This is a genomic window from Enterobacter cloacae complex sp. P17RS (genome assembly GCF_014895885.1).
In the GTDB taxonomy this organism is placed as follows: domain Bacteria; phylum Pseudomonadota; class Gammaproteobacteria; order Enterobacterales; family Enterobacteriaceae; genus Enterobacter; species Enterobacter bugandensis.
The window spans coordinates 1-56798 of sequence record NZ_JADBQK010000019.1; the positions used below are offsets into that span (position 1 = coordinate 1).

Annotated in this window: 54 protein-coding genes and 1 other RNA gene (1 of these 55 running past the window's edge); 25 read left to right on the forward strand and 30 right to left on the reverse strand. The window is 57.2% G+C overall.

What is annotated here, in order from left to right; genetic code table 11:
* Positions 1 to 44: 44 nt before the first annotated feature.
* Together IM265_RS14510 and IM265_RS14515 are read left to right on the forward strand one after the other, a co-directional pair.
* Positions 45 to 173: non-coding RNA, RtT sRNA (locus tag IM265_RS14510), on the forward strand.
* Between the two features lie 125 nt (positions 174 to 298).
* Positions 299 to 637 carry a FlxA-like family protein gene (locus tag IM265_RS14515; protein ID WP_045631028.1) on the forward strand — a complete coding sequence of 113 codons (339 nt, stop codon included), beginning with the start codon at positions 299 to 301 and terminating at the stop codon, positions 635 to 637.
* Here IM265_RS14515 and IM265_RS14520 read toward each other — a convergent pair.
* The gene (locus IM265_RS14520; protein WP_193030374.1) at positions 634 to 1569 is read right to left on the reverse strand and encodes a LysR family transcriptional regulator; all 936 of its coding nucleotides are present in this window, start codon (positions 1567 to 1569) and stop codon (positions 634 to 636) included. The genes IM265_RS14515 and IM265_RS14520 overlap by 4 nt on opposite strands.
* Before the next feature lie 89 nt (positions 1570 to 1658).
* Here IM265_RS14520 and IM265_RS14525 point away from each other — a divergent pair, with 89 nt between their 5' ends.
* Positions 1659 to 2654, forward strand: coding sequence for a bile acid:sodium symporter family protein (locus IM265_RS14525; RefSeq protein WP_063437032.1), 996 nt, complete (start codon positions 1659 to 1661; stop codon positions 2652 to 2654).
* On the opposite strand, the gene IM265_RS14530 is transcribed toward IM265_RS14525, so the two are convergent.
* The 3 genes from IM265_RS14530 to zipA all read right to left on the reverse strand — a co-directional run bounded on the left by IM265_RS14530 (position 2651) and on the right by zipA (position 5927).
* The gene (locus IM265_RS14530; RefSeq protein ID WP_003861328.1) at positions 2651 to 2866 is read right to left on the reverse strand and encodes a DUF3820 family protein; all 216 of its coding nucleotides are present in this window, start codon (positions 2864 to 2866) and stop codon (positions 2651 to 2653) included. The genes IM265_RS14525 and IM265_RS14530 overlap by 4 nt on opposite strands.
* A gap of 1 nt (position 2867) precedes the next feature.
* Entirely contained in the window at positions 2868 to 4883 is a 2016-nt protein-coding gene (gene ligA, locus IM265_RS14535) for an NAD-dependent DNA ligase LigA (RefSeq protein ID WP_193030372.1), read from the reverse strand.
* A gap of 69 nt (positions 4884 to 4952) precedes the next feature.
* A complete protein-coding gene (gene zipA / locus IM265_RS14540; protein ID WP_126345921.1) occupies positions 4953 to 5927 on the reverse strand; it encodes a cell division protein ZipA in 975 nt (324 codons plus the stop codon).
* Between the two features lie 230 nt (positions 5928 to 6157).
* Between zipA and cysZ the strand changes: the two genes are divergently transcribed.
* The 5 genes from cysZ (at position 6158) to crr (ending at position 10951) form a co-directional block, all read left to right on the forward strand.
* The gene (gene cysZ / locus IM265_RS14545) at positions 6158 to 6919 is read left to right on the forward strand and encodes a sulfate transporter CysZ (RefSeq protein ID WP_193030370.1); all 762 of its coding nucleotides are present in this window, start codon (positions 6158 to 6160) and stop codon (positions 6917 to 6919) included.
* 163 nt (positions 6920 to 7082) lie between these two features.
* Complete coding sequence (gene cysK / locus IM265_RS14550) at positions 7083 to 8054, forward strand: cysteine synthase A (protein WP_028013996.1); 972 nt, start codon at positions 7083 to 7085, stop codon at positions 8052 to 8054.
* 317 nt (positions 8055 to 8371) lie between these two features.
* Positions 8372 to 8629 (forward strand): phosphocarrier protein Hpr, encoded by a 258-nt coding sequence (gene ptsH / locus IM265_RS14555; RefSeq protein WP_000487600.1) that lies wholly within the window; start codon positions 8372 to 8374, stop codon positions 8627 to 8629.
* A gap of 44 nt (positions 8630 to 8673) precedes the next feature.
* The gene (ptsI, locus tag IM265_RS14560) at positions 8674 to 10401 is read left to right on the forward strand and encodes a phosphoenolpyruvate-protein phosphotransferase PtsI (protein WP_008501604.1); all 1728 of its coding nucleotides are present in this window, start codon (positions 8674 to 8676) and stop codon (positions 10399 to 10401) included.
* Positions 10402 to 10441: 40 nt separating this feature from the next.
* The gene (gene crr / locus IM265_RS14565; RefSeq protein ID WP_003861316.1) at positions 10442 to 10951 is read left to right on the forward strand and encodes a PTS glucose transporter subunit IIA; all 510 of its coding nucleotides are present in this window, start codon (positions 10442 to 10444) and stop codon (positions 10949 to 10951) included.
* A 44-nt stretch (positions 10952 to 10995) separates the two neighbouring features.
* Here the strand turns inward: crr and pdxK are convergent, their stop codons facing one another.
* From pdxK to IM265_RS14615, 10 genes are all read right to left on the reverse strand, one after another.
* The gene (gene pdxK / locus IM265_RS14570; RefSeq protein WP_028013997.1) at positions 10996 to 11832 is read right to left on the reverse strand and encodes a pyridoxine/pyridoxal/pyridoxamine kinase; all 837 of its coding nucleotides are present in this window, start codon (positions 11830 to 11832) and stop codon (positions 10996 to 10998) included.
* Positions 11833 to 11837: 5 nt separating this feature from the next.
* Positions 11838 to 12749 (reverse strand): cysteine synthase CysM, encoded by a 912-nt coding sequence (gene cysM, locus IM265_RS14575; RefSeq protein ID WP_028013998.1) that lies wholly within the window; start codon positions 12747 to 12749, stop codon positions 11838 to 11840.
* Positions 12750 to 12816: 67 nt separating this feature from the next.
* Complete coding sequence (gene cysA, locus IM265_RS14580) at positions 12817 to 13911, reverse strand: sulfate/thiosulfate ABC transporter ATP-binding protein CysA (RefSeq protein ID WP_008501607.1); 1095 nt, start codon at positions 13909 to 13911, stop codon at positions 12817 to 12819.
* Entirely contained in the window at positions 13901 to 14776 is an 876-nt protein-coding gene (cysW, locus tag IM265_RS14585) for a sulfate/thiosulfate ABC transporter permease CysW (protein WP_193030368.1), read from the reverse strand. The genes cysA and cysW overlap by 11 nt, the downstream gene beginning before the upstream one ends.
* Positions 14776 to 15609: a sulfate/thiosulfate ABC transporter permease CysT gene (cysT, locus tag IM265_RS14590; protein WP_088205026.1), complete on the reverse strand. Its 834-nt coding sequence runs from the start codon at positions 15607 to 15609 to the stop codon at positions 14776 to 14778. The genes cysW and cysT overlap by 1 nt, the downstream gene beginning before the upstream one ends.
* Complete coding sequence (locus tag IM265_RS14595; RefSeq protein ID WP_047364143.1) at positions 15609 to 16622, reverse strand: sulfate ABC transporter substrate-binding protein; 1014 nt, start codon at positions 16620 to 16622, stop codon at positions 15609 to 15611. Before IM265_RS14595 ends, cysT begins: the two co-directional genes overlap by 1 nt.
* Before the next feature lie 175 nt (positions 16623 to 16797).
* A complete protein-coding gene (locus IM265_RS14600) occupies positions 16798 to 17697 on the reverse strand; it encodes a Dyp-type peroxidase (protein WP_047368060.1) in 900 nt (299 codons plus the stop codon).
* Positions 17698 to 17789: 92 nt separating this feature from the next.
* On the reverse strand, positions 17790 to 18365 hold the full coding sequence (locus IM265_RS14605) for an RpoE-regulated lipoprotein (protein ID WP_048957147.1): 576 nt from the start codon (positions 18363 to 18365) through the stop codon (positions 17790 to 17792).
* Positions 18366 to 18428: 63 nt separating this feature from the next.
* Positions 18429 to 18878 (reverse strand): DUF2919 domain-containing protein, encoded by a 450-nt coding sequence (locus IM265_RS14610; RefSeq protein WP_047368062.1) that lies wholly within the window; start codon positions 18876 to 18878, stop codon positions 18429 to 18431.
* Positions 18865 to 19290, reverse strand: a complete 426-nt coding sequence (locus IM265_RS14615) for a GNAT family acetyltransferase (protein ID WP_003861292.1) — start codon at positions 19288 to 19290, stop codon at positions 18865 to 18867. Before IM265_RS14615 ends, IM265_RS14610 begins: the two co-directional genes overlap by 14 nt.
* A 212-nt stretch (positions 19291 to 19502) precedes the next feature.
* Here IM265_RS14615 and amiA point away from each other — a divergent pair, with 212 nt between their 5' ends.
* Together amiA and hemF are read left to right on the forward strand one after the other, a co-directional pair.
* Positions 19503 to 20378, forward strand: a complete 876-nt coding sequence (gene amiA / locus IM265_RS14620; protein ID WP_063943502.1) for an N-acetylmuramoyl-L-alanine amidase AmiA — start codon at positions 19503 to 19505, stop codon at positions 20376 to 20378.
* Positions 20378 to 21277, forward strand: coding sequence for an oxygen-dependent coproporphyrinogen oxidase (gene hemF, locus IM265_RS14625; protein ID WP_045261157.1), 900 nt, complete (start codon positions 20378 to 20380; stop codon positions 21275 to 21277). Before amiA ends, hemF begins: the two co-directional genes overlap by 1 nt.
* A gap of 64 nt (positions 21278 to 21341) precedes the next feature.
* Here the strand turns inward: hemF and maeB are convergent, their stop codons facing one another.
* The gene (gene maeB, locus IM265_RS14630) at positions 21342 to 23621 is read right to left on the reverse strand and encodes an NADP-dependent oxaloacetate-decarboxylating malate dehydrogenase (protein ID WP_028014008.1); all 2280 of its coding nucleotides are present in this window, start codon (positions 23619 to 23621) and stop codon (positions 21342 to 21344) included.
* Between the two features lie 246 nt (positions 23622 to 23867).
* On the opposite strand from maeB, the gene tal reads away from it, so the two are divergent.
* On the forward strand, positions 23868 to 24818 hold the full coding sequence (gene tal / locus IM265_RS14635; RefSeq protein ID WP_028014009.1) for a transaldolase: 951 nt from the start codon (positions 23868 to 23870) through the stop codon (positions 24816 to 24818).
* A gap of 19 nt (positions 24819 to 24837) precedes the next feature.
* The gene (gene tkt / locus IM265_RS14640) at positions 24838 to 26826 is read left to right on the forward strand and encodes a transketolase (RefSeq protein WP_028014010.1); all 1989 of its coding nucleotides are present in this window, start codon (positions 24838 to 24840) and stop codon (positions 26824 to 26826) included.
* A gap of 23 nt (positions 26827 to 26849) precedes the next feature.
* Here tkt and IM265_RS14645 read toward each other — a convergent pair whose 3' ends face one another.
* Positions 26850 to 27893, reverse strand: coding sequence for a DUF1176 domain-containing protein (locus IM265_RS14645; protein ID WP_193030366.1), 1044 nt, complete (start codon positions 27891 to 27893; stop codon positions 26850 to 26852).
* Positions 27894 to 28002: 109 nt separating this feature from the next.
* Complete coding sequence (gene nudK / locus IM265_RS14650; RefSeq protein WP_126818720.1) at positions 28003 to 28593, reverse strand: GDP-mannose pyrophosphatase NudK; 591 nt, start codon at positions 28591 to 28593, stop codon at positions 28003 to 28005.
* A 236-nt stretch (positions 28594 to 28829) separates the two neighbouring features.
* Between nudK and narQ the strand changes: the two genes are divergently transcribed.
* Positions 28830 to 30524, forward strand: a complete 1695-nt coding sequence (gene narQ / locus IM265_RS14655; protein WP_028014013.1) for a nitrate/nitrite two-component system sensor histidine kinase NarQ — start codon at positions 28830 to 28832, stop codon at positions 30522 to 30524.
* 142 nt (positions 30525 to 30666) lie between these two features.
* A complete protein-coding gene (gene acrD / locus IM265_RS14660; protein WP_028014014.1) occupies positions 30667 to 33780 on the forward strand; it encodes a multidrug efflux RND transporter permease AcrD in 3114 nt (1037 codons plus the stop codon).
* Positions 33781 to 33888: 108 nt separating this feature from the next.
* Here acrD and ypfM read toward each other — a convergent pair whose 3' ends face one another.
* On the reverse strand, positions 33889 to 33948 hold the full coding sequence (gene ypfM / locus IM265_RS14665) for a protein YpfM (protein WP_015572204.1): 60 nt from the start codon (positions 33946 to 33948) through the stop codon (positions 33889 to 33891).
* A 387-nt stretch (positions 33949 to 34335) separates the two neighbouring features.
* Between ypfM and IM265_RS14670 the strand changes: the two genes are divergently transcribed.
* The 3 genes from IM265_RS14670 to IM265_RS14680 are packed head-to-tail and all read left to right on the forward strand — an operon-like array spanning position 34336 to position 36045.
* Positions 34336 to 34692, forward strand: a complete 357-nt coding sequence (locus IM265_RS14670) for an ArsC family reductase (protein WP_193030364.1) — start codon at positions 34336 to 34338, stop codon at positions 34690 to 34692.
* Positions 34693 to 34695: 3 nt separating this feature from the next.
* A complete protein-coding gene (gene dapE / locus IM265_RS14675) occupies positions 34696 to 35823 on the forward strand; it encodes a succinyl-diaminopimelate desuccinylase (protein ID WP_028014016.1) in 1128 nt (375 codons plus the stop codon).
* A gap of 24 nt (positions 35824 to 35847) precedes the next feature.
* Positions 35848 to 36045: a YpfN family protein gene (locus tag IM265_RS14680; protein ID WP_013098222.1), complete on the forward strand. Its 198-nt coding sequence runs from the start codon at positions 35848 to 35850 to the stop codon at positions 36043 to 36045.
* Positions 36046 to 36083: 38 nt separating this feature from the next.
* On the opposite strand, the gene ypfH is transcribed toward IM265_RS14680, so the two are convergent.
* From ypfH to dapA, 6 genes are all read right to left on the reverse strand, one after another.
* Positions 36084 to 36779, reverse strand: coding sequence for an esterase (gene ypfH, locus IM265_RS14685; protein ID WP_028014017.1), 696 nt, complete (start codon positions 36777 to 36779; stop codon positions 36084 to 36086).
* Between the two features lie 73 nt (positions 36780 to 36852).
* The gene (locus IM265_RS14690; RefSeq protein ID WP_193030532.1) at positions 36853 to 38799 is read right to left on the reverse strand and encodes a tRNA(Met) cytidine acetyltransferase TmcA; all 1947 of its coding nucleotides are present in this window, start codon (positions 38797 to 38799) and stop codon (positions 36853 to 36855) included.
* Positions 38799 to 39665 carry a neutral zinc metallopeptidase gene (locus IM265_RS14695; protein WP_028014019.1) on the reverse strand — a complete coding sequence of 289 codons (867 nt, stop codon included), beginning with the start codon at positions 39663 to 39665 and terminating at the stop codon, positions 38799 to 38801. Before IM265_RS14695 ends, IM265_RS14690 begins: the two co-directional genes overlap by 1 nt.
* Before the next feature lie 120 nt (positions 39666 to 39785).
* On the reverse strand, positions 39786 to 40499 hold the full coding sequence (purC, locus tag IM265_RS14700; RefSeq protein ID WP_048959912.1) for a phosphoribosylaminoimidazolesuccinocarboxamide synthase: 714 nt from the start codon (positions 40497 to 40499) through the stop codon (positions 39786 to 39788).
* Positions 40500 to 40608: 109 nt separating this feature from the next.
* Positions 40609 to 41643, reverse strand: coding sequence for an outer membrane protein assembly factor BamC (gene bamC / locus IM265_RS14705; protein ID WP_063943514.1), 1035 nt, complete (start codon positions 41641 to 41643; stop codon positions 40609 to 40611).
* A gap of 16 nt (positions 41644 to 41659) precedes the next feature.
* On the reverse strand, positions 41660 to 42538 hold the full coding sequence (gene dapA, locus IM265_RS14710; RefSeq protein ID WP_028014021.1) for a 4-hydroxy-tetrahydrodipicolinate synthase: 879 nt from the start codon (positions 42536 to 42538) through the stop codon (positions 41660 to 41662).
* A gap of 145 nt (positions 42539 to 42683) precedes the next feature.
* On the opposite strand from dapA, the gene IM265_RS14715 reads away from it, so the two are divergent.
* Together IM265_RS14715 and bcp are read left to right on the forward strand one after the other, a co-directional pair.
* Positions 42684 to 43253, forward strand: coding sequence for a glycine cleavage system transcriptional repressor (locus IM265_RS14715; RefSeq protein ID WP_028014022.1), 570 nt, complete (start codon positions 42684 to 42686; stop codon positions 43251 to 43253).
* Positions 43253 to 43723 carry a thioredoxin-dependent thiol peroxidase gene (gene bcp, locus IM265_RS14720; protein WP_014171119.1) on the forward strand — a complete coding sequence of 157 codons (471 nt, stop codon included), beginning with the start codon at positions 43253 to 43255 and terminating at the stop codon, positions 43721 to 43723. The genes IM265_RS14715 and bcp overlap by 1 nt, the downstream gene beginning before the upstream one ends.
* Positions 43724 to 43819: 96 nt before the next feature.
* Here bcp and IM265_RS14725 read toward each other — a convergent pair whose 3' ends face one another.
* On the reverse strand, positions 43820 to 44884 hold the full coding sequence (locus IM265_RS14725; protein ID WP_028014023.1) for an AI-2E family transporter: 1065 nt from the start codon (positions 44882 to 44884) through the stop codon (positions 43820 to 43822).
* Positions 44885 to 45105: 221 nt separating this feature from the next.
* Between IM265_RS14725 and bepA the strand changes: the two genes are divergently transcribed.
* The gene (gene bepA / locus IM265_RS14730; RefSeq protein WP_126345916.1) at positions 45106 to 46569 is read left to right on the forward strand and encodes a beta-barrel assembly-enhancing protease; all 1464 of its coding nucleotides are present in this window, start codon (positions 45106 to 45108) and stop codon (positions 46567 to 46569) included.
* Positions 46570 to 46582: 13 nt separating this feature from the next.
* Complete coding sequence (arsC, locus tag IM265_RS14735; RefSeq protein ID WP_063155449.1) at positions 46583 to 46939, forward strand: arsenate reductase (glutaredoxin); 357 nt, start codon at positions 46583 to 46585, stop codon at positions 46937 to 46939.
* Here the strand turns inward: arsC and IM265_RS14740 are convergent.
* Positions 46936 to 47760 carry an XRE family transcriptional regulator gene (locus IM265_RS14740; protein WP_193030362.1) on the reverse strand — a complete coding sequence of 275 codons (825 nt, stop codon included), beginning with the start codon at positions 47758 to 47760 and terminating at the stop codon, positions 46936 to 46938. The genes arsC and IM265_RS14740 overlap by 4 nt on opposite strands.
* A 147-nt stretch (positions 47761 to 47907) precedes the next feature.
* Between IM265_RS14740 and celB the strand changes: the two genes are divergently transcribed.
* The 3 genes from celB to IM265_RS14755 are packed head-to-tail and all read left to right on the forward strand — an operon-like array spanning position 47908 to position 51605.
* Positions 47908 to 49227: a PTS cellobiose transporter subunit IIC gene (gene celB, locus IM265_RS14745; protein WP_069733444.1), complete on the forward strand. Its 1320-nt coding sequence runs from the start codon at positions 47908 to 47910 to the stop codon at positions 49225 to 49227.
* Between the two features lie 3 nt (positions 49228 to 49230).
* The gene (locus IM265_RS14750) at positions 49231 to 50187 is read left to right on the forward strand and encodes a N(4)-(beta-N-acetylglucosaminyl)-L-asparaginase (RefSeq protein WP_028014028.1); all 957 of its coding nucleotides are present in this window, start codon (positions 49231 to 49233) and stop codon (positions 50185 to 50187) included.
* Positions 50187 to 51605 carry a M17 family metallopeptidase gene (locus IM265_RS14755; RefSeq protein WP_193030530.1) on the forward strand — a complete coding sequence of 473 codons (1419 nt, stop codon included), beginning with the start codon at positions 50187 to 50189 and terminating at the stop codon, positions 51603 to 51605. Before IM265_RS14750 ends, IM265_RS14755 begins: the two co-directional genes overlap by 1 nt.
* Before the next feature lie 76 nt (positions 51606 to 51681).
* Here IM265_RS14755 and IM265_RS14760 read toward each other — a convergent pair whose 3' ends face one another.
* The 4 genes from IM265_RS14760 to IM265_RS14775 form a co-directional block, all read right to left on the reverse strand.
* On the reverse strand, positions 51682 to 52383 hold the full coding sequence (locus IM265_RS14760) for a DnaA inactivator Hda (protein WP_211438414.1): 702 nt from the start codon (positions 52381 to 52383) through the stop codon (positions 51682 to 51684).
* A 96-nt stretch (positions 52384 to 52479) separates the two neighbouring features.
* Positions 52480 to 53769 carry a uracil permease gene (uraA, locus tag IM265_RS14765; RefSeq protein ID WP_017692944.1) on the reverse strand — a complete coding sequence of 430 codons (1290 nt, stop codon included), beginning with the start codon at positions 53767 to 53769 and terminating at the stop codon, positions 52480 to 52482.
* An 82-nt stretch (positions 53770 to 53851) separates the two neighbouring features.
* Complete coding sequence (gene upp, locus IM265_RS14770) at positions 53852 to 54478, reverse strand: uracil phosphoribosyltransferase (protein WP_008501641.1); 627 nt, start codon at positions 54476 to 54478, stop codon at positions 53852 to 53854.
* A 217-nt stretch (positions 54479 to 54695) separates the two neighbouring features.
* Complete coding sequence (locus IM265_RS14775) at positions 54696 to 56126, reverse strand: 6-phospho-beta-glucosidase (protein ID WP_028014031.1); 1431 nt, start codon at positions 56124 to 56126, stop codon at positions 54696 to 54698.
* Between the two features lie 266 nt (positions 56127 to 56392).
* Between IM265_RS14775 and purM the strand changes: the two genes are divergently transcribed.
* On the forward strand, positions 56393 to 56798 hold the start of the coding sequence (gene purM, locus IM265_RS14780) for a phosphoribosylformylglycinamidine cyclo-ligase (protein WP_193030360.1). 632 nt of this gene lie beyond the right edge of the window; only the first 406 of its 1038 coding nucleotides appear in the window; its start codon is at positions 56393 to 56395; the stop codon falls past the right edge of the window.

Genomic DNA, 56798 nt, shown 5'->3' on the forward strand with positions numbered 1-56798 from the left:
ATCCTGCACGACCCACCAATGTAAAAAAGCGCCCTAAAGGCGCTTTTTTGCTATCTGCGATCTGGATGATTCGAACCTGCAGCAGGTTCGAGCCGAACGTAGTGAGGCACCGGAGACGTTTACGGCGACGGCCCGAAGGGCGAGCGAAGCGAGTCATCCTGCACGACCCACCAATGTAAAAAAGCGCCCTAAAGGCGCTTTTTTGCTATCTGCGATATAAAAATGTGAACCTGCCGCATTTTCCTCAAGCTAATCCCGTCGGTGCCGATACCTCTGTTTTATAACGCGAGGAAAAAGTATGACGACCATTCAGGCTTCAACCCAACAGATTCAAACCAGCGGCGCGAGTGGCTCTTCGAGCAGTAACGATATCTCTGCGCAAATCACCCGCATTCTCGACAAAATCAAAAAGCTGACCCAGCAGTTAAAAGAGCTGGCAAACAGCCCCGGCAGTGCAGATGAGAAGAAGAAGCAGCAGGAACTGATTCAGACCCAGATCAAAGTGCTGCAGGCGCAGCTCGCCGCACTGCAGCGCCAGCAGGCCGAAGAAGCTCAGAAGAAGCAGGATCAAAAACTGGGCAAAGTAGAAGGCGTGAATAGCCCGTCAGACACTAATCAGATTGATATCTACATCTAATCGTCTGATGCGTTAAACAGTGGATCGCGTATGCGGGCCTCGGTTAATCGTTGTGCCTGGATACGCACCACTTCCCAGATGGCCTGCGCCGCACCCGAGAGCGAACGATTTTTTCGCCGCACCAGCATCAGCTTTCGTTCGACAACGGGCGTCAGCCGCTTCACCGCCAGCTGGCTTCCCTGCGGCAGGGGAAGCGCCAGAGCGGGCAACACGCTGATGCCAATTCCGGCTTCCACCATCGGAAACAGCGTGGCCGGATGACCAATCTCCTGCACGATCGTTGCCTTAACGCCCTGATTCACCAGCGCGGAATCAATCAGCGGGCGGCTGCCTGAGGCATAATCCTGTAAAACCAGGTTCGCCCCCTGCAGGGACTGCCAGCTGACCTCGAGCAACGCTGCCAGCGGGTCGTCGTCACGGCAGAGCAGCAAAAAAGGCTCAGAAAGAACGCTTTCGCATTCCAGATCGCTCACCTGGCCAGGATCGATCACAATACCAAAATCCACATCCCCCTGGCGGATGCTCTCCAGCACCCACTGCTGCGGTCTGTCATGCAGGACAAAATCAATATCAGGATAGCTATGGTTTCCCTCGGCAATACATTGCGGGATAAGGTGCGCGGATATCGTCTGGCTGGCCGCAACCCGCACGGTGCCCGACAGCTGCTGCCCCAGCCTCCCCACGTCTCTGAGCGTGCTGTTCAGCTCATCAAGCAGCCGCTCAAGACGCAGGGTCAGCTGCTGCCCCGCTTCGGTCAGGACCACTTCGCGCGTGGTGCGATCAAGCAACCTAACGCCGGTCTGGTTTTCCAGCTCTTTCACGCTGTGGCTGACCGCCGACTGGCTCAGGCCGATCATTTCACCTGCCCGGCTAAAGCTGCGGGCATGGGCGACGGTGACGAAAATGCGAAGCTGGCGTAGGGAATAATTCATCTGTTTAATTCATGAATGGATGCAATAAATCAATTTTATTTCTCAAATGGAAAAAAGCACAATAGCGACATCTGTTTTCAGGAGTCATTATGAAACTATTTCGTATTCTTGATCCGTTTACGCTCACCCTGGTGGTCACCGTTTTACTGGCCTCGTTCTTCCCTGCTCGCGGCGGTTTCGTCCCTTTTTTTGAGGGACTGACGACAGCCGCCATCGCGCTGCTGTTCTTTATGCACGGCGCAAAGCTCTCCCGCGAAGCGATTATCGCTGGCGGTAGCCACTGGCGACTGCACCTCTGGGTGATGTGCAGCACGTTTATTCTGTTCCCGATCCTCGGGGTGCTGTTTGCCTGGTGGGCACCGGTTAACGTCGATCCGGCGCTCTACACCGGTTTCCTGTATCTCTGTATTCTCCCGGCCACCGTGCAGTCTGCCATTGCCTTTACCTCTCTTGCCGGAGGGAACGTTGCAGCCGCGGTCTGCTCCGCATCGGCATCCAGCCTGTTGGGGATTTTCGTCTCCCCGCTGCTGGTGGGCCTGCTGATGAACATGCACGGCGCGGAAGGTAACCTTGAGCAAGTCGGCAAAATCTGCCTGCAACTGCTGCTGCCGTTTGTCCTGGGCCATCTCTCACGTCCGTGGACCGGGGCGTTCGTGGCGAAGCATAAGAAATGGATCTCCAAAACCGACCAGTCTTCGATTCTGCTGGTGGTCTATTCCGCCTTCAGCGAAGCGGTCGTAAACGGGATCTGGCATAAGGTGGGTGCAGGCTCGCTGCTGTTTATCGTGGTGGTCAGCCTAGTTCTGCTGGCAATTGTCATTGCGGTGAACGTTTTTGTGGCGCGCAAATGCGGCTTCAGCAAAGCCGATGAGATCACCATCGTCTTCTGCGGCTCCAAAAAGAGCCTGGCGAACGGCATCCCGATGGCGAACATTCTGTTCCCCACCTCGGTGATCGGGATGATGGTGCTGCCGCTGATGATTTTCCATCAGATCCAGCTGATGGTCTGCGCGGTGCTGGCGCGTCGCTACAAGCGCCAGACGGAAAAGCTGGCGCAGGAAGAAACCCGCGCCGCGAAGGCTTAAGGACGCTTCAGGGGCTGCACCAGTTGGGTCAGCCCCTCGGTTTTGATCAGTAACGTGATAGCCATCAGCTCGCCCAGGCGCCCGGCGGGGAACTCGTCCTTGCGGGCGAACCACAGCAGGTACTCCTCCGGCAAATCGATCAGCCTGCGGCCCTTATATTTACCGAACGGCATTTCCGTATTGGCGATCTCAACGAGCTGCTCTTTCTCCACGTTACTCTCCTAACAGGCGCATCATTTCCGCTTCGTCGATAACCTCAATGCCGAGCTCCTGGGCTTTCGCCAGCTTCGAACCCGCAGCTTCGCCGGCAATCACCAGGTCGGTTTTCTTCGACACGCTGCCCGCCACTTTGGCCCCCAGCGCCACCAGACGCGCTTTTGCATCGTCGCGTGAAAGCTGGCTAAGGCTACCGGTTAGCACCACGGTTTTACCGGCAAATGGGCTATCAATTTCTTCGGCGTTGACCACCACCGGCGCAGGCCATTTAATGCCCTCTTCCAGCAGCTTGCCGATGACCTCGCGGTTGCTCTCTTCGGCAAAGAAGTTAAAGACGTGCGTGGCGACGACGATGCCGACGTCCGGCACTTTCTGCAGCTCGTCGATGCTTGCCTTTTCCAGCGCCTCCAGCGTACCAAAGTACGCGGCTAAACCTGCCGCCGTCGCTTCGCCGACTTCACGAATGCCCAGCGCGTACAGGAAGCGGGCGAAGGTCGTCTCTTTCGCTGCTTCCAGCGCGTTAACCACGTTCTGGGCTGACTTCGGCCCCATGCGATCCAGACCGGTCAGTTTGCCCGCCGTGAGCCTGAACAGATCCGCTGGCGTATGGACATACTCTTTCTCAACCAGCTGATCGATAATCTTGTCGCCCATGCCGTCAACGTCCATTGCGCGACGGGAAACAAAGTGCTTAAGCGACTCTTTACGCTGCGCGCCGCAGATCAGGCCGCCCGTACAGCGGGCCACCGCTTCGCCTTCCACACGCTCTACGTCAGAGCCGCATACCGGGCAGTGGGTCGGGAAAACGACCTCGCGCGTATCATCAGGACGTTCTGACTCAACAACGTTCACCACCTGCGGGATAACATCGCCCGCGCGGCGAATCACCACTTTGTCACCGATGCGCAGGCCGAGGCGTTCGATTTCATCGGCGTTGTGCAGCGTAGCGTTACTCACCAGCACGCCTGCGACCTGCACCGGCTCCAGTCGAGCGACCGGGGTAATAGCGCCCGTACGGCCCACCTGAAACTCCACGTCGCGGACAAAGGTCATCTGCTCCTGGGCAGGGAATTTAAACGCCACCGCCCAGCGCGGTGCACGCGCCACAAAGCCCAGCTGCTCCTGCAGCGCCAGCGAATTGACCTTGATGACAACACCATCGATATCAAAGCCGAGCGACGGACGGTCCTCTTCCACTTTGTGGTAGAACGCCAGCACCGCTTCCGGCGAGTCGCAGAGCTGAACGCGGTTGCTCACCGGCAGGCCCCAGGCTTTAAACTGCAGCAGACGCCCGAGGTGCGTATCCGGTAACTCACCACCTTCCAGAATACCGACGCCGTAGCAGAAGAAAGTAAGCGGTCGCTTCGCGGTGATGCGCGGGTCAAGCTGGCGCAGAGAGCCTGCCGCCGCGTTACGCGGGTTAGCAAACACTTTCCCGCCGGTGCGACGCGCCTCTTCGTTAATTTTCTCGAATCCCGCCTGCGGCAGGAACACCTCGCCGCGCACTTCCAGACGCGCGGGAATGTTGTCACCCTGCAGCTTCAGCGGGATCGCGCGGATGGTTCGCACGTTGGTGGTGATGTCTTCACCCGTCGTACCGTCGCCACGCGTGGCGGCGCGCACCAGCACGCCGTTTTCATAGAGAAGGCTGACCGCCAGGCCGTCGAGCTTCAACTCGCAGCACCAGGTGAGGGAATCGCTGCTTTTCAGACGGTCCTGCACGCGCTTGTTAAACGCGAGGAAGCTCTCTTCATCAAAGACGTTGTCCAGCGACAGCATCGGCACTTCGTGACGCACCTGGCTGAAAGCCCCCAGCGGCTCGGCGCCGACGCGCTGGGTCGGAGAATCTGGCGTGATCAGTTCCGGGTGCTGCGCCTCCAGCTCGCGCAGCTCGCGCATCAGCCGGTCATACTCCGCATCAGGCACTTCCGGTGCGTCCATAACATGATAGAGATATTCATGATGGCGAAGCGTGGTTCGCAGTTCAGTGAGTTGTTGTTCGATTGAGTCCATATCGCACCATCAATGAGAAAAAACCCCCGACAGGCGGGGGTTGAGGAGGAGTTGAAGTAAACGCGACAATTACGCGTTGGCTTCCTTCACTTCGCGGATGCGGTCCTGATACTCGCGCAGCTTCTGCGGGGTCATCATTCGACGCTGATCGTCGAGCACCACACCACCCACTTCATCAGCGATGTGCTGAGCGGACTGCAGCATCAGCTTGAAGTTTTGCAGCTCGTCGCCGTAGGACGGCACCTGCATAAAGATAGTGACACCCGGCGTCACGAAATCACCGGTCATTTCCGGGTCAAAGGTGCCTGGGTTGACCATATTGGCCAGGCTAAACAGCGCCGGACCACTACCGTCAGGGCTCAGGTGGCGATGGAAAATATTCATATCGCCAAACTTGAAGCCTGCCTGTTGAATACTGTTGAGCAACACGTCACCGTTGAGATGGCTGCCGTGATGCGCGGCCACGTTCATGATGATCACCGCTTCTTTACGCTGCGGCTTTTCAACAACCGGTTCAGGCTCGACGACCGGCTCTGGCTCAACGTGCGGAGCCGGAGCGGGCTGCGGCGCAGGCTGTACATGAACAGGCTGCTGCGGCTGCTGCGCAGGTTGCTGTTGCACGGGCTGCTGCACAGGTTGCTGTTGAACCGGCTGTGGCGCAGCGGGCTGCTGTTGGACAGGCGGTTGCGGCGGCTGACGTACAGGTTCTTCCACTGGCTGCGGCGCTGGCTGGCGCGGCTGGGCAGAGGCATACGGCGGTTGATACTGGTGCTGCGGAGCGCGGGGGGCTTCATGCTCCCCATGAGCCGCGCCGGGCGCAGTATTGACCCGATGAACACGAACTTCACCCACGCCGTCGTCGTCGCTACCGGTGATGTCATCTTCAGTGTCATCATCATCACGACTGGACTTCATGCGCTTCAGTGGGCGATCGCGAAACATCGAGGAACGCTCTTTACGGCTGGTCCAGAAACCATGTACCAGTAAAGCGATTATGGCGATCGCGCCAACAATGATTAATATCAGACGCAAATCCTGCATCATTATATTCTCTGTTGTTCTAACACCTTGCCACCACGGCAAACATTTACTCACTAAGAGTATTTGCCGTTTACGTCAAGTGCAAGTGTGTGCAGAGCATTCGCAGCATAAAGATGAAGTAAATCGTGCTTTTTGCTGGTTTTTCGAACATTTCCGAACTGGTCATTGGTCCGCAAGTGGATAATATAGGCGGGCAATTCCACTGGTTGTGAAAAAAGGAGTACAGCCTGGTTATGGTTTCAACATCGTCTTCTCCCACGCGCAGCGGCGTCTGGTATTTTTCTCAGGGCTGGAAGCTGGTCTCACTGCCAGGTATCCGTCGCTTCGTCATTCTGCCGCTGCTGATCAACATTATTCTGATGGGCGGCGCGTTCTGGTGGCTGTTCACAAAGCTCGAAAGCTGGATCCCGTCGCTGATGAGCTACGTGCCGGACTGGCTGCAGTGGCTTAACTACCTGCTCTGGCCGGTGGCGATCATCTCCGTGCTGCTGGTATTCGGCTATTTATTCTCAACGATCGCGAACTGGATAGCCGCGCCGTTTAACGGCCTGCTGGCGGAACAGCTGGAGGCGCGGCTTACCGGCGCGACGCCACCGGACACGGGCGTGCTGGGGATCGTGAAAGATATCCCGCGCATTATGAAGCGCGAGTGGCAGAAGTTTGCCTGGTACCTCCCCCGCGCGGTTGTACTCCTTGCCCTCTACTTTGTCCCCGGCATTGGCCAGACGGTTGCGCCGGTGCTGTGGTTTCTGTTCAGCGCCTGGATGCTGGCCATCCAGTACTGCGACTATCCGTTCGATAACCACAAGGTGCCGTTTAAAGCGATGCGCACCGCCCTGCGCACCCGGAAGGTCGCCAATATGCAGTTCGGCGCGCTGACCAGCCTGTTCACCATGATTCCCTTCCTTAACTTGTTCATCATGCCGGTTGCGGTTTGCGGCGCGACGGCGATGTGGGTGGACTGCTATCGTGCTAAGCACGCGTTATGGAAATAATGCAAAAATGTGTAAAGCAGGGGTGGCTTATGCCGCCCCTTATTCCATACTGATCCCCATTATTTCCTTGCAGTATATAGATATGCGAATTCCTTACTTCCCCCTACCTGCTTAGCAGGTATGCTGGGTCGGTATCCCAATTTCATACAGTTAAGGACAGGCCATGAGTAAGATTTATGAAGACAACTCGCTGACTATCGGTCATACGCCCCTGGTTCGACTGAACCGTATCGGTAATGGACGCATTCTGGCGAAGGTCGAATCACGCAACCCGAGCTTCAGCGTAAAATGCCGCATCGGTGCAAACATGATTTGGGATGCTGAAAAACGCGGCGTGCTGAAGCCAGGCGTTGAGCTGGTGGAACCGACCAGCGGTAACACCGGTATCGCTCTGGCCTATGTTGCTGCCGCACGCGGCTACAAGCTGACCCTGACCATGCCGGAAACCATGAGCATCGAACGTCGCAAACTGCTCAAAGCGCTGGGGGCGAACCTGGTCCTGACCGAAGGCGCGAAGGGCATGAAAGGTGCCATTCAGAAAGCGGAAGAGATCGTGGCCAGCGATCCGGCGAAATATCTTCTGCTGCAGCAGTTCAGCAACCCGGCTAACCCTGAAATTCACGAGAAGACCACCGGCCCGGAAATCTGGGAAGATACTGACGGCCAGGTTGACGTATTTATCTCCGGCGTCGGCACCGGCGGCACGCTGACCGGCGTGTCTCGCTATATTAAAGGCACAAAAGGTAAAAAAGAGCTGATTACCGTTGCCGTTGAACCTACCGACTCCCCGGTTATCGCTCAGGCGCTGGCGGGCGAAGAGCTCAAGCCTGGCCCGCATAAAATTCAGGGCATCGGCGCGGGCTTCATTCCGGGTAACCTGGATCTGAAGCTGATCGATAAAGTCGTTGCCATCACGAACGAAGAAGCCATCTCTACCGCGCGTCGTCTGATGGATGAAGAAGGCATTCTGGCGGGTATCTCTTCCGGTGCGGCCGTTGCGGCAGCGCTCAAACTTCAGGAAGATGAAGCCTTTACCAATAAGAATATTGTGGTTATCCTTCCTTCTTCGGGTGAGCGTTACCTGAGCACCGCACTGTTTGCCGATCTGTTCACGGAAAAAGAGCTGCAACAGTAGTGCCAGTATGTTAATAACGCGTAAAAAAGCACCTTTTCGGGTGCTTTTTTGTGGCCTGCTTCAAACTTTTGACCCTCCTGGCATTGCTTCACCCCGATGTGTCTGGTATTTAAACCAGCAATTATTTTGAAGCGTGAAATTAATCAGTGAACGAAATACCCTTGCTGAATCGATTTTATGATTTGGTTCAAGTCTTCCTTTCGCTGCATAATGTTTAATGACGATTGAAACGTCAGCGCTAACAATACAGGCTAAAGTTAAGCCGCCAGGCTAGACTTTAGTTCCACAACACTAAACCTATAAGTTGGGGAAATACAATGTTCCAGCAAGAAGTTACCATTACCGCTCCGAACGGTCTGCACACCCGCCCTGCTGCTCAGTTTGTTAAAGAAGCGAAAGGCTTCACTTCTGAAATCACTGTAACTTCCAACGGCAAAAGCGCTAGCGCAAAAAGCCTGTTCAAACTGCAGACTCTGGGCCTGACTCAGGGCACCGTTGTTACCATCTCTGCTGAAGGTGAAGACGAGCAGAAAGCAGTTGAGCATCTGGTTAAACTGATGGCTGAGCTCGAGTAAGTTTCCGGGTTCTTTTAAATATCAGTCACAAGTAAGGTAGGGTTATGATTTCAGGCATTTTAGCATCCCCGGGTATCGCTTTCGGCAAAGCACTGCTGCTGAAAGAAGACGAGATCGTCATCGACCGGAAAAAAATTTCTGCCGACAAGGTTGATCAGGAAGTTGAACGTTTTCTGAGCGGTCGTGCCAAGGCATCTGCGCAACTGGAAGCGATCAAAACTAAAGCTGGCGAAACTTTCGGTGAAGAAAAAGAAGCCATCTTCGAAGGGCACATCATGCTGCTCGAAGATGAGGAGCTGGAGCAGGAAATCATAGCCCTGATTAAAGATAAAGGCATGACGGCCGACGCGGCTGCGCATGAAGTTATCGAAGGTCAGGCAACTGCCCTGGAAGAGCTGGATGATGAATACCTGAAAGAGCGTGCGGCTGACGTACGTGACATCGGTAAGCGCCTGCTGCGCAACATCCTGGGCCTGGCCATTATCGACCTGAGCGCGATTCAGGATGAAGTGATCCTGGTTGCCGCTGACCTCACCCCGTCTGAAACCGCACAGCTGAACCTGAAAAAGGTTCTCGGTTTCATCACCGACGCGGGTGGCCGTACCTCCCACACCTCAATCATGGCGCGTTCTCTGGAACTGCCTGCCATCGTGGGCACCGGTAGCGTCACCTCTCAGGTGAAAAACGGCGACTATCTGATTCTGGATGCCGTAAACAATCTGGTTTACGTCAACCCAACTAACGAAGAGATCGAAAAACTGCGCGCGGTTCAGGAGCAGGTTGCGACTGAAAAAGCGGAACTCGCTAAGCTGAAAGACCTGCCAGCCATCACCCTGGACGGCCATCAGGTAGAAGTGTGCGCAAACATCGGTACCGTACGCGACGTTGATGGCGCTGAGCGCAACGGTGCGGAAGGTGTTGGTCTCTATCGTACAGAATTCCTGTTCATGGACCGCGACGCGCTGCCAACGGAAGAAGAGCAGTTTGCTGCGTATAAAGCCGTCGCAGAAGCGTGTGGCTCACAGGCGGTTATCGTCCGTACCATGGACATCGGTGGCGACAAAGAGCTGCCGTACATGAACTTCCCGAAAGAAGAGAACCCGTTCCTGGGCTGGCGTGCCGTGCGTATCGCGATGGATCGTAAAGAGATCCTGCGTGACCAGGTTCGCGCTATCCTGCGTGCCTCCGCTTTCGGTAAGCTGCGCATCATGTTCCCGATGATCATCTCTGTTGAAGAAGTGCGTGCACTGAAGAAAGAGATCGAAATCTACAAACAGGAACTGCGCGACGAAGGTAAAGCATTTGACGAGTCAATTGAGATCGGCGTGATGGTGGAAACACCAGCGGCGGCGACCATTGCGCGTCATTTAGCCAAAGAAGTTGATTTCTTTAGTATCGGCACCAATGATTTAACGCAGTACACCCTGGCAGTTGACCGTGGTAATGATATGATTTCACATCTCTACCAGCCAATGTCACCGTCCGTACTGAACTTGATCAAGCAAGTTATTGATGCTTCTCATGCAGAAGGTAAATGGACTGGCATGTGTGGTGAGCTTGCAGGCGACGAACGTGCTACACTTCTGTTGCTGGGTATGGGTCTGGACGAATTCTCTATGAGCGCCATTTCCATCCCGCGCATTAAGAAGATTATCCGTAACACGAACTTCGAAGATGCGAAGGTGTTAGCAGAGCAGGCTCTTGCTCAACCGACAACGGACGAGTTAATGACGCTGGTTAACAAGTTCATTGAAGAAAAAACAATCTGCTAATCCACGAGATGCGGCCCAAATTACTGCTTAGGAGAAGATCATGGGTTTGTTCGATAAACTGAAATCTCTGGTTTCTGATGATAAGAAAGACTCCGGAACTATTGAGATTGTTGCTCCGCTCTCCGGCGAGATCGTCAACATCGAAGACGTGCCGGATGTAGTGTTTGCTGAGAAAATCGTTGGTGATGGCATTGCTATCAAACCAACTGGCAACAAAATGGTTGCTCCAGTTGACGGCACCATCGGTAAAATTTTTGAAACCAACCATGCGTTCTCTATCGAATCTGATAGCGGTATCGAACTGTTCGTTCACTTCGGTATCGACACCGTTGAACTGAAAGGCGAAGGCTTCAAGCGTATCGCGGAAGAAGGCCAGCGTGTTAAAGTTGGCGACCCGGTGATTGAATTCGATCTGCCACTGCTGGAAGAAAAAGCCAAGTCTACCCTGACGCCGGTTGTTATCTCCAACATGGACGAAATCAAAGAACTGATCAAACTGTCTGGCAGCGTCACCGTGGGCGAAACCCCGGTTATCCGCATCAAGAAGTAATTCTTGCCGCACAGAAAAATGGCGCCTTCGGGCGCCATTTTTGTTTATGCAGGGAGGATAAGCTCGTCGTAGCCTTTCGACTGGGTATAAAGCATCACATCAGTCACCCGATCGCCGGCCATGCGAATGGCATCAGCAACGGTTTTCCCCTCAACAATTCCGCTCACCAGTTCTGAACAGAACAGATCCCCCGTCCCTTTCAGATCGGTTTCTACGCGGGGATGAGCGCTGACGGTCACGCCCTCACGCGTCACCAGCACCACGTGGATGTTTTGCGGGTCGTCGGCCACCGGCGCGCTGGTGATCGCCACCCATTTCAGAGTGTCAGAAAGCAACCCCTGCGCGGCGGCAATAGCGCTTTCCGGCGTCCGGCACGGCTTACCGCTTAACACTTCCAGCTCATAGACGTTTGGCGTAATCCCCTGCGCCAGCGGCAGCAGGTGTTCCCGGTAGGCTTCCGGGATATCCGGCTTCACGTACATTCCGCTGTCGATATCGCCGATAACCGGGTCGACCAGCACCAGCAGGTCAGGATGCTGCGCTTTGACCGCCCTCAGCCACTGCGCCAGCAGTGCGATCTGGCTGGCGCTGCCCATATAGCCGGTAGTGACCGCTTTAAGCTCGCGCAGGATCTCGCGCTCTTCCAGCGCCTTCAGGTAGCCGCTGAACCACTCGTCGGGGATCACCCCGCCGTAGAAGGTGTCGTAGTGCGGCGTGTTGCTAAACAGCACCGTCGGCACGGCGGTGACGTTCAGCCGGTGGGTACGAATGTTCGGCACAGCAATGCTGTTCCCCACGCTGCCGTAAACCACCTGCGACTGCACCGCGACAATGTCGGTTTGCTGCGCCCGGGTGTTATCCCGGAATAGAATCATCTCCATGACGCTTAAATCCCCGCCCCCTGCGAATAACTCTCTTCACCAAAGACGCCGGTAGACAAATAGCGATCGCCGCGATCGCAGATAATCGCCACCACGACCGCACCGGGGTTTGCCTGCGCCACGCGCAACGCCCCCGCTACCGCGCCCCCCGAGCTGACCCCGCAGAAGATGCCTTCACGCACGGCCAGTTCACGCATGGTATTCTCCGCCTCGCGCTGATGAATATCCAGCACCCGATCCACCAGCTGCGCATTAAAAATGCCCGGCATATACTCCGCAGGCCAGCGGCGAATGCCCGGAATGCTGCTCCCCTCTTCCGGCTGCAGACCAACAATGGTGACCGGTTTCTCCTGCTCGCGCAAAAAACGGGACACGCCGGTAATGGTGCCGGTGGTGCCCATGCTGGAGACAAAATGGGTGATGCGCCCGCCGGTTTGCTGCCAGATTTCCGGCCCGGTGGTGGTGTAGTGCGCGTACGGGTTGTCCGGGTTATTGAACTGATCGAGCAGTTTACCTTCTCCGCGCTCGGCCATCGCTAACGCTAAGTCGCGCGCCCCTTCCATCCCCTGCTCTTTGGTCACCAGAATCAGCTCGGCCCCGTAGGCGCGCATCGCGGCGCGGCGCTCCTGGCTCATGTTGTCCGGCATCAGCAGCTTCATGCGGTAGCCTTTCAGCGCCGCGATCATTGCCAGCGCGATACCGGTGTTGCCGCTGGTGGCTTCAATCAGCACATCGCCTGGCTTAATTTCACCGCGTTTCTCGGCCTGGACAATCATCGACAGCGCCGCGCGGTCTTTCACCGACCCTGCCGGGTTATTGCCTTCGAGTTTGACCCAGATTTCGCTGCCGTTGGCACATCCCATGCGCTGAAGCTTGACCAGAGGGGTGTTGCCGATGGTGTGTTCGAGTGTATTCACGATTTTTACTCAATAAAAAGCCCGGTAAGCATCACGCCACCGGGCGAAAAACATACTCAATAACCTATCAGGCTGACTCCGCCAGAGCAATATCCTCGCGTGTCTCAATCCGCTCCTTACCGTGATAGATGCGCGCATGCTGCAGCCCGACAAACAGGCGCTCACCCCGGTGCGGCGGTACGTCGTCGCGCATGACCACGGTCAGCGGCTCGGTATACCAGCCCAGCGGCTGTACCACCAATTGGGTGTAGTGACCTTTAGGGCTAGCTTCCAGCACCTGCACCGGCAGCGGGGAATCCAGGCTGGTGCGGCGGCTGACGTCCACTTCCCACGGGCGCAGGAACAGATCGACCGGCCCCTGATGCGCGGAGGTGTAGCCCAGCGGCCAGCGGTGTGCGCCCACGTGGAACTGACCGCCGCGAATGGTGCCCTGCAGTCGGTTCACCTCGCCCATAAACTCCAGCACGAAGCGGGTCGCCGGCTCGCGCCAGAGCTGTTCCGGCTCGTCAACCTGCTCGATGTTGCCCTGGCTCATGACCACCACGCGGTCCGCGACTTCCATCGCTTCTTCCTGATCGTGGGTCACGAAGACGCTGGTGAATTTCAGTTCTTCATGCAGCTGGCGCAGCCAGCGACGCAGCTCTTTGCGCACCTGCGCATCCAGCGCGCCGAAGGGTTCATCCAGCAGCAGTATTTGCGGCTCAACGGCCAGCGCGCGCGCCAGCGCCACGCGCTGCTTCTGCCCGCCGGAAAGCTGCGCCGGGAAACGGTCCGCCAGATGCGCCAGCTGCACCATCTCCAGTAGTTTGGTTACTTTCGCCTTAATGGTTGCTGCATCCGGGCGTTCACGACGCGGCAGCACCGTCAGGCCAAAGGCGATATTGTCGAAAACGGTCATGTGGCGGAACAGCGCATAATGCTGGAAGACAAAACCTACTTTACGATCGCGGGCGTGCAGGCGGCTCACGTCGGTGCCGTGGAAGCGGATGTGCCCGCTGGTCTGATGCTCAAGCCCGGCGATAATCCGCAGCAGCGTCGTTTTACCCGAGCCAGACGGCCCCAGCAGCGCCACCATTTGTCCGGAAGGGATATCCAGCGAGATATCATTCAGCACCTGGGTGCGACCAAAAGACTTCTTAATATTGGCAATCTCAATGCTCATGATTTCCCTCCTGATGCTGACGTTTTTCCTGATTCTCTAAACGCCACTGCACCACACTCTTCAAAAACAGGGTCAAAATGGCCATCAGCGTCAGCAACGCTGCGGCAGTAAACGAGCCGATGGTGTTGTAGTCCTGCTGCAGGAGTTCAATCTGCAGCGGCAGCGAAAGCGTTTCACCGCGAATGGAGCCGGAAACAACGGAAACGGCACCGAACTCGCCAATCGCGCGGGCGTTGGTCAATACCACGCCGTAAAGCAGCGCCCAGCGGATGTTTGGCAGCGTCACGCGGCGGAACATCTGCCAGCCGGATGCGCCAAGCAGAACGGCCGCTTCGTCTTCATTGCTGCCCTGGCTTAACATCACCGGCACCAGCTCACGCACCACGAACGGACAGGTCACGAAGATCGTCACCAGCACCATGCCCGGCCAGGCGAACATGATCTGCAGGTTATGTTCATCCAGCAAGCCGCCCAGCGGGCCGTTGGAGCCGTAAAAGAGCAGGTAAACCAGACCGGCCACAACAGGCGACACGGCAAACGGAATATCCAGCAGGGTCAGCAGCAGCTGACGTCCCGGGAAGTTAAAGCGCGTCACCAGCCAGGCCAGCAGCGTACCGAAGACCAGGTTCACCGGCACGGTGATCAGCGCAATCAGCACCGTCAGCCAGATGGCGTGCAGCATGTCCGGGTTCGCCAGGTTCTCCAGCGCGGGTATCAGCCCCTTGCTGAACGCCTGGACGAAGATATAAACCGTCGGCACGACGAGAATGAGGGCGGAAACCAGCACGCCCACACCAATCAGAAACCATTTACCCCAGTTGATGCGGGGCGCATCGTATCGCTTCAATTGCGTAACTTCCGCCATCAGTGACCTACCACACGTCGACCAAAGCGACTTTGCAGAGTGTTTATCGAATACAGCAGCAGCAGCGAGGCCGCGAGGATCACCGAGGCAATCGCGCTCGCCGCCGGATAATCAAACTCCTGCAGGCGGATGAAAATCATCAGCGAGGTGACTTCCGTTTTCCAGGCGATGTTCCCGGCGATAAAAATCACCGCGCCGAACTCACCCAGACTGCGGGTAAACGACAGCGCGACGCCTGCCATCAGCGCCGGAGAGAGCTCCGGCAGAATCACTTTACGGAAGCTCTGCCAGCGCGTGGCGCCCAGCGTTTCCGCCGCTTCTTCGTATTCCGGACCCAGCTCTTCCAGTACCGGCTGCACGGTACGCACCACAAACGGGATGCTGGTAAAGGCCATCGCCACCGCGATCCCGAGCCAGGTATAGGTCACCTTGATGTCAAATTTCGCCAGCCACTCGCCGTACAGCCCGTTCACGGAGAAGAGCGACGCGAGGGTTAAGCCCGCAACCGCCGTCGGCAGCGCAAACGGCAGATCCATCAGGGCATCAAGCAGCGTACGGCCCGGGAAGCGATAGCGGGTTAAGATCCACGCCATCAGCAGGCCAAACACGCCGTTAAAAATGGAGGCAACAAACGCCGACAGCAGCGTCACCTTATAGGCCGCCACCACCTGCGGGTTGGTGACCACGTCCCAGTACTGCGCCCAGCTCATCTGAGCAAGCTGCATCACCAGCGCGCTGAGCGGCAACAGCAGGATCAGGCAGACGAACAGCAGGCTGGTCCCGAGGCTTAAGGTAAAGCCCGGCAGCACGCGTTTAGTCGAGACTGCAAACATTACTTACGCCCCGCCGCCAGCAGTTTGTCTAACTCACCGCCGCTGGCAAAGTGCGTTTTCATCACCTCAGGCCAGGAGCCGAAATGATCTTCCACGCGGAACAGCGCGGTCTGCGGGAATTTGTCCTTCAGTTTGTTCATTACGTCGGGGTTGTTCACGCGGTAGTAGTAATCGGTGATGATGGCCTGCGCCTGCGGGCTGTACAGGTAGTTGAGATAGGCTTTTGCCGCTTTCTCGGTGCCGTTCGCCTGCACGTTTTTATCCACCCACGCCACCGGGAACTCAGCCAGGATGTTGGTTTTCGGAATAACCACCTCGAAGCCCTGCGCTTCGTACTGCTTGCGAATGTTGTTCACTTCGGATTCGAAGCTGATCAGCACGTCGCCCAGACCACGCTCGGCGAAAGTCGTGGTCGCGCCGCGGCCGCCGGTATCAAACACTTCGACGTTTTTCAGGAACTGGGTCATGAACTGCTCGGTCTTCGCTTTATCCTTACCGTCAGCCTTGTCTGCCGCGCCCCACGCGGCTAAATAGGTGTAGCGCGCGTTACCTGAAGTTTTTGGGTTCGGGAAAATCAGCTTCACGTCGGAACGCACCAGGTCGCTCCAGTCGTGGATGTTCTTCGGGTTGCCCTTACGCACCAGGAAGCCCATGGTGGAGTAGAACGGCGAGCTATTGTTCGGCAAGCGGCTCTGCCAGTCAGCCGGGATCAGCTTGCCCTTGTCGTGCAGGATCTGCACGTCAGTCACCTGGTTGTAGGTCACGACGTCTGCTTTCAGCCCCTGCAAAATCGCCAGCGCCTGCTTGGATGAACCGGCGTGGGACTGCTTGATGGTCAGCTTATCGCCATTGTTTTCTTTCGCCCACTGCTGCTCGAAAGGTGGGTTAAGGGCGGCAAACAGCTCGCGGGAGACATCATACGAGCTGTTCAGCAGCTCGGTCGCCTGCGCCTGGGCCACCAGCAGTAAACCTGCCAGCGCCAGAGTTCCTTTTTTCAGTACAGTAACGGCCATTGCGCACCCTTATAAATGTGATGACTATCTTATAGTCATAATATTTATAACGGGGATGAAAGGAGTAACGGTTTTATATACCGTTTGGTGATTTACAAGCAGAAAAGGGAATAAGGGTGCGGGGAAAATTGCCGGGTGGCGCTAACGCTTACCCGGCCTACGTATGGGGAGCGTTTTACAGCGCCAGCAGGCGCTCAACGGACGGCGCAAAATAGTAGCCGCCGGTTACCGGGCGGGTGAAGCGCAGCATGGCGTCGCGCTTGCCGTCAGTGTCACCGAACATGCTCAGCAGCTGTTGCTCAATATTGTGCAGCCGCGCGCAGTAGGCGCAGAAGTAGAGGCCGTGCGTGCCGCTTGCCGTGCCGTACGGCAGGCTCTGACGAACAATTTTGAGCCCCTTGCCGTCTTCCTTAAGGTCAACGCGGGACAGGTGCGAGGTCACCGGGCGCGCATCACCGTCGATCTCTTCGTTGGCTTCCTTGGTGCGGCCAATCATCATCTCCTGGTCGTGCACGCTCATGCGGTTAAGCTGCTTGAGGTTGTGCTCCCAGCGCTGGACGAACACGTAGCTGCCGCCCGCGTCCACGCCGTCTTTGATGACCGCCACGTCGCGACGAACCTCTTCACCCGCCGGGTTTTCGGTGCCGTCAACGAAGCCGCTCAGATCGCGCTCTTCCACCCAGCGGAAGCCGTGAACCTCTTCCTGCACGTCGATGCTGTCGCCAAACGCTTCAACCGCCGCCTGAGCAACGGAGAAGTTCACGTCGTGGCGCAGAGAGAGGATGTGGATCAGCACGTCGTATTGGGTGGCTGGCGCCAGGCCTTTGCCATAAGGGATAAAGTCCTTCAGCTCTTCCGCGCCTTCGCCGCCGCTCAGCTGACGCCAGACGTTATTGCCGAAAGCGACAACGGCACCCAGATGGGCGTCCGGGAATTTGGCCTGGAAGGTGGCCAGTTTATCAACGAAAACTTTGCTGGCCGCGCGCAGGGCATCCACGTCCCCTTTAACATTGGCTTCAATCCAAATCGCCGCGCGGCAATGTTCTGGCAAAATGCCACTCTGAACCTGAGACATCGCTCCTCCTGAAATAAAGATGCCACGTCAGCGTGGCATTGATGGCGGCTATTATACCCGGATTTCAGCGAGGCGGTTTGTTCAGACGCAAATTACTGCTTCCAGAGTATTTTGCTCACTTTCCAGCTCTTCAGCGTGTCGTCAGAGGGCATCAATCCTTCCGGACCGCTCCAGGTTCCGGTGAAGACATAGCTGATGTGCTGGCTGCCTTCCGCCTTACATTCCACCGCCACGCCATCGTCTGAAGGGGCGCTGCTGCAGTTACCAAAGGCCTGTTTATAAAGATCGCTAAACGGGGTGCCCACCTTTACGCCGCTGGCGGTCGGAATATCTTCGTCCAGCACGGCAATGCGGTTCACCGTCCCTTTATCACCGTTAATCACCAGCGCCAGCTTGTCGCCCTTCAACGCTTCAAAGTAACGTACAATGTTGCCATTCTCGGTTTTCATCCCGCTACGCAGGCGATAGTCACTGCTCAGGGCATCCTGAATGGCGTCCTGATCGAGCGCCGTTGACGCGGTAATTTTTCCCACGCCCTGCTCGGTCACTTCGGTGGAAGAGCCAAACCAGTTCCACGGATACGCGGCGGACCAGTTAATGGAGGAGAGCGTCGAACAGCCGGTTAACGCCAGCGGGAGAGCGCATAAAAGTAAACGCAGCGATTTCATTGAAACGTCCTTTCTAATTAAATCAACGCTTGTTGGAGTGCGGCATCGGCAAAAAGTGCCGCGCTAATCTGACTCTTGCGTAAAACAGGCACGTAAGCGGGGATTCGTCAGCAGCCACATCAGCGCCACAATATCCGCCACCACCAGCGCGATGCCGATACCGGAAAGCGGTTCACCCAGCCACCAGAGCACGGGTTGCCAGAACAGCAGCGCAATCTGGGCGAGGATCAGCAGCCAGCGAAGCGCACGCCACAGACGCGGGATTACATGCCGTCGACCGCTGCACAAAAAAGCCAACACCGCCGGTACGCCCGGCAGTAAGCCGAGCCAGAAGGCATCGTGGTCGGGATAAAAGAGATTCAGCAGCGTATCGCCCTGCCCGCGCGACGCACCGGCCATCACAAACAGTACCCAGGTACGGGCCTGGAGGAGCAAAACGCACCAGAATAAAAACGGCAGCCTGACGCGGCCCTGCGCGTCATAGTCAGCCGGGTGGATCTCAGTACTCTTCATCTTCGATCAGGCGCTTACCCAGCGTCAGCACGTCGGCGTGCTCGTAGCCCAGACGCTCATACATGCCCAGCACCACGTCGTTATCTTCCCGCACCATGATCTGGATTTTCGGGCAGCCGCGGGCGATGAGTTTCTTTTCCAGACGATTGAGCAGCGCGTTGGCGATGCCGCGCGCCCGGTATTCCGGGTGGACGCCCAGATAATAGGCCGAGCCGCGGTGGCCGTCGTAGCCGCCCATTACCGTCCCGACCACCTCGCCGTTCACTTCCGCGACCAGAAACAGGCTAACGTCGTGATTCACCTTACGTTCGATATCCATTTCCGGATCGTTCCACGGACGCAGCAGATCGCAGCGCTCCCAAAGGGTGATCACCTCTTCGAAATCTTCCTGGCGAAAAACGCGTATCTCCATGGTATTAACCGCCTTTTCGGGTTTAAAAACAGTGATTATGGCGTGAACGGGGCGTTTAGCCAATAACCGGGGAAAATCTCGCCAAAATTTGGCATAATGTCACTTTGTCACGTATTGAAATGAAAAGTAAAACAATTCTCAATAAGGACTGTCGTAACGGGAAACACGATACGATATAACACCAGGACCCCATTTTTCAGTATTCAGGCCGCATGAGCACATTCAAACCATTAAAAGCACTCACATCGCGTCGTCAGGTTCTCAAAGCGGGGCTGGCGGCCTTAACGTTAACGGGCATCGCTAAGCAGGCTCAGGCAAAAGACGAGAGCACGCTCAAAACCGGTAACGGACACAGCAAACCGAAAACCAAAAAGCCGGGCGCAAAGCGTCTGGTGATGCTCGATCCGGGCCACGGCGGTATTGATACCGGCGCCATCGGCAGAAACGGTTCGAAAGAAAAACACGTCGTGCTGGCAATTGCAAAAAATGTGCGATCGATTTTACGCAGCAACGGCATTGACGCCCGCCTGACGCGCACAGGCGACACGTTCATTCCGCTGTATGACCGCGTCGAGATCGCCCACAAGCACGGCGCCGACCTGTTTATGTCCATTCACGCGGATGGCTTCACAAACCCTTCCGCCGCGGGCGCGTCGGTGTTTGCCCTCTCCAACCGCGGCGCCAGTAGCGCCATGGCGAAATACCTTTCCGATCGCGAAAACCGGGCGGATGAAGTGGCCGGTAAGAAAGCCACGGATAAAGATCATCTGTTGCAGCAGGTGCTGTTCGATCTAGTGCAAACGGACACCATCAAAAACAGCCTGACGCTCGGCTCGCATATCCTCAAGCGGATTAAGCCGGTGCACCGTCTGCACAGTAAAAGCACGGAACAGGCGGCGTTTGTGGTGCTGAAGTCACCGTCTATCCCATCCGTGCTGGTGGAAACGTCCTTTATTACCAACCCGGAAGAAGAGCGCCTGCTCGGCACCACGGCGTTTCGCCAGAAGATCGCCAACGCCATCGCCTCCGGCATTATCAGTTACTTCAACTGGTTCGATAACCAGAAAGCGCACTCCAGGAAACGCTGATGAAACCTAATGCACAGCTGGTCAAAACGTTCCTGCTGCAGTTGCAGGATGAGATTTGCCAGAAACTGGCCGCCGCAGACGGCGGTGAATTCCAGGAAGATAGCTGGCAGCGCGAAGCGGGCGGCGGCGGGCGCAGCCGCGTGCTGCGTAACGGCGGCATCTTCGAACAGGCGGGCGTGAATTTTTCCCACGTTCACGGCGACGCCATGCCCGCGTCCGCTACCGCGCACCGCCCTGAGCTGGCGGGCCGCAGCTTCGAAGCGATGGGCGTCTCGCTGGTGATCCACCCGCATAACCCGTTTGTTCCGACCAGCCACGCCAACGTCCGCTTTTTCATCGCGGAGAAGCCAGGAGCCGATCCGGTCTGGTGGTTTGGCGGCGGTTTCGACATGACGCCCTACTACGGCTTCGAAGAGGATGCCGTGCACTGGCACACCACCGCGCGGGACCTTTGCCTGCCGTTTGGCGAGGACGTCTACCCGAAATTTAAAAAGTGGTGCGACGATTATTTTTACCTGAAGCACCGCGACGAGCAGCGCGGCATCGGCGGGCTGTTCTTTGACGATCTCAACACGCCGGATTTTGATACGGCATTTAGCTTTATGCGCGCGGTGGGCGAAGGGTTCACCGACGCGTACCTGCCGATTGTCGAACGCCGTAAAAACACCGACTACGGCGTGCGCGAGCGTGAGTTCCAGCTTTATCGTCGCGGGCGGTACGTGGAGTTCAACCTGGTGTGGGATCGCGGGACGCTGTTCGGCCTGCAGACCGGCGGACGCACGGAGTCGATTCTGATGTCGATGCCGCCGCTGGTGCGCTGGGAGTACAGCTACGAGCCAAAAGAAGGCAGCCCGGAGGCTGCCTTGAGTGAGTTCCTTAAAGTACGCGACTGGATTTAACTGCCGGATGGCGCTGCGCTTATCCGGCCTACTCAATCCCCAGGTCGGGTAAGCACACGCGCCCTTACAGCGGCTGCGTCTGCGCCTCAACCACCGCCAGCGCCACCATATTCACGATACGGCGCACGGAGGCAATCGGCGTTAACACATGCACCGGCTTCGCCACGCCCATCAGCACCGGTCCTACGGTCACCCCTTCAGAGCTGGAGACGCGCAGCAGGTTGTAGCTGATACGCGCCGCTTCCACGTTCGGCATAATCAGGATGTTCGCCGACCCCTTCAGCGGGCTGTCCGGCATACGTTCGTTGCGGATGCTCTCCACCAGCGCGGCATCACCGTGCATTTCCCCGTCAATCATCAGCTCCGGCGCACGCTCGCGCACCAGTTCCAGAGTCTGGCGCATTTTGCACGCCGCCGCGGATTTGGACGAACCAAAGTTTGAGTGCGACAGCAGCGCCACCTTCGGCTCAATACCAAAGCGACGCACGGTCTCGGCGGCCATCACGGTGATCTCCGCCAGCTCGTCCGGGGTTGGATCGTCGTTAACGTAGGTATCGGCAATAAAGGTGTTGCCGCTCGGCAGCAGCAGCGCGTTCATCGCCCCGGCGGTATGGACGCCGTCGCGATAGCCGAAGATCTCCTGCACCACGCTGAAATGCTCGTGGTAATCGCCGATGGTGCCGCAGATCAGTGCATCCGCCTCGCCGCGATGGACCATGATCGCGCCGATGACCGTAGTATTGCTGATCACCGCCCGCTGCGCCTGCTCCTGGGTGATCCCGCGACGCTTCATGATCGCGTAATATTCGTTCCAGTACTCCTTGAAGCGCGGATCGGATTCGTTGTTAACAATCTCGAAGTCCACGCCCGGCTTAATCTGCAGGCCCAGCTTCTGAATGCGCATCTCGATCACGCTCGGACGACCAATCAGGATCGGCTTCGCCAGCCCTAAGGTGATCAGCTCCTGCGTGGCGTGCAGCACGCGCGCCTCTTCCCCTTCCGCCAGCACCACGCGCTTCGCGTCTGCGCGAGCCTGAGAGAAGATCGGCTTCATAAACAGGTTAGTTTTGTAGACGAACTCGGTGAGTTTATCGACGTACGCGTCGAAATCCTGAATCGGACGCGTCGCCACGCCGGAGTCCATCGCCGCTTTGGCAACGGCTGGCGCAATTTTGACAATCAGGCGCGGATCGAACGGTTTTGGAATGATGTAGTCCGGGCCAAAGCTCAGATCCTGATCCCCGTACGCGGAGGCGACCACTTCGCTCTGCTCAGCGTGCGCCAGCTCGGCGATGGCGTGAACGGCGGCAAGCTTCATCTCTTCGTTGATCGCCGTCGCGCCAACGTCCAGCGCCCCGCGGAAGATGAACGGGAAGCAGAGCACGTTGTTCACCTGGTTCGGGTAGTCCGAACGGCCGGTACAGATAATGGCGTCTTCGCGCACCGCTTTCGCCAGCGGCGGCAGGATTTCCGGTTCCGGGTTCGCCAGCGCCAGGATCATCGGCGCGCGCGCCATTTTCTGCACCATTTCCTGGGTCAGCACTTTCGGGCCTGAACAGCCGAGGAAGATATCCGCGCCGTCAATCACGTCCTCAAGCGTGCGCTTGCCGTCATCTTCCACGGCATACGCCGCTTTGGTTTCCGCCATGTTCGGCTCGCGGTCTTTGTAGATAACGCCCTTAGAGTCGCAGACCACGATATTGTGTTTCTGCATGCCCAACGCCACCAGCAGGTTCATACAGGCGATGGCCGCCGCGCCCGCGCCGGAGACCACCATGCGCACGTCAGAGAGATTTTTCTCCACCACGCGCAGGCCGTTGAGAATGGCAGCGGTGCTGATAATCGCCGTGCCGTGCTGGTCGTCATGGAACACGGGAATGTTCATACGCTCGCGCAACTTCTGCTCGATATAGAAACATTCCGGCGCTTTGATGTCTTCCAGGTTGATCCCGCCGAAGGTCGGCTCCAGCGCGGCCACCACGTTGATGAACTTATCGGGATCGAGTTCGTCCACTTCGATATCGAACACGTCGATACCGGCGAATTTCTTAAACAGTACGCCCTTCCCTTCCATCACCGGTTTACCGGCCAGGGCACCAATGTTGCCCAGGCCCAGCACCGCCGTACCGTTAGAGATAACGGCGACAAGGTTGCCGCGCGCGGTGTATTTGTAGGCCGCCAGCGGATCTTTTTCGATCTCCAGACACGGCGCAGCCACGCCCGGCGAATAGGCCAGCGCCAGATCGCGCTGGGTCGCCAGCGGCTTGGTTGGGGAGACCTGAATTTTACCGGGGACAGGGAACTCGTGAAAATCGAGGGCACTCTGTTTTAACTGATCGTCCATCTTGTTATTCCTTTTACGTATCGGTCAGATAGTATCGCCGCTGAGCAGCGCATAAACTTTGAAGGCTGCCAAACTCTCACCATCACACATTAAAAATTGTTATCAATTTATAACAGCCATGTTACCCGTCTCAAAAGCAATGCCTGCCCCGTCTGCTATGCTTTTTTGTTAAGTCCATCATGATTTTCTCAGAAGTGTGAACTAACGCACTCATCTAACTCTTTTATTTCCAAGGAGTAATTATTTATGAACCAGCTAGACGGCATCAAACAATTCACCACCGTGGTTGCAGACAGCGGCGATATCGAGTCGATTCGCCACTATCAGCCAGAGGACGCGACCACCAACCCTTCGCTGCTTCTGAAAGCGGCGGGGCTTGCCCATTTTAGCCATCTGATTGACGACGCGATTGCCTACGGTAAACAGCGCGGGAAAACGCAGGAGCAGCAGGTTGCTGAAGCCAGCGACAAGCTGGCGGTTAATTTTGGTGCGGAAATTCTGAAAAGCATTCCGGGGCGCGTGTCGACCGAAGTAGATGCCCGCCTCTCATTCGATCAGGAAAAGAGTATTAACAAAGCGCGCCGCCTGGTGGAGCTCTACCAGGAACAGGGGATCGATAAGTCACGCATTCTGATCAAGCTCGCGTCCACATGGGAAGGCATCCGCGCGGCAGAGGTTCTGGAAAAAGAGGGGATCCACTGCAACCTGACGCTGCTGTTCTCCTTTGCCCAGGCGCGCGCCTGTGCCGAAGCGGGCGTGTTCCTGATCTCGCCGTTTGTCGGGCGCATCTACGACTGGTATCAGGCGAAACAACCGATGGACCCGTACGTGGTAGAGGAAGACCCTGGCGTGAAGTCGGTGCGTAATATCTACGATTATTACAAGCAACACCGCTACGAAACCATCGTGATGGGCGCCAGCTTCCGCCGCACCGAGCAGATCCTGGCGCTCGCAGGGTGTGACCGTCTGACCATCTCCCCTGACCTGCTGAAAAAGCTGCAGGAGAGCGACGAAACGGTGATCCGCAAGCTGGTGCCGACCTCTACCGTCCTGCCAAAACCGAAAGCCATGACCGAAGCGGAGTTCCGCTGGGAGCATAATCAGGACCCTATGGCCGTGGAAAAACTGGCGGACGGCATCCGCCAGTTCGCCGTCGACCAGCGAAAACTCGAAGATCTTCTCGCCGCCAAACTTTAACCTTGCCACGGAGTGAACTATGTCCCGTAAAGAGCTCGCTAACGCCATTCGCGCCCTCAGCATGGATGCCGTACAAAAAGCCAATTCCGGCCACCCTGGCGCCCCGATGGGGATGGCCGATATTGCCGAAGTGCTGTGGAACGACTTCCTGAAGCACAACCCCACTGACCCGACCTGGTACGACCGCGACCGTTTTATTCTTTCCAACGGCCACGCCTCGATGCTGCTCTACAGCCTGCTGCACCTTTCCGGCTACGACCTGCCGCTTGAGGAGTTAAAAAACTTCCGCCAGCTGCACTCCAAAACGCCGGGCCACCCGGAGATCGGCTATACACCGGGCGTGGAAACGACCACCGGCCCGCTGGGCCAGGGGCTGGCGAATGCCGTCGGCCTGGCAATTGCCGAGCGTACGCTGGCCGCGCAGTTCAACCAGCCCGACCACGAGATTGTCGATCACTACACCTACGTCTTTATGGGTGACGGCTGCCTGATGGAGGGGATCTCCCACGAGGTCTGCTCGCTGGCGGGCACGCTGGGTCTCGGCAAGCTGATTGGCTTCTATGACCACAACGGCATCTCCATCGACGGGGAAACCGAGGGCTGGTTTACCGACGACACGGCAAAACGCTTTGAGGCCTATCACTGGCACGTGGTGCACGAGATTGACGGCCACGATCCGGAAGCGGTAAAAAAAGCGATTCAGGAAGCGCAGAGCGTGAAGGACAAACCGTCCCTGATTATCTGCCGTACCACCATTGGCTTCGGCTCGCCGAACAAAGCGGGCAAAGAAGAGGCGCACGGCGCGGCGCTGGGCGAAGAGGAAGTGGCGTTAACCCGCCAGAAACTGGGCTGGAAATATCCGCCGTTTGAGATCCCGAAAGAGATCTACAGAGCATGGGATGCGCGCGAAGCGGGTGAAAAAGCGCAGCAGGCATGGAACGAAAAATTTGCCGCCTACAAAAAAGCGCACCCGGAGCTGGCCGCCGAGTTTTCCCGCCGCATGAGCGGCGGCCTGCCGGAAGACTGGGACGATAAAACCCAGGCGCTGATAGAAAATCTGCAGTCCAACCCGGCGAAAATCGCTACCCGTAAAGCGTCGCAAAACACCCTGAACGCGATTGGCCCTCTCCTGCCTGAGCTGCTCGGCGGCTCGGCGGATCTGGCGCCAAGCAACCTGACCATCTGGTCAGGCTCTAAATCCCTGAAGGAAGACATTGCCGGGAACTACATCCACTACGGCGTGCGCGAGTTTGGGATGACCGCGATTGCTAACGGCATCGCCCATCACGGCGGCTTCGTGCCTTACACCGCCACCTTCCTGATGTTCGTCGAGTACGCCCGAAACGCGGCGCGTATGGCGGCGCTGATGAAGGCCCGGCAGATCATGGTTTACACCCATGACTCCATCGGGCTGGGGGAAGATGGACCAACGCACCAGGCGGTAGAGCAGCTGGCAAGCCTGCGCTTAACGCCAAACTTCAGCACCTGGCGTCCGTGCGACCAGGTGGAAGCGGCGGTGGGCTGGAAGCTGGCCGTTGAGCGTCATAACGGGCCCACGGCGCTGATCCTGTCGCGCCAGAACCTGGCGCAGATCGAGCGCACGCCGGAGCAGGTAAAAAACATCGCCCGCGGCGGGTACATCCTGAAAGACAGCGGCGGCAAGCCGGACGTGATCCTGATTGCCACCGGTTCCGAGGTGGAAATCACGGTGAAAGCGGCGGAGAAGCTGACCGCCGAAGGTCACGCGGTGCGCGTGGTATCTCTGCCTTCTACGGATATTTTTGATGCGCAGGACGAGGCGTATCGGGAATCGGTGCTGCCTTCCAGCGTTGCAGCGCGCGTGGCGGTGGAAGCGGGTATTGCCGACTACTGGTATAAGTACGTGGGGCTGAAAGGGGCAATTGTGGGCATGCGGGGTTACGGTGAATCCGCTCCTGCCGACAAGCTGTTCCCGTATTTCGGCTTTACCGTTGAGAACGTGGTGGAGAAAGCGCTGAGCGTGTTGTAGTGCGACAGCGCCATCCGGCAAAACTAACGAGTGATCCACAGCGTGGGCCAGGCGTCTGGCCCATTCCAGCTATCACAGCTTGGCTCTTCCGCGTAGCGCACCAGGCGGAAGCGCTGGCCATCAAAACGCCAGCGCGTCTGGATCCCGCAGTCTCCAATACCGCGTCCCAGCGCCAGCGTCGTCAACTCGCGCGTTTTCTCATCAAAGCGGGCGTTCACCAGCTCCATGTCGCTGCTCTGGCTGGAGGGGGTGAACGGCAGACGTAACCTGACGCTACGGGCGGCGAACGGTTTTTTACGTGAGACCTGCCACGCCAGATCGACCGTGTTATAGGCCCCCGCTTCACAGCTGACGATCAACAGCGCTTTGTCATCCGTTAATGCAGTGACGCGTACTTCACGACGGTTAGGATCCAGCGAGCACTGGCTGTTGTTCATCCGCCACGTCCCATAATCCAGCAGATCGTTCAGCTCGCTATGCGTCAGCGGCGTCGGCGTCGGGTTCACTACGGCCACCTTTTTTAATGCCGGTGCAGGAGGCACGCTCAGCGGCGGGCTATCTCCTTTTTTAATCCATGCCGTTTCGCTGCCAACGCGCTTCTGCTGGGCGTCGATAAACAGCAGCGCCGCCTTCAGACCGACCAGCGAGATCGTCTGCTTCCCCCCGCGCAGGGTCAGCGCCTGCCCTTCCTGAATGTTTTTCAGAAACGTGGTGATGGTACCCGCATCGTCAGTTTTGAGATGCCAGGGGGTTAACTGCCAGTGCTGCGAATTGAGCTTTAACGGAACGTTGTCGAGCAGCAGGCGCGGGGCAATGTCAGGCTCTTTAACCGGCGGGGCCGAAAGCCCGCCGAGATCGATGCGCAGGCTGGCGTCCGTTTTCGCGCCTGCGCTACGGCTCAGCGTCATGACCAGACCGCGATGCTCGCCGGTATTCCGGGCAACACAAAAATTCTGGTTATTGCAGGTAACCTGCCAGTCTGAAAAAGACTGCTGCACGGGCGCAGCCCACACCAGAGGTGCGGGTAGCACGCAGAAAAAGAAGAAAAGCAAAACGCAGTAGCGCATGAATGGCACAGCCCCGGAAACGAAAAGGTCAATCTGGGGCGTATCTTCGTGCCCAGGGCGGGCGGGCTCAATCGGATTTATCGGATAGATTTATCTGAAATACACGTTATCACGACATCGGTTTAAGGTTCATTAAGCCGCTGGTTTGCAGATACTGTAACAGGATCACCGCTTTACCGTCGCGGATCTCGCCGCTTTTCACCATCTCAACGGCCTGGGTGAAAGGCATTTCCAGCACTTCAATGTCTTCATCCTCCACGCCGCCGCCGCGATGCGTGCGCTGGGCATCGGTGTATTCCGCAATGAAGAAATGGACCAGCTCGGTCACCCCGCCAGGGGACATGAAAAGCTCAAAGACTTTTTGCACCTCGCCCACTTCAAAACCGGTCTCCTCAACGGCCTCCTTGCGGATGCAGACTTCCGGCTCATCGTCATCAAGCAGGCCGGCGCAGGTTTCAATCAGGCGCCCGTCCGCGTTGCCGTTGACCCAGGTCGCGACCCGAAACTGGCGAATCAGCACCACGCTTTGCTTTTCACGGTTATACAGCAGAATGGTTGCGCCATTGCCCCGGTCGTAGACTTCGCGTTTGTGGCGAATCACGTCACCGTTCTTACGGGTTAAATCGTAAGTGATGTTACGCAGGACAAAGTAATTTTCAGAAAGGATTTTGTCTTTGATAACGGTAATGTTCAGGGACATACGGGCTCCACGGCTAAATGAGTCTGTTTATACTACCCCGTGAAGCCCGCTTTGTCGTCCGTCGGCTCAGGCAGCGCGTTACTTCTCGCCAGATTTCAGGTTAATGCCCAAAGCGGCTTTTGGATCAATAACCTTATCTTTAGTATGAATAAGCTATTTGCTCGCTACCGCGTTATCAGGCAATGTACAACTGCCCATGACCTGTGGCTGAGCCATTTTATGCAGAGATCCGTTCCGTGACCGTTAAACGCCCCGTTTCCGGAAGCCTTGCCTGGGCTTTCTTTTCGATCATTGCCCTGTCCGTGCTGACCAGCACCGTCGCGCTGCTGACGCTTGCAAGCAGCCAGCGTGACGCCGAAGCTATCAACATTGCGGGCTCGCTGCGCATGCAGAGCTACCGCCTCGGCTACGAGATGCAGCGCAACAGCCCCTCCCTTATGGCGCATCGTGAGAACTGGCAGCGAACGTTAAGCGCGCCTTCCCTGGAGAAGCTGAATCGCTGGTACGTCCCGGACAACGTCAAGGCGCGCTATCAGCAGCTGCATGTGGCCTGGCTGGACATGGACAAGCACATCGCCCGCGGCGACAGCGCATGGTATGACGCTCACATTGAGGATTTTGTCGGCCGTATTGATGCCTTTGTGCTCGCCCTCCAGCACTACACCGAAAATAAAATCCAGACGGTGACCCTCCTCTCTCTGGCTGGCGCGCTCGGGATCCTGCTGCTGACGCTGTTTACCCTGCGGCGCATCCGTCGCCAGGTGGTGTTGCCGCTGAACAATCTGGTGGCCGCCAGCGAACGCATTGAGCGAGGGGAATTTACCACCCCGGCGCCGGACACCGCGCTCCCCAACGAGCTGGGCCAGCTCTCCCGCGCCTTCAACCATATGTCGGGCGAGCTACATACTCTCTATCGGTCGCTCGAAGCCTCCGTCGCGGAAAAGACGCGGCATTTGCATGAAGCCCACCAGCAGCTCGACATGCTGTTCAAATGCTCCCAGGCGCTGAATACCGGGCAGATAGACAGCCTGTGCTTCCGGCATATTTTGCAGATTGTGCATGAATACACGCAGATGAATTACCTGGAGCTACGCACCAGCGACGACTGGCGGCTGTGTGAAGGAACAGAGGTGAGCGGCATTTCTCTGCAAACCCTGCCGGTGCTGATGCAGGATACCCTCTACGGCGAGCTGCGCTGGCAAAGCGAGACGGGCAGCGTTCCTCTTCCGCTGATGAGAAGCGTGGCGACCATGCTCGGACGTGGGCTGTACTTTAACCAGGCGCAGAAGCATTACCAGCAGCTGCTGCTGATGGAGGAGCGCGCCACCATCGCCCGCGAGCTGCATGATTCGCTGGCGCAGGTACTCTCCTATCTGCGGATTCAGCTCACACTGCTTAAACACGCCGTGCCAGCGGAAAATGCCTCCGCGCAGACGATCATCACCGACTTCTCCCGCGAGCTGAACAACGCCTGGCAGCAGCTGCGCGAGCTGCTGACCACCTTCCGCCTGACGCTAAACCATGCGAATTTACCCGCGGCGCTGCAGGAGTCCCTCGATGCACTGCAGAGCCAGACGCAGGCGAAGCTGCACCTCGACTGTCGCCTCTCCACCCTGGCGCTTGACGCGCAGAAGCAGGTGCATTTGCTGCAGATCGTGCGGGAGGCCGTCCTGAATGCGATTAAGCACGCGCAGGCCAGCGAGATCACCGTCAGCTGCGTGACCGCCGTGGACGGCACGCACAGCGTCAGCATTCGCGACAACGGCATCGGGATTGGCGAGGCCAGCGAGCCGCCGGGACACTACGGGTTGAACATTATGCGAGAACGCGCGCAACGGCTCGGCGGAATGCTGCACTTCTCGCAGCCGCAAAACGGCGGCACGCAGGTCAGCGTGACGTTCCCCGCACCCGCGCCGTTAACAGGTAAATAACGGTAAAGGGGGAAACGCCGGGAAAAGCGCATGATAATTTACATTATCTCCTTTATTTCTCCACGTTTGGCCTGGGCCTTACCGCTAAAGTGATGCGGGCAATAAACAATAATGACGTGCAGCAAAACGAGGTCACACTTTCATGGCGAATTTTTTCATCGATCGCCCCATTTTTGCCTGGGTGCTTGCCATCCTGTTGTGTCTGACAGGTGTCCTGGCGATTACTTCTCTTCCCGTTGAGCAATATCCCGATCTGGCACCGCCTAACGTGCGTGTCACAGCAAACTACCCCGGCGCGTCCGCACAAACGCTGGAAAATACCGTGACGCAGGTTATCGAGCAGAACATGACGGGTCTGGATAATCTGATGTACATGTCCTCCCAAAGCAGCGCCACGGGACAGGCCACGGTTACCCTGAGCTTTGAGGCGGGCACCGACCCGGACGAAGCGGTGCAGCAGGTACAAAACCAACTGCAGTCGGCCATGCGTAAATTGCCCCAGGCCGTGCAGAACCAGGGCGTCACCGTGCGTAAAACCGGTGATACCAACATTCTGACCATCGCGTTTGTCTCCACCGATGGCTCAATGGATAAACAGGACATTGCGGACTACGTCGCCAGTAATATTCAGGACCCGCTCAGCCGTATTAACGGCGTGGGGGATATCGACGCCTACGGCTCACAGTACTCGATGCGTATCTGGCTGGATCCCAACAAGCTGAACAGCTATCAGATGACGGCGACCGACGTGACGGACGCCATCAAAGCCCAGAACGCCCAAATTGCCGTAGGGCAACTGGGAGGCACGCCTTCCGTCGATAAACAGGCCCTGAACGCCACCATTAATTCGCAATCTCTGCTTCAGACCCCGGACCAGTTCCGCAACATCACCCTGCGCGTGAATCAGGATGGCTCAGAAGTGCGTCTGGGCGACGTTGCTAAGGTGGAAATGGGTGCGGAGAAATACGATTACCTGAGCCGCTTTAACGGCAACCCGGCCTCTGGGCTGGGAATTAAGCTGGCCTCCGGCGCAAACGAAATGGCGACGGCGAAGCTGGTATTGGACCGTCTGGATGAGCTGTCGCAGTATTTCCCGCACGGGCTGGAGTACAAGGTCGCCTATGAAACCACCTCCTTCGTTAAAGCCTCGATTGAGGACGTAGTCAAAACCCTGCTGGAAGCGATCGCCCTGGTGTTCCTGGTGATGTACCTGTTCCTGCAAAACTTCCGCGCCACGCTGATCCCCACCATTGCCGTCCCGGTGGTGCTGCTGGGCACCTTTGCGGTGCTTTACGCGTTCGGCTACAGCATCAACACCCTGACGATGTTTGCCATGGTGCTGGCGATTGGCCTGCTGGTGGACGATGCCATTGTGGTGGTCGAAAACGTCGAGCGCATCATGAGCGAAGAGGGGCTTTCTCCGCGTCAGGCGACGCGTAAATCGATGGGACAAATTCAGGGGGCGTTGGTCGGTATCGCGATGGTGCTGTCGGCGGTCTTTATCCCGATGGCCTTCTTTGGCGGTACAACCGGGGCGATTTACCGTCAGTTCTCAATCACCATCGTCTCGGCGATGGTGCTCTCCGTACTGGTGGCGCTGATCCTCACTCCCGCGCTCTGCGCCACCCTCCTTAAGCCGCTGCACAAAGGGGAACATCATGGCCAGAAAGGGTTCTTCGGCTGGTTTAACCGCATGTTCAACCGCAACGCCGAGCGGTATGAATCTGCCGTCGGCAAAGTGCTACACCGCAGCCTGCGCTGGATGATGATTTACGTTGTGCTGCTGGGCGGCATGGTGTGGCTGTTCCTGCATCTTCCCACCTCGTTCCTGCCGCAGGAAGACCGGGGGATGTTCATCACCTCGGTGCAGCTCCCGAGCGGATCCACCCAGCAGCAGACGCTGAAGGTGGTTCAGAACGTTGAGCAGTACTTCTTCACCAAAGAGAAAAATAACGTTGTTTCGGTCTTCTCTACCGTCGGCTCCGGCCCGGGCGGGAACGGGCAGAACGTCGCCCGCATGTTTGTCCGCCTGAAAGACTGGGACGAACGCGACGCCAGAACGGGAACCTCGTTCGCCATCATTGAACGCGCAACTAAAGCGTTTGCACGTATTAAAGAGGCGCGCGTCTTTGCCAGCAGCCCGCCCGCGATCAGCGGCCTGGGCAGTTCCGCCGGGTTTGATATGGAGCTGCAGGATCACGCCGGCGCGGGCCACTCCGCTCTGATGGCCGCGCGCGATAAGCTGCTAGAACTAGCAGGGAAAGATCCCGGCCTGACCCGCGTTCGTCACAACGGTCTTGACGACAGCCCGCAGCTTCAGGTGGATATCGACCAGCGTAAGGCGCAGGCGCTGGGCGTGTCGATCGACGATATCAACGACACCCTGCAAACCGCATGGGGCTCAAGCTACGTAAATGACTTTATGGATCGCGGCCGCGTGAAAAAAGTGTATGTCCAGGCAGCCGCGCCGTTCCGCATGTTGCCGGATGATATTAATCGCTGGTTTGTACGCAATAATTCTGGCGGGATGGTCCCCTTCTCCGCCTTTGCCACCTCGCGCTGGGAGAGCGGTTCGCCGCGCCTGGAGCGCTATAACGGCTATTCGGCAGTTGAAATCGTCGGGGAAGCCGCGCCGGGCGTCAGCACCGGTACCGCCATGGACACCATGGAAAAACTGGTGCAGCAGTTGCCCGCCGGTTTTGGTCTGGAATGGACAGCCATGTCTTACCAGGAGCGCCTCTCCGGGGCGCAGGCCCCTGCCCTCTATGCGCTTTCTTTGCTGGTGGTCTTCCTCTGCCTTGCCGCGCTGTATGAGAGCTGGTCGGTTCCGTTCTCGGTCATGCTGGTAGTGCCGCTTGGGGTTATCGGTGCGCTGCTGGCGACCTGGATGCGCGGCCTGGAGAACGACGTTTACTTCCAGGTGGGGCTACTTACGGTGATCGGCTTGTCGGCGAAAAACGCCATTCTGATCGTTGAGTTTGCCAACGAGATGAATGCCAAAGGCCACGAGCTGATGGCCGCCACGCTGCACGCCTGCCGCCAGCGCCTACGTCCGATCCTGATGACCTCACTGGCGTTTATTTTTGGCGTACTGCCGATGGCAACCAGCACGGGTGCAGGCTCAAGCAGCCAGCATGCGGTGGGTACCGGCGTCATGGGTGGGATGATTTCGGCCACCATCCTGGCGATTTATTTTGTGCCGCTGTTCTTTGTGCTGGTGCGTCGTCGCTTCCCGCTCCGGGAGCGACAGGAATAACCCGCAGTCATAAAAAAGGCGGCTTAATCGGCCGCCTTTTTATTGTGTGATTAATTCACACTATGGTTATTTTACTTATTTTAGTGCTCTTGCAATTCTTACTGAATGTCATTTACGAAGCATGCCTTCGATAAAATCTTTCCAGTTCCCCAGTTCACGTTCAATCATAACAACCTCTCTTATTATTATGCGCATTCTACGAAAACGTATCATCATTGTGAAGACTGTTTAACCAATCGCTGTGATTGTACCCCGCCACCGTTGGGGATTTATGATAAATATGAACGGAGGAGTTTAAATTTTGTGTGACGGCCAGCAATATTTTGAAATAACCCTACGAACGGGTGAGTTTTATTTTACGCGCTGAGTTTATTCAGAATTTAAACACGGTGGACATCTATGCTTAAATGGTGAAAGTATATTCAGCGTACAAGTGTGAGTTGAATTAAGAAGAAGTGTAAATCCAGAGCATTCCTGAGTGTGTTATATTCCACCTAAAGATATATCTTCGAATTTACTGAACGTTTAATCGCCATAAGAGCAAAAGGATTCAACATGGTTGTGATGTACGGCATTAAAAATTGCGACACCATCAAAAAAGCACGCCGCTGGCTGGAAACTAATAACGTCGAGTACCGCTTCCACGATTATCGTGCCGACGGGCTTGATGAAGAATTTCTGCATACCGCCATTAACGAACTGGGATGGGAAGCGCTGCTGAACACCCGCGGCACCACCTGGCGTAAGCTGGACGAATCCGTGCGCGCCAGCATCGTTGACGCCGACAGCGCGGCAAAGTTAATGCTCGACATGCCGGCAATTATCAAACGCCCATTGCTCTGCAAGCCAGGTCAGCCTATGCTGCTGGGTTTCAGTGAAACCCTTTATTCTGACTTTTTCGTAGAGGTGTAGTGTATGTCATGCCCGGTCATTGAGCTGACTCAACAGCTTATTCGCCGTCCCTCCCTTAGCCCGGACGACGCAGGTTGTCAGGCATTAATGATTGAGCGCCTGCGCGCCATCGGTTTTACCGTTGAGCGCATGGATTTTGGCGACACCCAGAACTTCTGGGCGTGGCGTGGCCAGGGCGAAACGCTGGCCTTTGCCGGGCACACTGACGTCGTTCCCGCGGGTGACGCTGATCGCTGGATTAATCCGCCGTTTGAGCCGACCATCCGCGATGGCATGCTCTTCGGCCGCGGCGCGGCAGACATGAAAGGCTCGCTGGCGGCGATGGTTGTGGCGGCAGAGCGCTTTGTGGCTCAGCATCCGAACCACAAAAACCGTCTCGCGTTCTTGATTACCTCCGATGAAGAAGCCAGCGCCCATAACGGTACCGTGAAGGTCGTTGAGGCGCTGATGGCGCGCAATGAACGTCTTGACTACTGTCTGGTCGGCGAGCCGTCCAGTACCGAAGTGGTGGGTGATGTCGTCAAAAATGGTCGCCGCGGCTCGCTGACCTGTAACCTGACCATACATGGGGTTCAGGGGCATGTGGCCTACCCGCATCTGGCCGATAACCCGGTCCACCGCGCCGCGCCAATGCTGAACGAACTGGTAGGCATCGAGTGGGATAAAGGCAACGAGTTCTTCCCGCCGACCAGCATGCAGATCGCCAACGTCAAGGCCGGAACCGGCAGCAACAACGTCATCCCGGGAGATTTCTTCGTCCAGTTCAACTTTCGCTTCAGTACCGAACTGACCGACGAGACGATCAAAGCGCGCGTTGTCGCTCTGCTGGAAAAATACAACCTGCGCTACACCGTTGACTGGTGGCTCTCCGGCCAGCCGTTCCTGACGCAGCGCGGCAAGCTGGTGGATGCGGTGGTGAACGCCATTGAGCACTATAATGAAATTAAGCCGCAGCTGCTGACGACGGGCGGCACCTCAGACGGACGCTTTATCGCCCGCATGGGTGCACAGGTTGTCGAACTGGGTCCGGTTAACGCGACGATTCACAAAATCAACGAGTGTGTGAACGCAGCCGATTTACAACTACTGGCCCGCATGTATCAACGTATTATGGAGCAACTCGTCGCCTGACGAGCGCTCAGAGAGGAATAGCGAATGGATTGGCTTGCAAAGTACTGGTGGATTCTGGTGCTGGTGTTTCTGGTCGGCGTACTGCTGAACGTGATTAAAGACCTTAAGCGCGTTGACCACAAAAAGTTTCTCGCGAATAAGCCGGATCTCCCGCCGCACCGTGATTTTAACGACAAGTGGGACGATGACGACGACTGGCCGAAGAAAGACCAGAAGAAGTAATCGGTCTGTATCCCCTCTCCTGTGGAGAGGGGATAACCTCACATAAATTCAACAATATCATCATCATTCGGCTTACCGCCGCTGAGCGCTTCATCAAAGTAGTGCTTCGGCACGGTATAGCGCAGATGGTCGAGCGCAAACTGCATGCTGCGGTCGTCGATCGCGTGGCCCAGATCGTCAACAATATCCAGCGTTACATCCCCGCCCTCACGCACCAGCGCTTCCTGGGCAGCTACCGCATGCGAAAGCTCAATCACCCGATCTTCACCACCGTGAATGAGATGGATGGTGGTCTGCGTGGTCGCGCTTGTCGGTAGCGTTGCATAACGCCCGTTAAAAGCGATGACGCGTGAAGCCAGACCGGGCTGCGCTTTTACGCTTTCCAGCGACATGATTGACCCCTGCGAGAAGCCAATCAGCGCCGTTGCGTCAGCGCCTACGCCGCTCTGCTGCTGCCAGTAGCGCACGATGTCGATAAACGTGGGCATGATCGCATCAATGCGCGCCTGACGGTTCTCCTCCGTCACGCCCTGAACCGGGAACCACTGCCGTCCGTCTGGACCGCACGGCTCCACGCCGCCGATGCTGACGATCAATGCTTCCGGAAAAACGGGCGCAAACCAGCGGCCAATCTGTCCCATATTGACGGCATTATCGCCCACGCCATGAAACAGGAGCAGTAACTGTTTAGCCGGTTTGTCAGGGCTTTGAACAACAAAATGGTCGTGTTTCATGGCGGTCTCCTTAATTGATGAGCAGGATTTTACGCCTCTGCGGGGTAATGACCATGCCACTTTACTGAAGAAGTCATTGAAAAAATTGCCATTGCAAAATGTCGGCTTTCAGCTGCTGGCAGCGGGAATAATCAAGGTTATCAAGCGCTTGCGCGGTTTCACTCCGCAGTTTAGCCAGCAGCGCTTTTCGCCCTTTCTCCTCCGTCTTACCCTCTATTTTCCCGCGCAGCGCCGGAAGCGGCATGTCTGTAGCTAACACCAGCCGCGTCAGGGCAGCAACCGAGGTTGAAAACGCCCGGTGCGCAAAGGCAAACCCCGCCAGCTCCAGCCAGTCGTCACTATTAAGGGTAGCTTCCCAGGCATCGGTCACCGGGATCTTTTCGCCGTTCCAGGCCGAAAGAACGCGCATATCGCGACACAGGCGCTGGTGCTCCTGCGCGCACAGGCGGTGCCCGGCCTCGCTATGCGGCAGTAAGGCCATCGCCGTGTAGCACCCGCTGCTGGCTTCCCGATGGCTGCCCATTCGCACCAGCACAAAGCCGCACTGCCGCCAGAAACGCCACAGCTCGTCGGTATAGCCAAAGCTTACCGAGAGATAATCTTCACCGCTGACGCTGCGAATAAGCCGCTGGCCGATACCTTCCCGTTGACGGTGGGGATGCACCGCAATACGGCTAATCCGCCGCCCCTTCAGCGTCGCCGCAAGAGGCGACCCGCCGTGCGCCGCCAGTGACTGCGCCACAAGGTTCCCGCGAGGACGACGAAAGCCCGCCCACACCGCGCGGCTCAGATCGGGGGGCAATCCCCCCTCTTCCACCAGCCAGAGCGCGCCCGCCATATCCGCCCCCGCGTGTGCAACCGCAAAGTGCTGGCCGGGGGCGTCCATCATCCGGCGTAAATCGAGCGGGGACGTCCGGTAGTGCGCGGCACACAGCAGTTCATACACGCTTGCCACGCGCGCCGGGTCGCTCTCCCACATCTGCGGCTCTAGCGACCGTAAACGCACGTCACCTTCCGGTTTGCGGTCAATAAGCGCGTCGTCAAACAGCAGCGTATTCGCCACTATCCGCTCAAGCGGACACCCGGCCGCCCAGCGAATGGGGGTGGATAAGGTATAGCGCCGCAGCCCGCTGAACCGGGCGCAGAACTTAAGCAGAAACCCCCTGCCCGTGCCTTCATAACCCTGGACCGTGGTAGTCAGCAACACGCGGGGAAAGCGCGACACCAGCTTGTCCAGCAGCGGGCCGGGGATGGCTGCGGCTTCATCAACAATCAGCCAGTCGGCTTCTGTCGTGGAGGCCAGCAGCGCATCCGGGGCCATAAAGTGAAAACGCTCGCCAGCGAAGCGCGCAATGACATCCGTTGCCCCTTTGGCCGGTGCAGTGACCACCGCACTCCCCTGAATGCTGTTGAGCAGCATCCCCGCCAGAGCTGACTTTCCGCGCCCCCGCGGTGCCGTCACGGCAGCGACGCCCGCAGGCATGGTCAGAAGCGCGTCGAGGATCTCCGCCTGCTCGCGCTGCGGCTCGCCGCTGGCTGGCTGCCAGGCGGGCGAATCCGGCGCAGCGGGAAGAGAGAGAGGAAGATGCTGTTGCCAGACGATCGCATCCGCATCGGCGGCAAGCGTCCGGCAAAAATGGTGAACGAAGCGCGGGGTGGCGATAGGTTCCGCGCTGTCGCTCCAGCGCACGGAATCGCCGTCGGGCCTGTCGGCCCAGTCAGCGAGAGGCGGCACCAGCAGCACCAGCAGGCTTCCGGCGCGCAGCGTCCCGCTGAGTGCGGCAAAGGCTGAGACATCAAACCCGGCGCGCGCGTCAAAAACGGCGTGCAGGTATTCGCGTCCCAGCAACCTGCTAACGGCTTTTGAGGGATTCTCCTCCAGCCACAGCCAGTCTCCCGGCAAGGCATCACGCAGGCCAGCCGCATGGCTCAACGTCCATTGTTCATCGCCAGTGAGCACCACCAGACGGCGGTGCCCGGTACGCTCAAGCTCGCGCGTCAGATGTTCAAACGACACCATCACATGGCTTTGCCGAAGGTATTACACTGGGCCGGATCGCCGCTGTCAAAGCCGCGCTTGAACCAGCTGTAGCGCTGCTGTGACGTACCGTGAGTGAAACTGTCCGGCACGACATGGCCCTGGCTCTGCTGCTGCAAACGGTCATCGCCGATGGCCTCAGCCGCGTTTAATGCCTCTTCAAGATCCCCGGATTCCAGCACGCCCTGCTGCTGCATGCTGTGGCCCCAGACGCCCGCGAAGCAGTCCGCCTGCAGTTCCATTTTGACGGAAAGGCGGTTCACTTCGGCCTGAGACGCGTTCTGCTGAAGCTGGCGCACTTTGGGCTCAATCCCTAGCAGCTTTTGCACGTGATGGCCGACTTCATGCGCGATAACGTAGCCCTGAGCAAAATCACCGTCAGCGCCAAGCTTGCGTTTCATGTCATCGTAAAAAGAGAGATCGATATAGACGGTGCCGTCTGCCGGGCAATAGAACGGCCCCATAACAGATTGCCCGGTACCGCATCCGGTGCGGGTTGCGCCCCGGTACATCACCAGCTTCGGCTGCTGGTAGGTGCGCCCCATCTTCTCGAACTGCTGACTCCAGGTGTCTTCAGTTGTGGCGAGAATAACGGAGGTAAATTTGGCCGCTTCATCTTCATTCGGGCTGATGGAGTGCTGAGACTGTTGCTGTTGCAGCGGCTGACCGGTCATCAGACCGGTAAGGTCGACCCCGTAATACCCTGCGACCAGCACCACAATCAGCAGGATGATACCGCCCTTGCCGCTGGGTAAGCGGAAGCCGGGCCCGCCCATTGAAGGACCGCCGCCACCATCACTGCGTCTGTCTTCTACATTGTCACTTTCACGACGCCCTTGCCAGCGCATAACCACCTCGAACTATTCCATTAATAATAGCTATGATCGTAGGCGGTTAACGGCAAGATTACCATAGGAAACAAAGGTAAGACGCCAAAGGATGCGAACATCCTTTGGCAACTGAGGGACTTAGTCGAGCTTAACGCCTAAACGGTGAGCTACCGCCTCGTACGCTTCAATCAGGCCACCCAGGCTCTGACGGAAACGGTCTTTGTCCATTTTATCCAGGGTTTCTTTATCCCACAGGCGGCTGCCGTCCGGAGAAAACTCGTCGCCCAGCACCACTTCACCTTTGAACAGACCAAACTCCAGCTTGAAGTCGACGAGGATCAGGCCCGCGTCATCAAACAGCTTTTTCAGCACGTCGTTGGCTTTGTAGGTCAGTTCCTGCATGCGCGCCAGGTTCTCTTTGCTCACCCAGCCGAAGGTTTCGCAGTAGGATTCGTTGACCATTGGGTCGTGCATGGCATCGTTTTTCAGGAACAGGTCGAACAGCGGTGGATTCAGCTCGATACCTTCTTCAATGCCCAGACGCTTCACCAGGGAGCCTGCCGCACGGTTACGAATCACGCACTCAACCGGAACCATATCCAGTTTTTTCACCAGACATTCCGTATCGGACAGCAACGCTTCCATCTGGGTCGGGATACCCGCTTCGGCCAGTTTAGTCATAATGAAGTGGTTGAACTTGTTGTTCACCATGCCTTTACGATCGAACTGCTCAATGCGGGCGCCATCCCCTGCTGACGTATCATTGCGGAACTCGAGCACCAACAGATCCGGGTTATCCGTGCTGTATACGGTCTTCGCTTTGCCACGATACAACTCAGCTTGCTTCTGCATCTTCATTACTCCTGGTGTGATAATTTGCGTTCAAAACGGGGTATATTATGCCACGCACACGTTTGCGTGGCACGAAAATAAAAAGGGCGGGATTAACCCGCCCTCGTATTTATTTGCTGAATGCTGCCTGGAAGACAGCGACCAGCGCATCGTTCTGCGCCTGGGTCAGCGTGTGACCTTTTGGATCGATAAACTGCAGGCTGCTGCGGTTATCGAGGTCACCTACCTGAATCTTGTAATCACCGGAGGCAAGCTGAGGATCTTTGGCGCCCAGTTCCTGCCATGCGCTGTCGGACAGCGGTTTATAGGTCGCCGTCATGCTGCCGGTCGAACGGGTGCTGTCGGTCACTTTCATGCCCACTTTTTCCAGCGTCGCTGGCAGGCGCTGCCAGGTCTGGTTAAACGGTGCACGCACCACCAGCATTGGCAGGCCGGTGTCATCCGCGCCGCTCTGAACGTCGAAAGTGACGCCGTTACGGTTCTGCGCGGCGTTCGCGGCATCGGTAGCAGTCTTATCCAGACCTGCGGCAATCACGTTCAGCATTTCAGTGCTGTAACGCTGCATAGAGGCGGCATCCGCAACCGGTTTACCCGCCTGCTCCAGGTTCAACAGCTTAACGTTAACTGCCTGCTGGTAACCCTGTGGTTTCACGGAGACCTGATAGCGTCCACGGTACTGCTGATCTTCATCAAGACGGTTCCACTCGATCCAGTCGGTGGTTAACGTCTGGCTGGCGTCATCGCGCTTATCAATGGTGTAATTCTTCGCCTGAATAACGCTGACGACCTGTGGCCACAGATTGCTTCCGCGCGCGCTTTCAACCAGCAGAGACGCCGTATCACCGGTGAACTGGGTACGCGCCCCGCTTACCAGCGCCAGAGGCTGTGCTGGCGGACGAATATCAAGCGCTTTACCAACCAGGCCGCTGCCGTTGGTCACGGGAATATTATAATCGCCGTTTTGAATCGGCAGGATCATACCAGCCGGTGCATGAAGTTCAGCAAGCGGGGTCGCATCCAGATAGGATTCATCACCGCTCACCTGGCGCTTGTAGCGCGAGTCTGAACTACAGGCAGCGAGCAGCATAACAAGCGAAACACTCGCAACCTTCGCCAGGCGCGACTTCTGTACTGAATAAGCCATCAAATCTCCCTAAACTTTACAGCAAACCGGCATGCTTCAGCGCTGCCCTGACGATGTCGCGACCGTGGTCGGTAATCGGTGTCATTGGCAAACGCAGCGTATCGGATGCTACAAGCCCCAACTCCTTACACGCCCATTTCACTGGGATCGGATTGGGTTCGACAAATAATTTATTGTGCAACGGCATCAGACGCTGATTAATGACACGCGCTTCATTATAGTGACCGGCTGCGGCCAGTTTGCACATTTCAGCCATATCGCGCGCCGCAACGTTCGCCGTTACGGAGATCACGCCATGACCACCAAGCTGCATAAAGTCCAGCGAGGTCGCATCATCACCACTCAACAGGATAAAGTCGTCTGAAACCAGCTCTTTGATCTGATGAACGCGGCTTAAGTTCCCTGTCGCCTCTTTAATACCGATAATATTTTTTACTTCCGAGAGACGACCAACGGTTTCCGGCAGCATATCGCAGCCGGTACGGGACGGCACATTATACAGAATTTGTGGCAAGTCAGTATGTTCAGCGATGGCTTTGAAGTGCTGGAACAAACCTTCCTGAGTAGGACGGTTGTAGTAAGGGGTTACCGTCAGACAGCCCACGATGCCGCTGTCGTTAAAACGTTTGGTCAGGCTGATCGCTTCTGCGGTCGCATTAGCACCTGTCCCCGCAATGACCGGAATACGTCCGTCAGCCAGTTCCAGGGTCAGCATAACCACATCGCCGTGCTCTTCGTGGCTCAGCGTTGCAGATTCACCGGTAGTCCCTACCGAAACGATCGCCGAGGTTCCATTGGCGACATGGTAATCAATCAGCTTTTTCATGCTGGACCGGCAGACATTACCTTTTTCATCCATCGGTGTAACAAGCGCGACAATACTTCCCGTGAACATGAGCCATCCTCTGTGCGAACAAGAGCCTCAATGGTACGTTTGGAACTGTAATAAAAGCAAGCGACCTGAGGCCCTCTGGCGGTTGTATGCACGTTTTTTTTATGCTTTCCTTAGGAAGACTTAACCATGCAAAGGAAGAACAGGTTTGACAACCTCATCACAACATTACCTGGTTATCACCGCGCTGGGTGCCGACAGGCCGGGTATCGTGAACACCATCACCCGTCACGTGAGCAGCTGCGGCTGTAACATCGAAGACAGCCGCCTGGCGATGCTCGGCGAAGAGTTCACGTTTATCATGCTGCTGTCCGGAACATGGAATGCCATTACCCTTATTGAATCCACCCTGCCGCTGAAAGGCGCGGAGCTGGATTTGCTGATCGTCATGAAGCGCACCACCGCGCGCCCGCGTCCGGCCATGCCCGCGACCGTCTGGGTGCAGGTTGAAGTCCCTGATTCTCCGCATCTGATTGAGCGCTTTACCGCGCTGTTCGACAGCCATCAGATGAACATTGCCGAACTCGTCTCCCGCACGCAGCCGGGCGACGAAAGCACCGTTCCCACGCTCTTTATTCAAATTACCGCACACAGCCCTGCCTCGCAGGATGCGTCAAATATCGAGCAAGCGTTCAAAGCCCTCTGTACAGAATTAAACGCGCAGGGCAGTATAAGCGTCGTCAATTATTCGCAGCACGAACAGGATGGAGTTGAGTAATGAATCCACTGAAAGCCGGTGACATCGCACCGAAATTTAGCTTACCGGATCAAGACGGTGAGCAAGTAAATTTGACCGACTTCCAGGGACAGCGTGTTCTGGTCTATTTCTACCCGAAAGCCATGACCCCCGGCTGCACCGTACAGGCCTGCGGCTTACGCGACAACATGGACGAGTTGAAGAAAGTCGGCGTGGAAGTGCTGGGAATCAGCACGGATAAACCAGAAAAGCTGTCACGATTTGCGGAAAAAGAGCTGCTGAACTTCACGTTGCTTTCCGACGAAGACCACCAGGTCTGCGAGCAGTTCGGCGTCTGGGGTGAAAAGACCTTTATGGGTAAAACCTACGACGGCATTCACCGCATCAGCTTCCTGATTGACGCTGACGGTAAAGTTGAACATGTGTTTGACGACTTCAAAACCAGCAACCACCACGACGTGGTGTTGAACTGGCTGAAACAAAGCGCCTGATAAACAGCAAAACGGCAACCCAGGTTGCCGTTTTTAGTGTTTTCCCCCTCTCCCTGTGGGAGAGGGTCGGGGTGAGGGCATCAGGCCGCACAAAAACTACTTCTCTTCCACCGCAGGCACATCCGGCCACGCGTGCACCACCGCTTTAATCAGCGTCGCCAGCGGAATGGCAAAGAACACGCCCCAGAACCCCCACAGCCCGCCGAAAATCACCACCGACAGGATAATCACCAGCGGATGCAGGTTCACGGCCTCGGAGAACAGCACCGGCACCAGCAGGTTACCGTCCAGCCCCTGAATAATCAGGTATACCGCAAAGCAGCTCCAGAACTCCGTACCCAGACCAAACTGGAACAGCGCAACGCCCACCACCGGAATGGTTACCACAAACGCGCCGATATACGGGATCAGAACCGAAAATCCGACCAGCACCGCCAGCAGCAGCGAGTAGTTCAGGCCGAAGATCAGGAAGCCAATCCAGGTGGCGACTCCCACGACTATCATCTCCAGCACCTTGCCGCGAATGTAGTTGGTGATCTGCTGGTTCATCTCCTGCCAGACCTGCCCTGCCAGCCCGCGATTGCGCGGCAGCACGCGGCGTACCGCGTTCAGCATTTGCTCTTTGTCCTTGACCAGGAAGAACACCATTAGCGGCACGAGCACAAGATAGACGGCCAGCGTCAGCAGACCCACCAGCGAGGCCAGAGAGTATTTCACCACCGAATCGCCCATCGTCATGATGCGGGCGCGCATGTTTTCGGCCATCGCATCTATGATCCCCGCATCCATCAGCGCGGGGTAACGACGCGGCAGCGTGGCGGCGAAATCAGACAGCTTATTCAACATGCCGGGCATATCGCGGATCAGGTAGATCCCCTGCTGCCAGGCAACCGGCATCACCACAAATGCCATCAGCAGCAGAATGCCGACAAACAGCACCAGCACGATGCTGGTCGCCCAGCGGCGCGAACAGCCGATATGTTCCAGGCGCGCCGTTGGCCACTCCAGCAGGTATGCGAGCACAATCGCCACCAGCAGAGGGGCGAGAAGGCCGCTGAAGAAGAACAGAATACCGAACCCGGCAACCAGAATAACCAGCAAAGCAATGGCTTCCGGGTCACTGAACCGACGCCGATACCACTGCATTAACATTTCGAGCATACAACCCTTCCCTGAATCGATTGGCGGGAGTGAGACGGTGAATTGTATCTAACTGTCACAAAAAAGACTTTCGCTTTTTGTATCCCTGTCACAATCCGCAAAAGCCTGATGAATGGGATTTTCTTCATGCGGTAACACGGCTACACTCGCAGGGCAGCAGAGATGAACGATATGCCGGTTCATCGGTCAAATTAGCACCTCCAACATACAGGACAGTGGTTATGTTCAGGCAGTTGAGAAAAACACTGGTTGCAACACTGATTGCCGCAGTGACGGTCGGTCAGGTGTTGCCCGCTTTCGCTGACTCGTCCGATTCATTGCCGGACATGGGCACCACGGCAGGAAGCACGCTCTCTATCGGGCAAGAGATGCAGATGGGTGATTACTATGTGCGCCAGCTGCGCGGCAGCGCCCCGCTGATCAACGACCCTTTGCTGGTGCAGTACATTAACGGGCTGGGGATGCGCCTGGTGGCGCACGCCGACTCGGTAAAAACGCCCTTCCACTTCTATTTGATTAATAACGACGAAATCAACGCCTTCGCCTTCTTCGGCGGAAACGTGGTGCTGCATTCGGCGTTATTCCGTTACTCAGACAACGAAAGCCAGCTGGCTTCGGTAATGGCGCACGAAATTTCGCACGTTACCCAGCGCCACCTCGCGCGTGCAATGGAAGACCAGAAGCGTAACGCCCCGCTCACCTGGGTGGGCGCACTGGGCTCTATTCTGCTGGCGATGGCCAGCCCGCAGGCCGGGATGGCGGCCCTGACCGGTACGCTTGCGGGAACGCGTCAGGGGATGATCAGCTTCACCCAGCAAAACGAGCAGGAAGCTGACCGCATCGGCATTCAGGTTTTACAGCGCTCCGGCTTTGACCCGCAGGCCATGCCGAGCTTCCTGGAAAAACTGCTCGACCAGGCACGGTATTCTTCCCGTCCGCCGGAAATTTTGCTCACCCACCCGCTGCCGGAAAGCCGTCTCTCGGACGCACGCAACCGTGCCAACCAGATGCGCCCGGTGGTCGTGCAGTCTTCGCAGGACTTCTACATGGCGAAAGTAAGAACGCTCGGCATGTACAACTCCGGACGTAACCAGCTCACCAGCGATCTGCTGGATACCCTGGCGAAAGGCAACGTGCGGGAAAAAAATGCCGCGCAGTATGGTCAGGCGCTACAGGCGATGGAAGCCAGTAAATACGACGAGGCGCGTAAAGCGCTGCAGCCGCTGCTGGCAGCCGACCCGAACAATCCGTGGTATCTCGATCTCACGACGGATATCGATCTGGGGCAGAAGAAAGCCACTGATGCGATTAACCGCCTGAAAGGGGCGAAAGACATACGGACCAACCCGGTGCTGCAGCTTAACCTGGCGAACGCTTATTTGCAGGGCGGTCAGCCTGCGCAGGCCGTGACCATTCTGAACCGCTACACGTTTAACAATAAAGACGACCAGAACGGCTGGGAGCTGCTCGCTCAGGCGCAGGGGCAACTGGGTAACCGCGATCAGGAACTGGCGGCGCGTGCTGAAGGGCTGGCGCTGGCGGGCCGTCTCGATCAGGCTATTTCCCTGCTCAGCAGCGCCAGCTCGCAGGTGAAGCTCGGCAGCCTGCAGCAGGCCCGCTACGACGCGCGTATCGACCAGCTGCGCGGCCTGCAACAACGCTTTAAGCCGTACGAGAAGATGTAATAAAGGAGAAGTCATGACAGACGCGGTAAAAATTTACCATAACCCTCGCTGCTCCAAGAGCCGCGACACCCTCAGCCTGCTGAAATCTAACGGCATCGACCCGGAAGTGGTGCTGTATCTGGAGACGCCGCCGGACGCGCAGACGATCCGCGAGCTGCTGCACATGCTGGGGATGGGCAGCGCGCGCGAACTGATGCGTCAGAAAGAGGATCTGTATAAATCGCTTAATCTGGATGACAACCGCCTCACCGAGGCTGAGCTGGTACAGGCGATGGTCGACAATCCAAAGCTGATTGAGCGCCCGATTGTGGTGGCGAACGGCAAGGCGCGCATTGGCCGTCCGCCGGAAGATGTGCTCGAAATTCTCTAGTCCCTACGCCGCAGCGCTTCCAGAAACGCCTGCGGCGTACTCTCTCCCAGCTTTTTCTGCGTTTTGCCCCGGTTATAAAACTCGCACAGCGCGATCAACACCCCTCCCGCCGGTTCATCATTCACGCGAGGAATAACATCGCCTAATGGCACCGCTACCTGAAGCGCGTTGTGTTTTTGGGGATGCGTTTTTACAGCCACATCTTTTGCAGCCTCCGTCAGCTCAAAACCAAAAGTCTCAATAGATTGTATATCAGCCGGACAGTCATCAAGCAGCGCCCGCGTCCAGGTATTGAGCAACTGGGGCGACAGTCCCGCATAGAGCCGGGCATAACACCAGCCGCTCACCGGTTCGCGCGCCCAGAGCAGGTGTTGTTCGCCCCCATCGTCCATGTGCAGGGATAAAGGCAGATGATGGAGCATCAGCGTATGCGGCCGCATGCCAGCCTTCAGCGCTTTTATTCCCTGCAACGGCCCCCCTTTTAGCTTCGTGGAGGCCGGTTTGAGATAGCGATTCAGCGTTGCCCTTGAAACGCGGATCCCCAGCACGTCGTTAACCATCTGCAGCAGTTCATCTAACGGCGCCCCTGAGATGTCGCGCAGCGCATTCACCAGCGCCACCTGCTCCTGTCTCAACGCTTTGTGTATCACTTTTGGCGTGGTGTGGTTATCCGAAACCTGGTCGCGGTTGCGCCAGCGCCTGACGGTCGTGACCGAGATCCCCAGCTCAACAGCAAGCTCTCTGTCGCTTTTATCTGACTGTTGCAGATAGCGGCGGATGCGCGGCGTGGTGGTCGCATTGGCGTGAAGTTTAATTTCCATCGCAACAATTCCGTTAACTAATCATATGAGATTTATATAACACAGGCGATTGCTTTGTGACCGGTTTCACCTTTCGCTCGCCGCGCTTCACTGATAATCCACAGACATAACATAAACAACACCCCTCAATCTTGTACGGAGTTCACAATGAACAATGTTCTGGGATTTCTTGAAGCAAAACTGATGCCCCTGGCGGCGAAAACGGCCCAGCAGCGTCATCTCGGGGCCATTCGCGGTGCCTACGTGTCATTCATGCCATTTATTATCGTCGGCTCCATTCTGCTGGTTATCTCCTCCTTCCCTAACCAGGCCTATCAGCAGTTTATGTCTCAGGCCTTTGGTGAGAGCTGGAGCGCGATTATTGAAATTCCATTCAACGCGGTGTTCTCCACCATGTCGCTATTCATCAGCTTCCTGGTCGCCTTCCGCCTGGCGGAACACTACGGCGAGGACCGCATCTCCTGCGGCATTCTGGCGCTGGTCGCGTTTCTGATCCTGACGCCGTTTATTAAGGTGGCGGAAAACGGCGGTATTACCGTGATGCCGGTGGAGTGGATTGGCAGCAAAGGATTGTTCGTGGCGATGATCGGTTCGCTGCTCTGGACGGAGCTGTTCTGCTGGCTGAAGCGCAAAAATCTGGTCATTAAAATGCCGGACGGCGTGCCTCCTGCGGTGCAGGAGTCGTTCGCGGCGCTGATCCCCGCCCTGCTGGTGATGATTCTGGTACTGGGTATCCGCATCGTCTTCGAGAACACTCACTACAACACCATCCACCAGTTTATTTATGAAGTGGTTGCTACCCCGGTGCGCCACTACGGTACCTCCTATTTCGGTGCGCTGATGACGGTATTCAGCATCACCATTCTCTGGTCAGTGGGCATTAACTCCGGCTCGATGATTAACGGCATCATTCGTCCGCTGTGGATGGAAAACCAGACCGACAATATCGCCGCGATCCAGGCGGGAACGACGCCGCCGCACATTATCACGGAACAGTTTTTTGACATGATCTGGATGGGCGGCGCGGGTGCTACGCTGTCGCTGGTAATTGCGATGCTGATTTTCGCCCGCAGTAAAAACATGCGCGAAGTGGCGCGCCTCGGCGCCGGGGCGTCGGTGTTTAACATCAACGAGCCGATTCTGTTTGGCCTGCCGGTGATCATGAACCCGATCATGCTTATTCCGTTCAACCTGGTGCCGCTGGTGCTGGTCACCGTGCAGTATGCGGCGATGAAGGTTGGCGCGGTCGCCGTCACCACCGGGGTGTTTATCCCCTGGACGCTGCCGCCGGTGATCAGCGGTTTTATCGTCACCGGACACCTGAGCGGCAGCGTGATGCAGCTGATCAACCTGCTGATTGGCGCCATGCTGTACCTGCCTTTCATGCGTATCGTGGACAAACAGTACCACGCGGCGGAAATTGCCACCGTTACGCAAACCGACACCACCCTTGCAAAACAGGAGTAAAGCATGTGGGGAATTATCGCAACCTGGCGAATGGCGCTTGAAGGGGTAACGGAATCTGCGTCTGCCCTGGCGGCGGGAAAACCGGTCGCTACGGCGGTGGTTGATGCCGTCGCCGCCGTCGAAGACTTTCCGTTTTATAAATCCGTCGGCTACGGCGGGCTGCCGACCGAAAACGGCGAAGTCGAGCTGGACGCGGCATTCATGGACGGCGACACGCTGGCGTTCGGTGCCGTGGGGAACCTGGTGGATATCGCCAACCCGGTGCGCGTGGCGCACGCGCTCAGCCGCCAGCGCTACAACAGCCTGCTGGTCGGCCAGGGCGCGCGTGAATGGGCGCTAAGTCAGGGCTTTGCCGACAAAAGCATGCTCACCGAACGGGCTATGCAGCACTACCGCAAACGCTGCCGCGAGACGCTGGATAAAGGCTTAAGCCCGTACGACGGACACGACACCGTCGGCATTATCGGCCTCGATAAGCAGGGGTCGATGAGCGTTGCCACCTCCACCAGCGGCCTGTTTATGAAAAAACGCGGCCGCATTGGGGATTCGCCGATTATCGGCTCCGGCTTTTACTGCGACAGCGAAACCGGCGCGGCCACCGCTACGGGCGTCGGTGAAGATCTAATGAAGGGCTGCACGAGCTACGAAATTGTTCGTCGCATGGCGCAGGGTATGACGCCGCAGCAGGCGGCAGACTCCGTGGTGTTCGAGCTGGAAGACAAGCTGATGTCGCGCTTCGGTCGCGTGGGCGATCTCTCCGTGGTGTGCATGAACAACAGAGGCGAATTTGGCGCCGCCACTAACATCAAAACCTTCTCGTTTGTGGTGGCGACGGCCCGTCAGCCCCTCACCGTTTTTCGTACCGAGCGCCTGCGGGAGAAAACGCACTATCACGCCGTGGACGAAGAGTGGATGCAGGCCTACGCCGCGCGGATCCGCGCACCGATTGAGGAGTCATGATGATCGCGTATCAGTTTATCACCGCGCTTTCTGACGCGAAGCCGCGAAGCCATTTAATCGCCCGCGTCTCCTGTGCGCAGTTGCCGCAAACCGCGCTTGTTGCGGAAATGCGTGACTCTGACGGCATCGCGGACACCCGCTTTGGCTGCGCGCCCTTTGCGCGCATCACCCTGCTGCCGGATGCGCTCTGGCATGACGCGCTCACTGAAGGCCTGCTTGCCGCCCTGCGACCGCTGATTGCCTCTCCCGTCAGCGCAGATATCGTGCTGGACGTGACGGATATCGACGAGGTGGTGCTGGCGCAGGTGCTGCGTTTTCTCTTTAATCAGGCGCACAGGCTGAGCGATTTACAGCTGAAAAAAACCAGTGAGTGCGTTCGTATTAAGCACATCACCGCCCTCTGCCTGCCGGAACTGCAGGCGAAGCTGGAAACTATTTTCCGCCAGCAGCAGGCCATCGCTCACGGCATGGTCGCAGCGCGTCGCCTGGCGGATATACCGTCCGATCGCTGTACGCCGCAGTTTATGGTCGAAGAGGCGCAAAAACTGTGTGCCGCCTACCCTGCCCTGCGCTGCGAGGTGCTGAACGAAAAGGCTATTGTTGAGCAGGGTCTTGGGCTGCTGAACGCCGTCGGCAAAGGGGCGACCTGCCCGCCACGTCTGCTGGCTATTCATTACGACGGCATTTCTGACGGCCCGGTGCGCTGCTACGTAGGTAAAGGCATTACCTTCGATACCGGCGGCCTGTGGCTGAAGGAAGGCGCAGGCATGTACACCATGAAATACGACATGTGCGGTGCGGCCAACGTGCTGGGGCTGATGCTGACCGTAGCAGAGCTGGCGCTGCCCGTACGCATCATGGGCGTGCTGGCGCTGGCGGAAAACGCCATCGGACCGGACGCCATGCAACCCGGCTCGGTAGCAACGGCCTGCAACGGCATGACGGTTGAAATCAACAACACCGATGCCGAAGGCCGACTGGTGCTGGCGGACGCCATCGCCTGGGCCAGCCAGCGCCATCCGCAGGCACGCTATATCATTGATATGGCGACCTTAACCGGTGCGGTGGTGAAAGCGCTGGGGTATGAGCTGAGCGGGCTGATGACGCAGGACGAGCCGCTGCGCGCCGCGCTGACGCAGGCGGGTAAGCGGAGCGGCGACGAAGTGTGGTCTCTGCCGCTGGACGCGCGGCTGAAAAAGCAGACCGACAGCGCGATTGCCGATCTGTGCAACACGCCAACCAACAATGCGGCAATCAGCGCGTCGGCGGCGTGGCTGCTGCACCATTTTTGCCCGCAGACGATCCCGTGGGCGCATCTGGACATCAGCGGCACGGCGCTGTGGCGCGAGAATGCCAGGAGCGTGGCGTCGGGAAGGCCGATTCCGCTGCTGGTGGAGCACTTGCTGGGGGATCTTTAGCCCGGTGGCGCTGCGCTTACCGGGCCTACGGGCACCATATGCAGGCCGGGTAAGGCGCAGCCGCCACCCGGCATAACTACAGCTTAAGAATATCTTTCACAAACGGAATGGTCAGCTTGCGCTGGGCGGTAATGGAGGCGCGATCGAGCTGATCGAGCGTATCAAACAGGGTGCGCATCTCGCGGTCCAGACGCTTGAGCAGGAAACGGCCCACGTCTTCCGGCAGCTCAAAGCCGCGCTGCTTTGCTCGCAGCTGTAACGCCTGCAGCTTATCTTCATCCGACAGCGGCTGGAGCTTGTAGATTTGCCCCCAGTCCAGACGAGACGCCAGATCCGGCAGCCCAAGGTTAAGCTGGCGCGGCGGACGATCGCCGGTGATCAGCAGCCGGGTTTTGCCCGACTCCAGAATGCGGTTGTAGAGGTTAAAGATCGCCATTTCCCACGGCTCGTCCCCCGCCACGCATTCGATATTATCGATGCAGACCAGCGAGAGATGTTCCATGCCCTCAAGCACTTCAGGCACAAACCAGGTACGTTTATCCAGCGGCACATAGCCGACCGCATCGCCGCGCGCCGAAAGCTCGGCACAGGCGGCATGCAGCAGGTGACTGCGCCCCGCGCCTTCGCGTGACCAGATATAGATGTATCCGCTGTGATCCTGACGCAGCACGTTTTGCAGTGCAGCCAGTAAAGAGGGGTTATCACCCGGCCAGAAACTCGCAAAAGTTTCGTCGTCAGGGAGATAGAGTGGCAGAGAGAGCTGTGCCGGTCCGTTCAGAAATACCTCAACCAGAGATCTTACATAAAATCGGCGATGAGTTTAACACGGAACCCGCCAGGAGAGAACCGGGCGATCCTTCGCCCAGTTAATGGATCAGTGTGGGGCTTTTTCGCTTTCGTCAGCGTCCAGCACCACCTCTTCCGGGCGGATCACCGAGATCAGCTTGAAAATCAGGCTCAGGCCCACGCCCACGATGGTCGCCAGCGCCATGCCCTTCAGCTCGGCCGCACCGATGTGCACCTTCGCGCCGCTCACGCCGATGATCAGGATAACGGAGGTCAGGATCAGGTTTTGCGCCTTGCTGTAATCCACTTTGGATTCAATCAGAACGCGAATACCGGAGGCACCGATCACCCCGTACAACAGCAGAGAAACGCCGCCCATCACCGGCACAGGAATGATCTGAATCGCTGCCGCCAGCTTGCCCACGCAGGAGAGCAGAATGGCGATGATCGCCGCGCCGCCGATAACCCAGGTACTGTAGACGCGGGTAATCGCCATCACGCCGATGTTTTCACCGTAGGTGGTGTTTGGCGTGGAACCGAAGAAACCGGAGATGATGGTGGAGAAACCGTTGGCAAACATGGAGCGGTGCAGACCCGGGTCGCGGATCAGGTCGCGCTTCACGATGTTCGCCGTCACCACCAGGTGGCCAACGTGCTCCGCAATTACCACCAGCGCGGCAGGCAGAATGGTGAAAATGGCGAACCATTCAAAGCGTGGGGTGTAGAAAGTTGGCAGCGCGAACCAGTGCGCCTCGGCAATCGGGGTGGTATCCACAACGCCCATGACGAAGGAGAGCGCGTAGCCCGCCAGCACGCCGATCAGGATCGGGATAATCGCCATAAAACCGCGGAACAGCACGGAGCCAAATACCGTCACGCCCAGCGTCACCAGCGAGATGATAATGGTTTTGGAGTCCGGCGACTGCCCATCAGCAGGCAGCAGACCAGCCATATTCGCCGCCACGCCTGCCAGCTCCAGGCCGATGACGGCAACGATGGCGCCCATCGCCGCAGGCGGGAACATCACGTCCAGCCAGCCGGTACCGGCTTTCTTCACAATGAAGGAGACCAGGCAGAACAGCACGCCACACATGATAAAGCCGCCCAGCGCGACCTCATAACCCAGCGGCAGCAGCAACAGCACCGGCGAGATAAAAGCAAAGCTCGACCCCAGATACGCCGGGATTTTGCCTTTACAGATAAAGAGGTACAGCAGCGTACCGATGCCGTTGAACAACAGCACGGTAGCCGGGTTAATGTGAAACAGGATTGGCACCAGCACGGTTGCGCCAAACATAGCGAACAGGTGCTGCAAACTAAGCGGGATAGTCTGTAAAAGCGGCGGTCTTTCACTCACCCCGATAGCACGGCGCGTCATAGTGTTTTCCTCTGTGTAGTATTGTTGGTTTTTATTCAAAAAAAAGCCGACTATCAAAGTCGGCTTATTTATCGTTATTCGATTATTTCGTACCAAAGATCTTATCGCCGGCATCGCCGAGCCCCGGGATGATGTACCCGTGCTCGTTCAGCCCCTGGTCGATAGAGGCGGTGTACAGCTCAACGTCCGGGTGCGCTTTTTCCAGCGCCGCGATCCCTTCCGGTGCCGCAACCAGCACCAGCACCTTAATGCTGCTGCAGCCCGCTTTTTTCAGCAGATCGATGGTGGCGATCATTGAACCGCCGGTCGCCAGCATTGGGTCAACCACCAGCGCCATGCGCTCGTCGATGTTAGAGACCAGCTTCTGGAAGTAAGGTACCGGCTCCAGCGTCTCTTCGTTACGGTAGATACCGACCACGCTGATGCGCGCGCTCGGTACATGCTCCAGCACGCCTTCCATCATGCCAAGACCGGCACGCAGGATAGGCACTACGGTAATTTTCTTACCTTTGATCTGCTCAACCTGCACCGGGCCGTTCCAGCCTTCGATGGTCACTTTTTCCGTTTCCAGATCGGAGGTTGCTTCGTAGGTCAGCAAGCTGCCCACTTCAGAAGCCAGTTCGCGAAAACGCTTCGTGCTGATGTCATGCTCACGCATCAGGCCCAACTTGTGTTTAACGAGTGGGTGTTTCACTTCCACAATCTTCATTCTCTTTCTCCTCTGAGGTGGCATCCGCAAAAAAATCGCGGGATTATACCGCTTTTTTCGGATTGCGCCATACCCAACTTGCTTGACGTACATCAATCAAAAACAAAAAAACCGGAGGCTGGGCTCCGGCTTGGGTGCGGGGTCTTGCCCGGTGGCGCTACGCTTACGCGGGCCTACGTGTATTGTAGGTCGGGTAAGCGTTAGCGCCACCCGACAATTAGAGGTTATCGCCGTTGCTCGCAATCACCTGCTTATACCAGTCGAACGATTTCTTCTTGCTGCGGTTCAGGGTGCCGTTACCTTCGTTATCTTTATCGACAAAGATAAAGCCGTAGCGTTTTTTCATTTCGCCCGTTCCGGCAGACACCAGGTCGATACAGCCCCACGGGGTATAGCCCATCAGATCCACGCCGTCTTCCACCACTGCTTTTTTCATCTCGCGGATGTGCGCAGAAAGGTAATCGATGCGGTACTGGTCGTTCACCGTGCCGTCGCTCTCCTGCACGTCGATCGCGCCAAAGCCGTTCTCAACGATAAACAGCGGCAGCTGGTAGTGATCCCAGAACCAGTTCAGGGAGTAGCGCAGCCCGACCGGATCAATCTGCCAGCCCCAGTCGGATTTCTGCACGTACGGGTTGGAGACCAGACTCTTGCTCTCGTCGTAGTCCAGCGCCGGGTTATCTGCCGTCGCTTTGGTGGCGAAAGACATGTAGTAGCTGAACCCGATGTAATCCACGCAGCCCTGCGTGAGCGCGGCTTTATCTTCTTCGGTGATATCCAGCGCGAAGCCGCGACGCTCGAAGTAGTTGAGCAGATGCTGCGGATATTTGCCGCGCACGTGAACGTCGGTAAACCAGTAGCGACGGTGCATGGCATTCATCGCCATCATCATGTCGTCCGGCGCACAGGTCAGCGGGTAGATAGGGCACATGGCAATCATGCAGCCGATCTGCAGCGACGGGTTAATCTCGCGGCCCGCCTTCACCGCCAGGGCGCTGGCCACCAGTTCGTAGTGCGCCGCCTGGAACATCACCGGCTCGCGGTCTTCACCTGGCGCGTACTTCAGCCCGGAGTTGGTAAATGGCGCAAAGTCTTCGTGGAAGTTGGCCTGGTTGTTGATCTCGTTAAAGGTCATCCAGTACTTCACTTTATGCTGGTAGCGCTCAAAAACGACCTTCGCGAAGCGGACAAAGAAGTCGATCAGCTTACGATTGCGCCAGCCGCCGTATTCCGTCACCAGGTGGAACGGCATCTCGAAGTGGGAAAGCGTAATAACCGGTTCAATGCCGTACTTCAGGCATTCGTCGAACAGATCGTCATAGAATTTCAGGCCTGCCTCGTTCGGCTCCAGCTCGTCGCCTTTCGGGAAGATACGCGTCCAGGCGATGGAGGTACGAAAGCATTTGAACCCCATCTCGGCAAAGAGTTTGATGTCTTCTTTATAACGGTGGTAGAAGTCGATAGCCTCATGGTTAGGGTAGTTTTTCCCCTCCAGCACGCCGTTGGTGATTTCACGCGGCACGCCGTGGGCGCCCGCGGTCATGACGTCGGCAACGCTTACGCCCTTACCGCCCTCTTTCCAGCCGCCCTCAAGCTGGTGCGCCGCAACGGCCCCACCCCACAGAAAATCTGCTTTGAATCCTGACATTCGCTTTCCCTCATTCTGCGTTATTTTCTGCAAAAACAATTACAGAAACCGGTTTCAGTTCGATGATGTGCAAAGGGGATATTCGTTGCAAGCAGATCGCCGAAACCGGTTTCATTTTCGTGAACGGAGTCAAGTTTGGCTGCATTTGCGGGCTATACAGAAAAAAAGATCCCCACGTCCAGAATAGGCTCGCAAACGTTTGCCTGGACTGTTAGAATTGCGCCGATTTTTCTTACTAGCTATGCAATCGCGTGGGGATTTAAGCCGTGACCAACAAAACTTCTCTCAGCTACAAAGATGCCGGTGTTGATATTGACGCAGGTAATGCGCTGGTTGACCGAATCAAAGGTGTGGTGAAGAAAACCCGCCGCCCGGAAGTGATGGGTGGTCTGGGTGGATTCGGCGCACTGTGCGCGCTGCCGCAAAAATATCGTGAACCTGTTCTGGTCTCGGGTACTGACGGCGTAGGCACCAAGCTGCGCCTGGCGATGGATTTAAAACGTCACGACACGATCGGTATCGATCTGGTTGCGATGTGTGTGAACGACCTGGTGGTTCAAGGCGCAGAGCCGCTGTTCTTCCTCGATTACTACGCGACCGGCAAACTGGATGTGGATACCGCAGCCAGCGTCATTAACGGTATCGCCGAAGGCTGTCTGCAGTCCGGCTGTG

Excerpts from the sequence above, each read along its gene's own strand:
- IM265_RS14615 (WP_003861292.1), bottom strand. The coding sequence starts at position 19,290 with ATGGAGATACGCGTTTTTCGCCAGGAAGATTTCGAAGAGGTGATCACC.
- IM265_RS14600 (WP_047368060.1), bottom strand. The coding sequence starts at position 17,697 with ATGTCTCAGGTTCAGAGTGGCATTTTGCCAGAACATTGCCGCGCGGCG.
- IM265_RS14690 (WP_193030532.1), bottom strand. The coding sequence starts at position 38,799 with ATGGTGTCGTTTGAACATCTGACGCGCGAGCTTGAGCGTACCGGGCAC.
- cysA (WP_008501607.1), bottom strand. The coding sequence starts at position 13,911 with ATGAGCATTGAGATTGCCAATATTAAGAAGTCTTTTGGTCGCACCCAG.
- IM265_RS14755 (WP_193030530.1), top strand. The coding sequence starts at position 50,187 with ATGATCGCGTATCAGTTTATCACCGCGCTTTCTGACGCGAAGCCGCGA.
- cysK (WP_028013996.1), top strand. The coding sequence starts at position 7,083 with ATGAGTAAGATTTATGAAGACAACTCGCTGACTATCGGTCATACGCCC.
- arsC (WP_063155449.1), top strand. The coding sequence starts at position 46,583 with ATGACAGACGCGGTAAAAATTTACCATAACCCTCGCTGCTCCAAGAGC.
- bamC (WP_063943514.1), bottom strand. The coding sequence starts at position 41,643 with ATGGCTTATTCAGTACAGAAGTCGCGCCTGGCGAAGGTTGCGAGTGTT.
- cysW (WP_193030368.1), bottom strand. The coding sequence starts at position 14,776 with ATGGCGGAAGTTACGCAATTGAAGCGATACGATGCGCCCCGCATCAAC.
- cysT (WP_088205026.1), bottom strand. The coding sequence starts at position 15,609 with ATGTTTGCAGTCTCGACTAAACGCGTGCTGCCGGGCTTTACCTTAAGC.
- uraA (WP_017692944.1), bottom strand. The coding sequence starts at position 53,769 with ATGACGCGCCGTGCTATCGGGGTGAGTGAAAGACCGCCGCTTTTACAG.
- IM265_RS14595 (WP_047364143.1), bottom strand. The coding sequence starts at position 16,622 with ATGGCCGTTACTGTACTGAAAAAAGGAACTCTGGCGCTGGCAGGTTTA.
- IM265_RS14775 (WP_028014031.1), bottom strand. The coding sequence starts at position 56,126 with ATGTCAGGATTCAAAGCAGATTTTCTGTGGGGTGGGGCCGTTGCGGCG.
- tal (WP_028014009.1), top strand. The coding sequence starts at position 23,868 with ATGAACCAGCTAGACGGCATCAAACAATTCACCACCGTGGTTGCAGAC.
- tkt (WP_028014010.1), top strand. The coding sequence starts at position 24,838 with ATGTCCCGTAAAGAGCTCGCTAACGCCATTCGCGCCCTCAGCATGGAT.
- pdxK (WP_028013997.1), bottom strand. The coding sequence starts at position 11,832 with ATGGAGATGATTCTATTCCGGGATAACACCCGGGCGCAGCAAACCGAC.
- nudK (WP_126818720.1), bottom strand. The coding sequence starts at position 28,593 with ATGTCCCTGAACATTACCGTTATCAAAGACAAAATCCTTTCTGAAAAT.
- IM265_RS14610 (WP_047368062.1), bottom strand. The coding sequence starts at position 18,878 with ATGAAGAGTACTGAGATCCACCCGGCTGACTATGACGCGCAGGGCCGC.
- IM265_RS14740 (WP_193030362.1), bottom strand. The coding sequence starts at position 47,760 with ATGGAAATTAAACTTCACGCCAATGCGACCACCACGCCGCGCATCCGC.
- IM265_RS14515 (WP_045631028.1), top strand. The coding sequence starts at position 299 with ATGACGACCATTCAGGCTTCAACCCAACAGATTCAAACCAGCGGCGCG.
- IM265_RS14725 (WP_028014023.1), bottom strand. The coding sequence starts at position 44,884 with ATGCTCGAAATGTTAATGCAGTGGTATCGGCGTCGGTTCAGTGACCCG.
- IM265_RS14670 (WP_193030364.1), top strand. The coding sequence starts at position 34,336 with ATGGTTGTGATGTACGGCATTAAAAATTGCGACACCATCAAAAAAGCA.
- celB (WP_069733444.1), top strand. The coding sequence starts at position 47,908 with ATGAACAATGTTCTGGGATTTCTTGAAGCAAAACTGATGCCCCTGGCG.
- crr (WP_003861316.1), top strand. The coding sequence starts at position 10,442 with ATGGGTTTGTTCGATAAACTGAAATCTCTGGTTTCTGATGATAAGAAA.
- ligA (WP_193030372.1), bottom strand. The coding sequence starts at position 4,883 with ATGGACTCAATCGAACAACAACTCACTGAACTGCGAACCACGCTTCGC.
- IM265_RS14680 (WP_013098222.1), top strand. The coding sequence starts at position 35,848 with ATGGATTGGCTTGCAAAGTACTGGTGGATTCTGGTGCTGGTGTTTCTG.
- hemF (WP_045261157.1), top strand. The coding sequence starts at position 20,378 with ATGAAACCTAATGCACAGCTGGTCAAAACGTTCCTGCTGCAGTTGCAG.
- dapE (WP_028014016.1), top strand. The coding sequence starts at position 34,696 with ATGTCATGCCCGGTCATTGAGCTGACTCAACAGCTTATTCGCCGTCCC.
- bcp (WP_014171119.1), top strand. The coding sequence starts at position 43,253 with ATGAATCCACTGAAAGCCGGTGACATCGCACCGAAATTTAGCTTACCG.
- purC (WP_048959912.1), bottom strand. The coding sequence starts at position 40,499 with ATGCAGAAGCAAGCTGAGTTGTATCGTGGCAAAGCGAAGACCGTATAC.
- upp (WP_008501641.1), bottom strand. The coding sequence starts at position 54,478 with ATGAAGATTGTGGAAGTGAAACACCCACTCGTTAAACACAAGTTGGGC.
- acrD (WP_028014014.1), top strand. The coding sequence starts at position 30,667 with ATGGCGAATTTTTTCATCGATCGCCCCATTTTTGCCTGGGTGCTTGCC.
- IM265_RS14750 (WP_028014028.1), top strand. The coding sequence starts at position 49,231 with ATGTGGGGAATTATCGCAACCTGGCGAATGGCGCTTGAAGGGGTAACG.
- bepA (WP_126345916.1), top strand. The coding sequence starts at position 45,106 with ATGTTCAGGCAGTTGAGAAAAACACTGGTTGCAACACTGATTGCCGCA.
- IM265_RS14645 (WP_193030366.1), bottom strand. The coding sequence starts at position 27,893 with ATGCGCTACTGCGTTTTGCTTTTCTTCTTTTTCTGCGTGCTACCCGCA.
- cysZ (WP_193030370.1), top strand. The coding sequence starts at position 6,158 with ATGGTTTCAACATCGTCTTCTCCCACGCGCAGCGGCGTCTGGTATTTT.
- IM265_RS14605 (WP_048957147.1), bottom strand. The coding sequence starts at position 18,365 with ATGAAATCGCTGCGTTTACTTTTATGCGCTCTCCCGCTGGCGTTAACC.
- IM265_RS14520 (WP_193030374.1), bottom strand. The coding sequence starts at position 1,569 with ATGAATTATTCCCTACGCCAGCTTCGCATTTTCGTCACCGTCGCCCAT.
- IM265_RS14525 (WP_063437032.1), top strand. The coding sequence starts at position 1,659 with ATGAAACTATTTCGTATTCTTGATCCGTTTACGCTCACCCTGGTGGTC.
- zipA (WP_126345921.1), bottom strand. The coding sequence starts at position 5,927 with ATGATGCAGGATTTGCGTCTGATATTAATCATTGTTGGCGCGATCGCC.
- maeB (WP_028014008.1), bottom strand. The coding sequence starts at position 23,621 with ATGGACGATCAGTTAAAACAGAGTGCCCTCGATTTTCACGAGTTCCCT.
- ypfH (WP_028014017.1), bottom strand. The coding sequence starts at position 36,779 with ATGAAACACGACCATTTTGTTGTTCAAAGCCCTGACAAACCGGCTAAA.
- IM265_RS14695 (WP_028014019.1), bottom strand. The coding sequence starts at position 39,665 with ATGCGCTGGCAAGGGCGTCGTGAAAGTGACAATGTAGAAGACAGACGC.
- dapA (WP_028014021.1), bottom strand. The coding sequence starts at position 42,538 with ATGTTCACGGGAAGTATTGTCGCGCTTGTTACACCGATGGATGAAAAA.
- ptsI (WP_008501604.1), top strand. The coding sequence starts at position 8,674 with ATGATTTCAGGCATTTTAGCATCCCCGGGTATCGCTTTCGGCAAAGCA.
- ptsH (WP_000487600.1), top strand. The coding sequence starts at position 8,372 with ATGTTCCAGCAAGAAGTTACCATTACCGCTCCGAACGGTCTGCACACC.
- amiA (WP_063943502.1), top strand. The coding sequence starts at position 19,503 with ATGAGCACATTCAAACCATTAAAAGCACTCACATCGCGTCGTCAGGTT.